Source organism: Curtobacterium sp. 260 (assembly GCF_030803485.1).
In the GTDB taxonomy this organism is placed as follows: domain Bacteria; phylum Actinomycetota; class Actinomycetes; order Actinomycetales; family Microbacteriaceae; genus Curtobacterium.
This window is the reverse complement of record NZ_JAURUY010000016.1, coordinates 1-54,918: the sequence shown is the minus strand read 5'-3', so window position 1 is coordinate 54,918 and position 54,918 is coordinate 1. Positions and strand designations below refer to the sequence as shown.

59 protein-coding genes, 4 tRNA genes and 1 pseudogene (1 of these 64 only partly in view) are annotated in these 54,918 nt (G+C 71.5%); 26 read left to right on the top strand and 38 right to left on the bottom strand.

Annotated elements, in window-relative coordinates; translation table 11 throughout:
• A protein-coding gene (locus J2X59_RS14475) for a diacylglycerol/lipid kinase family protein (RefSeq protein ID WP_326497134.1) crosses the window boundary here: on the top strand, positions 1 to 30 show its end. Its footprint begins 939 nt before the window's first position; only the last 30 of its 969 coding nucleotides appear in the window; its start codon lies off the left edge, out of view; the stop codon is at positions 28 to 30.
• Positions 31 to 428: 398 nt separating this feature from the next.
• Positions 429 to 638 carry an Lsr2 family DNA-binding protein gene (locus tag J2X59_RS14470; RefSeq protein WP_442781438.1) on the top strand — a complete coding sequence of 70 codons (210 nt, stop codon included), beginning with the start codon at positions 429 to 431 and terminating at the stop codon, positions 636 to 638.
• 84 nt (positions 639 to 722) lie between these two features.
• Here J2X59_RS14470 and J2X59_RS14465 read toward each other — a convergent pair whose 3' ends face one another.
• From J2X59_RS14465 to J2X59_RS14455, 3 genes are all read right to left on the bottom strand, one after another.
• Positions 723 to 902 (bottom strand): hypothetical protein, encoded by a 180-nt coding sequence (locus J2X59_RS14465; protein WP_326497133.1) that lies wholly within the window; start codon positions 900 to 902, stop codon positions 723 to 725.
• 51 nt (positions 903 to 953) lie between these two features.
• Positions 954 to 1,697: a M23 family metallopeptidase gene (locus tag J2X59_RS14460; RefSeq protein WP_326497132.1), complete on the bottom strand. Its 744-nt coding sequence runs from the start codon at positions 1,695 to 1,697 to the stop codon at positions 954 to 956.
• A gap of 513 nt (positions 1,698 to 2,210) precedes the next feature.
• A tRNA-Ser gene (locus J2X59_RS14455) sits at positions 2,211 to 2,300 on the bottom strand.
• A 140-nt stretch (positions 2,301 to 2,440) separates the two neighbouring features.
• Here J2X59_RS14455 and J2X59_RS14450 point away from each other — a divergent pair.
• Entirely contained in the window at positions 2,441 to 3,496 is a 1,056-nt protein-coding gene (locus J2X59_RS14450) for an SGNH/GDSL hydrolase family protein (RefSeq protein WP_326497131.1), read from the top strand.
• Between the two features lie 9 nt (positions 3,497 to 3,505).
• Complete coding sequence (gene radA, locus J2X59_RS14445; RefSeq protein ID WP_251154308.1) at positions 3,506 to 4,867, top strand: DNA repair protein RadA; 1,362 nt, start codon at positions 3,506 to 3,508, stop codon at positions 4,865 to 4,867.
• Positions 4,868 to 5,018: 151 nt separating this feature from the next.
• On the opposite strand, the gene J2X59_RS14440 is transcribed toward radA, so the two are convergent.
• Positions 5,019 to 5,402: an SseB family protein gene (locus tag J2X59_RS14440; RefSeq protein ID WP_251154309.1), complete on the bottom strand. Its 384-nt coding sequence runs from the start codon at positions 5,400 to 5,402 to the stop codon at positions 5,019 to 5,021.
• 343 nt (positions 5,403 to 5,745) lie between these two features.
• Between J2X59_RS14440 and cspE the strand changes: the two genes are divergently transcribed.
• Complete coding sequence (gene cspE / locus J2X59_RS14435) at positions 5,746 to 5,952, top strand: transcription antiterminator/RNA stability regulator CspE (RefSeq protein ID WP_022904520.1); 207 nt, start codon at positions 5,746 to 5,748, stop codon at positions 5,950 to 5,952.
• A 349-nt stretch (positions 5,953 to 6,301) separates the two neighbouring features.
• Here the strand turns inward: cspE and J2X59_RS14430 are convergent, their stop codons facing one another.
• From J2X59_RS14430 to J2X59_RS14420, 3 genes are all read right to left on the bottom strand, one after another.
• Entirely contained in the window at positions 6,302 to 6,469 is a 168-nt protein-coding gene (locus J2X59_RS14430; RefSeq protein ID WP_209684597.1) for a hypothetical protein, read from the bottom strand.
• Positions 6,470 to 6,567: 98 nt separating this feature from the next.
• A complete protein-coding gene (locus tag J2X59_RS14425) occupies positions 6,568 to 7,260 on the bottom strand; it encodes a hypothetical protein (protein WP_326497130.1) in 693 nt (230 codons plus the stop codon).
• Between the two features lie 121 nt (positions 7,261 to 7,381).
• Complete coding sequence (locus J2X59_RS14420; RefSeq protein WP_209684599.1) at positions 7,382 to 7,924, bottom strand: amino-acid N-acetyltransferase; 543 nt, start codon at positions 7,922 to 7,924, stop codon at positions 7,382 to 7,384.
• A gap of 110 nt (positions 7,925 to 8,034) precedes the next feature.
• Here J2X59_RS14420 and J2X59_RS14415 point away from each other — a divergent pair, with 110 nt between their 5' ends.
• Both J2X59_RS14415 and J2X59_RS14410 read left to right on the top strand, forming a co-directional pair.
• Positions 8,035 to 8,487, top strand: a complete 453-nt coding sequence (locus tag J2X59_RS14415; protein WP_326497129.1) for an SRPBCC family protein — start codon at positions 8,035 to 8,037, stop codon at positions 8,485 to 8,487.
• A 97-nt stretch (positions 8,488 to 8,584) separates the two neighbouring features.
• Positions 8,585 to 9,403, top strand: coding sequence for a hypothetical protein (locus J2X59_RS14410; RefSeq protein WP_326497128.1), 819 nt, complete (start codon positions 8,585 to 8,587; stop codon positions 9,401 to 9,403).
• 253 nt (positions 9,404 to 9,656) lie between these two features.
• On the opposite strand, the gene J2X59_RS14405 is transcribed toward J2X59_RS14410, so the two are convergent.
• Positions 9,657 to 12,173, bottom strand: a complete 2,517-nt coding sequence (locus J2X59_RS14405) for an ATP-dependent Clp protease ATP-binding subunit (protein ID WP_326497127.1) — start codon at positions 12,171 to 12,173, stop codon at positions 9,657 to 9,659.
• A gap of 167 nt (positions 12,174 to 12,340) precedes the next feature.
• Between J2X59_RS14405 and J2X59_RS14400 the strand changes: the two genes are divergently transcribed.
• Positions 12,341 to 13,273, top strand: coding sequence for an NAD(+)/NADH kinase (locus J2X59_RS14400; protein WP_066651419.1), 933 nt, complete (start codon positions 12,341 to 12,343; stop codon positions 13,271 to 13,273).
• Positions 13,274 to 13,434: 161 nt separating this feature from the next.
• Here the strand turns inward: J2X59_RS14400 and J2X59_RS14395 are convergent, their stop codons facing one another.
• From J2X59_RS14395 to tilS, 15 genes are all read right to left on the bottom strand, one after another.
• The gene (locus tag J2X59_RS14395) at positions 13,435 to 14,508 is read right to left on the bottom strand and encodes a sigma-70 family RNA polymerase sigma factor (protein WP_326497126.1); all 1,074 of its coding nucleotides are present in this window, start codon (positions 14,506 to 14,508) and stop codon (positions 13,435 to 13,437) included.
• 346 nt (positions 14,509 to 14,854) lie between these two features.
• Positions 14,855 to 14,986, bottom strand: a complete 132-nt coding sequence (locus J2X59_RS14390; RefSeq protein ID WP_268746767.1) for a hypothetical protein — start codon at positions 14,984 to 14,986, stop codon at positions 14,855 to 14,857.
• Between the two features lie 74 nt (positions 14,987 to 15,060).
• Positions 15,061 to 15,204, bottom strand: a complete 144-nt coding sequence (locus J2X59_RS14385; RefSeq protein WP_271826630.1) for a hypothetical protein — start codon at positions 15,202 to 15,204, stop codon at positions 15,061 to 15,063.
• Between the two features lie 54 nt (positions 15,205 to 15,258).
• Complete coding sequence (locus tag J2X59_RS14380; RefSeq protein WP_066651415.1) at positions 15,259 to 15,462, bottom strand: hypothetical protein; 204 nt, start codon at positions 15,460 to 15,462, stop codon at positions 15,259 to 15,261.
• Positions 15,463 to 15,575: 113 nt separating this feature from the next.
• Positions 15,576 to 17,111 carry a lysine--tRNA ligase gene (lysS, locus tag J2X59_RS14375; protein ID WP_311205733.1) on the bottom strand — a complete coding sequence of 512 codons (1,536 nt, stop codon included), beginning with the start codon at positions 17,109 to 17,111 and terminating at the stop codon, positions 15,576 to 15,578.
• 120 nt (positions 17,112 to 17,231) lie between these two features.
• On the bottom strand, positions 17,232 to 17,924 hold the full coding sequence (locus J2X59_RS14370; RefSeq protein ID WP_326497125.1) for a Rossmann-like and DUF2520 domain-containing protein: 693 nt from the start codon (positions 17,922 to 17,924) through the stop codon (positions 17,232 to 17,234).
• Positions 17,921 to 19,684 (bottom strand): PH domain-containing protein, encoded by a 1,764-nt coding sequence (locus tag J2X59_RS14365; RefSeq protein WP_326497124.1) that lies wholly within the window; start codon positions 19,682 to 19,684, stop codon positions 17,921 to 17,923. The genes J2X59_RS14370 and J2X59_RS14365 overlap by 4 nt, the downstream gene beginning before the upstream one ends.
• Positions 19,685 to 19,693: 9 nt before the next feature.
• Positions 19,694 to 20,215, bottom strand: coding sequence for a PH domain-containing protein (locus J2X59_RS14360; protein WP_066651411.1), 522 nt, complete (start codon positions 20,213 to 20,215; stop codon positions 19,694 to 19,696).
• Positions 20,216 to 20,237: 22 nt separating this feature from the next.
• Positions 20,238 to 20,726, bottom strand: coding sequence for a DUF3180 domain-containing protein (locus tag J2X59_RS14355; protein WP_066651410.1), 489 nt, complete (start codon positions 20,724 to 20,726; stop codon positions 20,238 to 20,240).
• The gene (folK, locus tag J2X59_RS14350) at positions 20,723 to 21,256 is read right to left on the bottom strand and encodes a 2-amino-4-hydroxy-6-hydroxymethyldihydropteridine diphosphokinase (RefSeq protein WP_235426411.1); all 534 of its coding nucleotides are present in this window, start codon (positions 21,254 to 21,256) and stop codon (positions 20,723 to 20,725) included. The genes J2X59_RS14355 and folK overlap by 4 nt, the downstream gene beginning before the upstream one ends.
• On the bottom strand, positions 21,253 to 21,642 hold the full coding sequence (gene folB / locus J2X59_RS14345) for a dihydroneopterin aldolase (protein ID WP_066651406.1): 390 nt from the start codon (positions 21,640 to 21,642) through the stop codon (positions 21,253 to 21,255). Before folB ends, folK begins: the two co-directional genes overlap by 4 nt.
• Complete coding sequence (folP, locus tag J2X59_RS14340; RefSeq protein ID WP_326497123.1) at positions 21,639 to 22,643, bottom strand: dihydropteroate synthase; 1,005 nt, start codon at positions 22,641 to 22,643, stop codon at positions 21,639 to 21,641. The genes folB and folP overlap by 4 nt, the downstream gene beginning before the upstream one ends.
• A 6-nt stretch (positions 22,644 to 22,649) precedes the next feature.
• On the bottom strand, positions 22,650 to 24,638 hold the full coding sequence (gene ftsH / locus J2X59_RS14335) for an ATP-dependent zinc metalloprotease FtsH (RefSeq protein ID WP_066651404.1): 1,989 nt from the start codon (positions 24,636 to 24,638) through the stop codon (positions 22,650 to 22,652).
• Positions 24,639 to 24,803: 165 nt separating this feature from the next.
• Positions 24,804 to 25,355, bottom strand: coding sequence for a hypoxanthine phosphoribosyltransferase (gene hpt / locus J2X59_RS14330; protein WP_031272831.1), 552 nt, complete (start codon positions 25,353 to 25,355; stop codon positions 24,804 to 24,806).
• 9 nt (positions 25,356 to 25,364) lie between these two features.
• Positions 25,365 to 26,384: a tRNA lysidine(34) synthetase TilS gene (gene tilS, locus J2X59_RS14325; RefSeq protein WP_326497122.1), complete on the bottom strand. Its 1,020-nt coding sequence runs from the start codon at positions 26,382 to 26,384 to the stop codon at positions 25,365 to 25,367.
• A 51-nt stretch (positions 26,385 to 26,435) separates the two neighbouring features.
• Here tilS and J2X59_RS14320 point away from each other — a divergent pair, with 51 nt between their 5' ends.
• Positions 26,436 to 26,927, top strand: a complete 492-nt coding sequence (locus tag J2X59_RS14320) for an inorganic diphosphatase (protein WP_066651400.1) — start codon at positions 26,436 to 26,438, stop codon at positions 26,925 to 26,927.
• A gap of 127 nt (positions 26,928 to 27,054) precedes the next feature.
• Here the strand turns inward: J2X59_RS14320 and J2X59_RS14315 are convergent, their stop codons facing one another.
• Complete coding sequence (locus J2X59_RS14315) at positions 27,055 to 28,512, bottom strand: C40 family peptidase (RefSeq protein WP_326497121.1); 1,458 nt, start codon at positions 28,510 to 28,512, stop codon at positions 27,055 to 27,057.
• A 33-nt stretch (positions 28,513 to 28,545) separates the two neighbouring features.
• Positions 28,546 to 29,835, bottom strand: a complete 1,290-nt coding sequence (locus tag J2X59_RS14310) for a M23 family metallopeptidase (protein WP_326497120.1) — start codon at positions 29,833 to 29,835, stop codon at positions 28,546 to 28,548.
• Positions 29,836 to 30,090: 255 nt separating this feature from the next.
• Here J2X59_RS14310 and J2X59_RS14305 point away from each other — a divergent pair.
• The 3 genes from J2X59_RS14305 (at position 30,091) to J2X59_RS14295 (ending at position 30,364) form a co-directional block, all read left to right on the top strand.
• Positions 30,091 to 30,163: transfer RNA gene (locus J2X59_RS14305), tRNA-Glu, on the top strand.
• Positions 30,164 to 30,213: 50 nt separating this feature from the next.
• A tRNA-Asp gene (locus J2X59_RS14300) sits at positions 30,214 to 30,290 on the top strand.
• Between the two features lies 1 nt (position 30,291).
• Positions 30,292 to 30,364 (top strand) — tRNA-Phe (locus tag J2X59_RS14295).
• Positions 30,365 to 30,584: 220 nt separating this feature from the next.
• Here the strand turns inward: J2X59_RS14295 and J2X59_RS14290 are convergent.
• Positions 30,585 to 31,595: an aldo/keto reductase family protein gene (locus tag J2X59_RS14290; RefSeq protein ID WP_326497119.1), complete on the bottom strand. Its 1,011-nt coding sequence runs from the start codon at positions 31,593 to 31,595 to the stop codon at positions 30,585 to 30,587.
• A gap of 124 nt (positions 31,596 to 31,719) precedes the next feature.
• Here J2X59_RS14290 and J2X59_RS14285 point away from each other — a divergent pair, with 124 nt between their 5' ends.
• Positions 31,720 to 32,715 carry an SDR family oxidoreductase gene (locus J2X59_RS14285; RefSeq protein ID WP_326497118.1) on the top strand — a complete coding sequence of 332 codons (996 nt, stop codon included), beginning with the start codon at positions 31,720 to 31,722 and terminating at the stop codon, positions 32,713 to 32,715.
• Between the two features lie 219 nt (positions 32,716 to 32,934).
• On the opposite strand, the gene rocD is transcribed toward J2X59_RS14285, so the two are convergent.
• Both rocD and ddaH read right to left on the bottom strand, forming a co-directional pair.
• Complete coding sequence (rocD, locus tag J2X59_RS14280; RefSeq protein ID WP_326497117.1) at positions 32,935 to 34,206, bottom strand: ornithine--oxo-acid transaminase; 1,272 nt, start codon at positions 34,204 to 34,206, stop codon at positions 32,935 to 32,937.
• A 2-nt stretch (positions 34,207 to 34,208) separates the two neighbouring features.
• Entirely contained in the window at positions 34,209 to 35,096 is an 888-nt protein-coding gene (gene ddaH, locus J2X59_RS14275) for a dimethylargininase (protein WP_326497116.1), read from the bottom strand.
• A gap of 235 nt (positions 35,097 to 35,331) precedes the next feature.
• On the opposite strand from ddaH, the gene J2X59_RS14270 reads away from it, so the two are divergent.
• From J2X59_RS14270 to J2X59_RS14250, 5 genes are all read left to right on the top strand, one after another.
• Positions 35,332 to 35,769 (top strand): Lrp/AsnC family transcriptional regulator, encoded by a 438-nt coding sequence (locus J2X59_RS14270; RefSeq protein WP_058729711.1) that lies wholly within the window; start codon positions 35,332 to 35,334, stop codon positions 35,767 to 35,769.
• Between the two features lie 111 nt (positions 35,770 to 35,880).
• Positions 35,881 to 36,252, top strand: coding sequence for a hypothetical protein (locus tag J2X59_RS14265; RefSeq protein WP_066651391.1), 372 nt, complete (start codon positions 35,881 to 35,883; stop codon positions 36,250 to 36,252).
• Between the two features lie 27 nt (positions 36,253 to 36,279).
• Complete coding sequence (locus J2X59_RS14260) at positions 36,280 to 37,110, top strand: nitroreductase family protein (RefSeq protein WP_326497115.1); 831 nt, start codon at positions 36,280 to 36,282, stop codon at positions 37,108 to 37,110.
• A complete protein-coding gene (locus J2X59_RS14255) occupies positions 37,107 to 37,889 on the top strand; it encodes a YqjF family protein (RefSeq protein WP_271827066.1) in 783 nt (260 codons plus the stop codon). Before J2X59_RS14260 ends, J2X59_RS14255 begins: the two co-directional genes overlap by 4 nt.
• A gap of 81 nt (positions 37,890 to 37,970) precedes the next feature.
• Entirely contained in the window at positions 37,971 to 39,242 is a 1,272-nt protein-coding gene (locus tag J2X59_RS14250) for a phosphatidylserine decarboxylase family protein (protein ID WP_326497114.1), read from the top strand.
• 16 nt (positions 39,243 to 39,258) lie between these two features.
• On the opposite strand, the gene J2X59_RS14245 is transcribed toward J2X59_RS14250, so the two are convergent.
• Positions 39,259 to 39,873 carry a hypothetical protein gene (locus J2X59_RS14245; protein WP_326497113.1) on the bottom strand — a complete coding sequence of 205 codons (615 nt, stop codon included), beginning with the start codon at positions 39,871 to 39,873 and terminating at the stop codon, positions 39,259 to 39,261.
• Positions 39,874 to 39,957: 84 nt separating this feature from the next.
• Between J2X59_RS14245 and J2X59_RS14240 the strand changes: the two genes are divergently transcribed.
• Positions 39,958 to 40,953 (top strand): SDR family oxidoreductase, encoded by a 996-nt coding sequence (locus J2X59_RS14240; protein ID WP_326497112.1) that lies wholly within the window; start codon positions 39,958 to 39,960, stop codon positions 40,951 to 40,953.
• The gene (locus tag J2X59_RS14235; protein WP_326497111.1) at positions 40,950 to 41,315 is read left to right on the top strand and encodes a hypothetical protein; all 366 of its coding nucleotides are present in this window, start codon (positions 40,950 to 40,952) and stop codon (positions 41,313 to 41,315) included. Before J2X59_RS14240 ends, J2X59_RS14235 begins: the two co-directional genes overlap by 4 nt.
• 10 nt (positions 41,316 to 41,325) lie before the next feature.
• On the opposite strand, the gene J2X59_RS14230 is transcribed toward J2X59_RS14235, so the two are convergent.
• The gene (locus J2X59_RS14230; RefSeq protein ID WP_066651373.1) at positions 41,326 to 41,538 is read right to left on the bottom strand and encodes a hypothetical protein; all 213 of its coding nucleotides are present in this window, start codon (positions 41,536 to 41,538) and stop codon (positions 41,326 to 41,328) included.
• A 97-nt stretch (positions 41,539 to 41,635) separates the two neighbouring features.
• Between J2X59_RS14230 and J2X59_RS14225 the strand changes: the two genes are divergently transcribed.
• The gene (locus J2X59_RS14225; RefSeq protein ID WP_326497110.1) at positions 41,636 to 43,210 is read left to right on the top strand and encodes a glycosyltransferase family 39 protein; all 1,575 of its coding nucleotides are present in this window, start codon (positions 41,636 to 41,638) and stop codon (positions 43,208 to 43,210) included.
• Positions 43,211 to 43,258: 48 nt separating this feature from the next.
• Complete coding sequence (locus J2X59_RS14220) at positions 43,259 to 44,860, top strand: glycosyltransferase family 39 protein (RefSeq protein ID WP_326497109.1); 1,602 nt, start codon at positions 43,259 to 43,261, stop codon at positions 44,858 to 44,860.
• A 74-nt stretch (positions 44,861 to 44,934) separates the two neighbouring features.
• Here the strand turns inward: J2X59_RS14220 and J2X59_RS14215 are convergent, their stop codons facing one another.
• Entirely contained in the window at positions 44,935 to 48,513 is a 3,579-nt protein-coding gene (locus J2X59_RS14215) for a proline dehydrogenase family protein (RefSeq protein WP_326497108.1), read from the bottom strand.
• Between the two features lie 118 nt (positions 48,514 to 48,631).
• Between J2X59_RS14215 and J2X59_RS14210 the strand changes: the two genes are divergently transcribed.
• Positions 48,632 to 49,096: a MarR family winged helix-turn-helix transcriptional regulator gene (locus tag J2X59_RS14210; protein WP_158407717.1), complete on the top strand. Its 465-nt coding sequence runs from the start codon at positions 48,632 to 48,634 to the stop codon at positions 49,094 to 49,096.
• Positions 49,097 to 49,121: 25 nt separating this feature from the next.
• Here J2X59_RS14210 and J2X59_RS14205 read toward each other — a convergent pair whose 3' ends face one another.
• From J2X59_RS14205 to J2X59_RS14185, 5 genes are all read right to left on the bottom strand, one after another.
• Positions 49,122 to 49,997: a serine hydrolase domain-containing protein gene (locus J2X59_RS14205; RefSeq protein WP_326497107.1), complete on the bottom strand. Its 876-nt coding sequence runs from the start codon at positions 49,995 to 49,997 to the stop codon at positions 49,122 to 49,124.
• 7 nt (positions 49,998 to 50,004) lie between these two features.
• Complete coding sequence (locus J2X59_RS14200; protein WP_326497106.1) at positions 50,005 to 50,739, bottom strand: anti-sigma factor; 735 nt, start codon at positions 50,737 to 50,739, stop codon at positions 50,005 to 50,007.
• Positions 50,736 to 51,251: a sigma-70 family RNA polymerase sigma factor gene (locus J2X59_RS14195; RefSeq protein ID WP_326497105.1), complete on the bottom strand. Its 516-nt coding sequence runs from the start codon at positions 51,249 to 51,251 to the stop codon at positions 50,736 to 50,738. Before J2X59_RS14195 ends, J2X59_RS14200 begins: the two co-directional genes overlap by 4 nt.
• Entirely contained in the window at positions 51,248 to 51,946 is a 699-nt protein-coding gene (locus J2X59_RS14190) for a YceI family protein (protein WP_326497104.1), read from the bottom strand. The genes J2X59_RS14195 and J2X59_RS14190 overlap by 4 nt, the downstream gene beginning before the upstream one ends.
• Positions 51,947 to 52,066: 120 nt before the next feature.
• A complete protein-coding gene (locus J2X59_RS14185) occupies positions 52,067 to 52,753 on the bottom strand; it encodes a hypothetical protein (RefSeq protein WP_326497103.1) in 687 nt (228 codons plus the stop codon).
• Between the two features lie 239 nt (positions 52,754 to 52,992).
• Here J2X59_RS14185 and J2X59_RS14180 point away from each other — a divergent pair, with 239 nt between their 5' ends.
• The 3 genes from J2X59_RS14180 (at position 52,993) to J2X59_RS14170 (ending at position 54,490) form a co-directional block, all read left to right on the top strand.
• Positions 52,993 to 53,322, top strand: a complete 330-nt coding sequence (locus tag J2X59_RS14180) for a hypothetical protein (protein WP_326497102.1) — start codon at positions 52,993 to 52,995, stop codon at positions 53,320 to 53,322.
• A gap of 62 nt (positions 53,323 to 53,384) precedes the next feature.
• Positions 53,385 to 53,570: a hypothetical protein gene (locus J2X59_RS14175; protein WP_058729353.1), complete on the top strand. Its 186-nt coding sequence runs from the start codon at positions 53,385 to 53,387 to the stop codon at positions 53,568 to 53,570.
• 62 nt (positions 53,571 to 53,632) lie between these two features.
• Positions 53,633 to 54,490, top strand: coding sequence for an NAD-dependent epimerase/dehydratase family protein (locus tag J2X59_RS14170; protein ID WP_326497101.1), 858 nt, complete (start codon positions 53,633 to 53,635; stop codon positions 54,488 to 54,490).
• Between the two features lie 84 nt (positions 54,491 to 54,574).
• On the opposite strand, the gene J2X59_RS14165 is transcribed toward J2X59_RS14170, so the two are convergent.
• Together J2X59_RS14165 and J2X59_RS14160 are read right to left on the bottom strand one after the other, a co-directional pair.
• Entirely contained in the window at positions 54,575 to 54,763 is a 189-nt protein-coding gene (locus J2X59_RS14165) for a hypothetical protein (protein WP_058750533.1), read from the bottom strand.
• 65 nt (positions 54,764 to 54,828) lie between these two features.
• Positions 54,829 to 54,918, bottom strand: a pseudogene (locus J2X59_RS14160) (3-methyladenine DNA glycosylase); the annotation flags it as partial.

The following is a 54,918-nucleotide window of genomic DNA, read 5'->3' as shown; positions in this document are numbered from 1 at the left end:
CGCACATCACCGCGACTCGGCGCTCGGTAGCCGCGCAGGTAGTCCCGAGACCCAGAGCAGACAGCCCGCGCTCCACTCCGCGCGAAACGTTTGCCGGAACGTCGAGTCCGTACTTGGCTGCCTGCCACTCACAAGTGTTCGCCCTGTCATGGTGCCATCCGGGATATACCGGCTCACCCACCCTCGCTGACAGCGGCGCGTCCTGTTGGAAAGCGGCGCCCACGCCCGGGAAAGCTGGACGCCAGGCGCCGCTCGAGTGCCGTCGTGCGATCAGAGAGCACGACGGAGCTCTTCTCCGGCAACCAGCCGAAGCTTCTTCAGTATGGGCACCCAACGAGCGTGGGTCTGTCCTCATTTGAGCCGTCTTGCACGAACTCTCTCGTGCGGGCAGAGTTGGAGATGCGTGATCGGACGACAACGCCGACGCGCTGCGCGAAGCGTTCTCCGACTACGTCGCCGCCGCTCGCAAGGTCAGCGGTCGCCAGAACCGCACCAGCGGTGGCAGCACCGCGAAGCGCGGCAACTCCTCCGACGAGCTCGCGAAGATCCGCGAGTGGGCCAACGCGAACGGTCACGAGGTCTCCAGCCGTGGCCGGATCAACCAGGCCGTGCGCGACGCGTACGACGCCGCGCACTGACACCACGACGACGGCCGGCACCCCCGCGGGATGCCGGCCGTCGTTGGTCGTACCGACCGACGTCGATACGGAGCAGCTGATCTCTCAGGCCGAAGTACCCTGCAGGGCGATTGCCTTCCAAACGTCAAACTGACGGTCGTTGCCAATCAACGGGTTGCCCCAAAGCTTCACCGCCTGCTCGACTTCTTCACCCGCCTTCAGCACCTTGTAATAACCGGCACCGACAACGGCAATTCCGCGATCAGGGGCTTGAATGAGCTTCATAAGATTATTTCTCCTAAAATGAGTGACGCTTCGCCAAGATTGGGACGACCGTTAGACTTTTGTTCCCTGTAGTGAAATGGCCTTCCAGAGATCGAACTGTCGATCATTTCCGGGCATTGCGTCTCCCCACAACGCCTCTGCGCACTGCTGGAACTCTTTAGTCGGAAGATCCCTGAAATAGCCGGCACCCACTACTGCCATGCCACGGCCGGGAGACTTAATTACCTTAAGGTAGGGGTCCCTCGGCGTGGACGGTGCTGATGAATCGTTCGCAAAGGGCGCCCCGACCACCAGAGGAGCGGGATCGATGAAAGTGCCGTTACGCGTTATCCCCAGGTGCAGGTGGTTCCCAGTAGATGTGCCCGTCGTACCAACGCGCCCAATGAACTGGCCGGCAGAGACCTTCGCGCCGTTCGCGATGTCAATGTGATTTTGATGCCCGTAGTAGCTGACATATCCGTCAGCATGCTGGATCTTCGTTAAATTGCCGTAGCCGCCGCTGACTCCAGCGAAAATCACGGTACCGGCGGCAATTGCGTGGATACGCGTGTCCTTCCCGGCGGTGAAGTCGAGCCCCTGGTGGTCGGTACTGCCAATACCTCCGGGCGATGGCCGGGGGCCGAAGGGCGATCCGATCGGGTATTCCCTAGTGAACGGGTACCGCCAGGCAACGGCAGCGAAGGCCGGCACCGAACCGAAAGATGCAGCCCCCATGGCTGCGGCTCCCGCTGCGGCACCCGCGTACGTAAGCAGCTGGCGCCTGGTCGGGCCGCCGGTGTGTTCGTGTTTGACCACGTTGTCCCCTCTCGCAGGGGACGCCCCTGCGCCCCCGCCTTACCAGGGTACCGAGATGCGGCGCAGGCACAAGAGCTGGCCTGACGGTCGCCCCAAGATCATCTGCCGTCCTCGGTACCGCCAAACCGAGGTGTATCACCAGAACCGGCCGCCGCGCCTCTAATGCGCTAAGGCATGACGCGCAGCTACCTAACCCTCGATCCTGCACCGCTGCCCCTACCAGAAGAGCCAGTGCTCCTTCTACGAGGTATCGATCCGACCGCCACGACGCAACGCTCACCCTCTCGCCCGTCCGGCCTGCAACCCCGAAGTCTGACACGGTCATCGTGCGGCGGCCGAGGTCTCAACGCGCACCGTGAAGCGCACGCTGTCCTGGACCATGGGCGGACTCCGGCTTGAGTTTGAGGAGGCTCGACCGTGCAGCGCGGGAGGTCCCGATCGAGATCTGCACCAGAGACGCACCACGGGCACTACCAGGAACAAGAAAACCCCCGCGGGGGCGGGGGTTTTCTGTGGCGGTACCGGTGGGATTTGAACCCACGGTGGAGTTGCCCCCACACATGTTTTCGAGACATGATCCTTCGGCCGCTCGGACACGGTACCGGGAAAGAGTTTACACGACTCCGGCGGTGCTCACGACCACCACGGGCCGCTCCCCTGCACAGCCGGCGCTGTCCCGCCGTTCATCCACGGGCCGGCCTCAGCAGAGCCCGAGGTGAGCGAGCCCGCGTACGGTCTCCGGCATGAAGACCCGCACCCTCGTCGCCCTGCTCACCTCCGTCATCGGCGGGCTCGCCGTCGTGGGTGGTGGCGCGTTCGGTGCTCGCGCGGGGATCCGGGGGCAGCGAGCCGCGTCCCAGCGCGTGGTCGACATGCTCCCCGTACATGCGGACTGGTGGCGGGAGCGCCTGCAGCACGAGGGGCAGCTGACGTACCTCGCGATCGGCGACTCCGCCGCGCAGGGCGTCGGCGCCACCGCTCCGGGGCGCGGGTACGTCGGCCTCCTGGCCCGCCGCATCCGGCACCGGTCGCGCATGTCGGTGCGGGTGGTGAACCTCAGCGTCTCGGGCGCGACGACGTGGGGTGCGAAGCAGGACCAGCTCCCGAAACTGCGGCAGTACACCCCGGACATCTGCACGGTGTCGATCGGGGCGAACGACATCGCGGACTTCCACCCGGACAAGTTCGAGCGGAACATCCGCGCGATCTACAGCGCCGTGCCCTCGCACGCGGTCGTCGCCGAGCTCCCGTGCATGTTCGTGCCCGACCGGGAGCGCAAGGTCGCCGTGGCGAACGAGATCGTGCACCGTGTCGCCGCCGAACTCGGGTTGACCGTGGCGCCGCTCCACGTCATCACGAAGCGCGTCGGGCTCCGTCGGACGTTCTTCAACAGCTACGGCGACCTGTTCCACCCGAACGACCGCGGGTACGAGATCTGGGCGAGCGCCTTCGAGCCCGCGGTCGATGCCCGCGTGGACACCGTCGCCGCGATCCGGCACTACCTGTCCGCACGCGAGGCCGAGGACCTCGGGCGCGAGGCCGGCGCCGTCGCCAGCGCCCGGGCCGAGCAGGACGTCGAGCACGCGGCGGAGCTCGACCACGGCGGCCGACCCGGCCGCGTGGAGCGGCTGCGGCAGCGGATGACGGGCGGCATCCCCTTGCCGGAGCAGGCATGCGGCCACGACCGGACGCCCGCGCACGACGAGGACGACGAGCGCGGCGCCGACGACGAGCACGGCGAGGACACCGATCACGGCCGGCATGCTCCGCGGCACCGCGGTGTCGGCGGGGCGCTCTAGCCTCGAGCCATGGCGCGCACCCAGTCCCTCTACCGCTGCACCGAGTGCGGGTGGACCAGCATCAAGTGGGTCGGCCGCTGCGGTGAGTGCCAGGCGTGGGGCACGGTCGAGGACACGACGGCGGCCGCGGCGAGCTCGCGCGGTACCGCTGCCGTCTCCGTCGCCGGAGCGCGCGTGGCCCGACCGATCACCGAGGCCCGCGGGACCGGGGTCCAGCGGTGGACGTCCGGCATCGGTGAGTTCGACCGCGTCCTGGGCGGCGGCATCGTGCCCGGGGCCGCCGTGCTGCTCTCCGGCGAGCCGGGCGTGGGCAAGTCGACGCTCCTGCTCGAAGTCGCCTCCCGTGCGGCAGCGACCGGCAAGCGGGTCCTCTACGTCAGCGCCGAGGAGTCGGTGGACCAGGTCCGACTCCGCGCCGAGCGCACGAACGCCATGCACGACCAGCTCTACCTGGCGAGCGAGGTCGACCTCGGCGTCATCCTCGGGCAGATCGACCAGGTGCAGCCGGACCTGGTGATCGCCGACTCCGTGCAGACGATCTCGTCGAGCACCGTGGACGGCATCGCCGGCGGCACCTCCCAGGTGCGCGAGGTCGCTTCCACGCTCATCCGGGTGGCGAAGGAGCGGTCACTGCCGGTCCTCATCGTCGGCCACGTCACGAAGGACGGCACGATCGCGGGTCCGCGACTGCTCGAACACCTGGTCGACGTCGTCTGCCACTTCGAGGGCGACCGGCAGACCGCGCTCCGGTTCGTGCGAGCGCTCAAGAACCGCTTCGGCCCGACGGACGAGGTCGGTTGCTTCGACATGGCCGGAGACGGGATCCACGAGGTCCCGGACCCGAGCGGACTCTTCATGTCGCGGAACGGCACCCCGGTGTCGGGCACGTGCGTGACCGTGGCACTCGAAGGACGCCGTGCGCTCCCGGTCGAGGTGCAGGCGCTCGTCGTGCCGAGCTCGGCACCGCAGCCGCGCCGGGTCGTGAACGGCGTCGACGCGTCACGCGTGGCGATGCTGCTCGCTGTGCTCGAACGACGCGCCGGCCTGAAGCTGTCCGATGCGGACGTCTACGTCTCGACGGTGGGCGGGATGAAGCTCACCGAACCGGGCGCCGACCTGGCGATCGCGCTGGCCCTGGCGAGCGCGGCGCGGGACCGTCCGTACCCGCACACGCTCGCGGCGGTGGGCGAGATCAGCCTGGCGGGCGAGATCCGTCCGGCGACGGGCGCGAAGCAGCGCGCGAACGAGGCCTCGCGGCTCGGGTTCACCACCGTGCTCGGCGCGGACGCCGAGCACCTGCGCGAGGCGCTGCGGGTCGCGTTCTCTCTGACGCAGTCGGTCCGTGAACGCGAGCTCGACCGCGCGTTCTGACCGGAACCGGAACGGACAGCCCGGACCGGACCAGACGAGATCTGACCGAACCGAACCGGACCAGGCCGGACCGGACCGATCGCCCGTGGCGAGCCGCAGGACGGTCGCGCGTCGCGCCTCCAGAGCGAACCGACGCCGCCCAGGCCCGCGACTACGCGCGGAGCGCCGCCAGCAGGTCTGACGGTGCCGCCTGCATCGTGTGGGGCCCGGCGATGTCGAAGAACACGCCCTCGAGCGAGTCGAGGTGCGCCGCCAGGAACTCGTCGAGCCGCGGCCCGTCGTAGACCATGACCTGGCGGACCTTCTCGTCCGGGACCATCGCGGTGTACGCGTCGGCGGACGAGAAGAGCAGCAGGATGCGCTTGTCCGAGCCCTCGCGGCCGAAGACGCGGACCTGCATGTCCTTCTTGCCGGTGACGAGCCGGGGGACGATCACGATGTCGTTCCGCAGGGCGAACGCGACCGCGGCGACGTCCTGCTTCGCGAGGGCCTCCTCGAGCTGCTCGCTCCGGAAGCGCTGTTCCTTGTCTGCCATCACCCCTAGTCCACCAGATCTGCACGCCGACGGCGAACAGGAACGGCTGCGAGGCGGAGATCCTGCACAGAAGTGGGCGCTGCCTCTTCCATTGCGGCCACAGCACGGTAGGTTGGTCTCAACCGCTTCGGCGGGAGTCCATCGTTCTTCCGGTGCTCTGCACCTTCGAGCGCCATCGGTCACTGATCTTCCCAGGTCGCCTGGCCCCGAACCCGTCCCACCGGCCCATGCCCGCGGGACGCACTGATCTGACGACAACCGTCGGTGGATCGGCGGCAGCAAGAGCCGTCTCGCAAGACAGGCAACGAACGTGGCCTGGCAAGAAAGTTAAGGAAACGCCATCATGGCAACTGGCACCGTCAAGTGGTTCAACAACGAAAAGGGCTTCGGCTTCATCGCTCCGGACGACGGCAGCGCCGACGTCTTCGCGCACTTCTCCGCGATCGCTGGCAACGGCTACAAGTCGCTCGAGGAGAACCAGAAGGTCGAATTCGAGATCACCGAGGGCCGCAAGGGCCCGCAGGCCGAGAACATCTCGGTCATCGGCTGACCTCAGCTGCTCGGAACGGGCTCGTCGTCTTCGGACGGCGGGCCCGTTCGCATGTCCAGGCGGCGTCGCTTCCGGGCAGCGCCGCCTCGGGTCAGCGCCGCCTCCGGACAGCCTCGCCTCCAAGAGGCGCTGCTTCCGCGCAGCGCCGCTTCCGGACAAATCGCTAGACGCCCTAGCGAAGTGACGTAGCGTGGTGGCATGACTTCCACGCACCACGGACCGGAAGACAGCGCGCAGCCGTTCGACATGCAGACGTTCCTCGACGACTTCATGACCGGACTCGAACCGGGTTCGGTCGAGGAGCAGCTCTAGGAGGAGGTCCGGGAGCAGCCCCTCGGCAGCAGCGCCGCTACTCGCTCCGGACGCCGTCCGACCAGATCGTGTCGTCCGCGGGCTCGAACAGACCGCGCTTCGCGCGCTTCCGGAGCCCCTTGAGCGTCGCGATCTTCACCGGCTCGACGCCGTGATCGCGCTCGTAGGCCGAGGCTGACTCCCGCACGATTCCCTGATCCGACACTCTGTCAGCATGACGCAGAGTCGACAGCTCCCAGTACTGAGTGCGTCACTCGGATGACGTGCCGGGCGCGCCGCAGGGTGGATCGTCGCAGGGCCGCGTCAGTTCAGCACGAACTGCGCCGACTCCTTCGACTCCAGGTCCCCCACCGACACCTGCAGGTGGTAGCTCGCCCCGCCACCGGGCACCGACGGCCGAGCCCCGTCGCACGTGGTCGTCGACGAGCGCGTGCGGTCCCAGGCGATCGCCGGTGTGGTGAGCTCCTGCCCCGCCTTGATGGTGACGTCCTGGTTCGTCCCGCCCGTCTGGCAGTCCTTCGACGACCAGTACTGCTCCTGCCCGGAGCTGATCGTCAGGACCTGCTGCGCCGAGCCGAGGTCCAGGTGGCACGAGTCGGAGCCGGTGTTCGTGATCGACATCGCGATCTGCGGGTCCTCGGTCGGCCCGTAGGTGCCCTTGTCGACGACCGGCGTGAGCTCGATCTGGTCCTCGGAGCACGTCGTGGCGTCACCGGAGGCCGAAGCGGGTGCCGTGGCGGACGCCGACGGGGCGGGTGATGCCCCGGCGCCGGCCGGAGCGGTCGGCCCCCCGGACGCCGACGGGGCGAGCGAGGCCCCACCACCAGCCGACGGCGAGGCCCCCGGGGCCGACGCGGACGAGGCCCCGCTCCCCCGCCCGACCACGATCAGCACGACCACCACGACGACGAGCAGCAACACGCCGGCGACGAGCGCGCGACGACGCCAGTAGACACCGGACGACTCGGGTCCGACAGGGTGACGGAACGACGACATGCGCACAGGGTAGGGCGAACGGGTCTCTCCGCAGCGACGCGACGCCGATGCGCAGCCGAACGCGTCAGCAATCCACAGGCAGCGGATCGCCGGTCAGAGGCCCCTGGCCGAAGGATCCCGGTCAGAGGATCTTCAACATGCGGGTGTTGCCGAGCGTGTTCGGCTTCACCCGGGCGAGGTCGAGGAACTCCGCGACCCCCTCGTCCGACGAGCGCACGAGCTCGGCGTACACGTCCGGCGACACGACCTGCTCGCCGATCTCCAGGTACCCGTGCTTCGCGAAGAACTCGACCTCGAAGGTCAGGCAGAAGATGCGGGCGACGCCGAGCTCCCGGGCGTCGTGCTCGAGCGCCTCGAGCATCCGGTGGCCGACCCGCTTGTGGATCCAGTCGGCGTCGAGCGCGAGCGTGCGGACCTCGGCGATGTCGTCCCAGAACACCGCGAGGGCACCGCAGCCGATCGGCGTGCCGTCCGGCCCCTCGGCGATCCGGAACTGCTGGATCGAGCCGTAGAGCGCGACGTTCTCCTTACCGAGCAGGATGCGCCGGTCGACGTACGGAGCGATGAGCCGCTGGATGTGCGGCACGTCCGAGGCCAGGGCCGGGCGCACCCGGATGCCGTGCTCGTCCCGTTCGTCGAACGCGTGCTTCCCGTTGCCACTCATCCCGTCGAGCATACGGCGCAGCAGGGGGACACTGCCCTGGGGACCCTCCAGCCGGACCGGCATAGCGTCGGTCACGAACCCGAAGAGCACGACGAAACGAAGGAGCGACCATGCCCCAGATCATCGAGACCGTCGACGTCAACGTCCCCGTCCGCCAGGCCTACGACCAGTGGACCCGGTTCGAGGAGTTCCCCCACTTCCTCGACGAGGTCGAGAAGATCGTCCAGGTCGACGACAAGACCACCGACTGGACCGTCAAGGTCGCCGGTCAGGAGCGCCAGTTCCGCGCCGTCATCACCGAGCAGCACCCGGACGAGCGCGTCGCGTGGACCGTCAAGGACGGCGACACCGACCACGCGGGCGTCGTCACGTTCCACAAGCTGTCCGACAACGAGACCCGCGTCACCGCGCAGATCGACTGGGAGCCGTCGGGCTTCCTCGAGAAGCTCGGCTCCGCGGTCGGCGTCGGTGGTCACGCGGTCAAGAAGGACCTGCAGAACTACAAGGAGCGCGTCGAGAACGCCCCGACCGAGCCGGGCTGGCGCGGCGACGTCCAGGCCTAGGACCCGCAGCACGACGGACGGGAGGCGCGGTGCCAGCTGGCACCGCGCCTCCCGTTCCGCTGTGGACGGGACCGCACGCACACGTCACCCTGGCAGGGTGGACACCATGCAGCTCGTCCGCACCGCCGTCACCGGCACCGTGATCGCCACCGCCGGCAGCGTCGCCCTCGGGGCCGCCGCCGCTCGCCGGCTCCTCCGCCCCGCACCGTTCGTGCCCCCGGAGTCCGAGCTGGTGTACGCCGACGAGCGGTCCGTCCCGGGCACCGAACCGGACGGCGTCGTCGGGCGCACGCACGTCGTCCACGTGCACGGCCAGTCGCTCGGCCCGCAGCAGGTCCTGCGTGGCCTGCGCGTCTGGCGGGAGCTCGGCGCCTCCAACCAGGTGGTCGACACGTCCGACCTGCCGCTGCGCTCCCTCGATCCCGCCGCGGTCGACCGCGTCGCCGCAGCCGCGCACGCCGCGCGTGCCCGCGGAGCCGATCGGGTGGTGCTGCAGGGTTGGTCCGCCGGCGCCCTCGCTGCCTCCGCCGCGGCGGCACGCACGCCGGTCGACGGCATCGTCGGGGTCGCACCGCTCCTCGACGTCCGGTCGGCCCTGCGCGGCGCCGTGACGACCGCGCGCTTCCCGGCGGCCGTCGGTGTGGTCGCGGGACGGATCGCGACCACACCGGGTCTCAGCCGCCTCGCCGGGGTGCCCTACCCCCTCACGGTCACCCGCTGGCAGGACGACCGCACGCCCACCCTCCTGCTGCACTCGACGGCCGATGCCCTGGTGGCAGCGGCCGACGTCGAGACGCACCGCGCCCGCGGCGCCCGGGTCGAGACCTTCGCGCACGCCCGGCACACGCTCGAGTGGAACGAGGACCCGGAGCGCTGGGAGCGCGCCGTCAGGGAGTTCGCCGCGACGCTCGGCTGACGGACACTCACCGGAACGAGAAGTGGCCCCGGTCGGGGGGAGACCGGGGCCACTGACGTCCGACCTGTTGGGGGAACCAGCCGGACGTCGGTCGCGAGGTGTTGGGGGGAACCCTCGCACGAACAACGGTACCCCCCGCCCGGGGGTCGCGTCCGCAGCGCACGCCGGAACCCGCACACGGATCCGCGACCACGAACGGACGGAAGGCGCGGTGCCAGCCGGCACCGCGCCTCCCGTCCGAGTGGAACCGGTCCTAGGACTCGATCTCGCCCTGCGGGGTCTCCGCGGACTCGACCGCGGGAGCCCCGGCGAGGACCTCTTCGCGACCCGGCTGGCGCCCGGTCTCGAAGTCGAACTTCCCGTCCACGAAGTCGACCTTCACGTGGTCGCCCGCGTTGAGCTCACCCTGCAGGATGTGCTCGGACAGCTGGTCCTCGACCTCGTGCTGCATCGCGCGACGCAGCGGACGAGCACCGAGTGCCGGGTCGAAGCCGACCTTGATGAGCTGCTCCTTGGCGGCGAGCGTCAGCTCCACCGTCATGTCGCGGTCCAGCAGGCGGTCCGCCAGGCGCTTCACGAACAGGTCCACGATCTGCAGCAGCTCGGACTGCGAGAGCTGCGGGAACACGATCGTGTCGTCGACACGGTTCAGGAACTCGGGCTTGAAGTGCTTCTTGAGCTCCTCGTTCACCTTCGAGCGCATGCGGTCGTAGCCCACGGCCGAGTCACCCTCGACCTGGAAGCCCACCGGGCCACCCGCGATGCCCTGCGAACCGAGGTTCGTGGTCATGATGATGACGGTGTTCTTGAAGTCGACCACGCGGCCCTGACCATCGGTCAGACGACCCTCTTCGAGGACCTGCAGCAGCGAGTTGAAGATGTCCGGGTGGGCCTTCTCGATCTCGTCGAACAGGACCACGGAGAACGGCTTGCGGCGCACCTTCTCGGTGAGCTGGCCGCCCTCCTCGAAGCCGACGAACCCGGGAGGGGCACCGAACAGTCGCGAGACCGTGTGCTTCTCACCGAACTCCGACATGTCGAGGGAGATCAGCGCGCCCTCGTCGTCGAACAGGAACTCGGCGAGCGCCTTGGCGAGCTCGGTCTTCCCGACGCCCGTGGGGCCGGCGAAGATGAACGAGCCCGAGGGGCGGTTCGGGTCCTTCAGACCGGCACGGGTACGACGGATCGTCTTCGAGAGGGCTGAGATGGCTTCCTCTTGACCGATGACGCGCTCGTGCAGGACCTTCTCCATGAAGACGAGACGCGAGGTCTCCTCCTCCGTGAGCTTGAACACCGGGATGCCCGTGGCCTGCGCCAGGACCTCGGCGATGATGCCCTCGTCGACGGTGCCGGACGCGGCGACGTCACCCGCACGCCACTGCTTCTCGAGGCGGAGACGCTCGCCGAGGAGCTTCTTCTCCTCGTCGCGCAGGCTCGCGGCCTTCTCGAAGTCCTGCTCCTCGATCGCGGCTTCCTTCTGTCCGCGAACCGTCGAGATCTTCTCGTCGAACTCGCGGAGCTCCGGCGGCGCCGACAGGATCGACAGGCGGAGGCGTGCGCCGGCCTCGTCGATCAGGTCGATGGCCTTGTCCGGCAGGAAGCGGTCCTGCACGTAGCGGTCCGCCAGGTTCGCCGCGGCGACGATCGCGCCGTCGGTGATGGACACCTTGTGGAACGCCTCGTACTTGTCGCGGAGGCCCTTGAGGATGTTGATCGCGTGCGGCAGCGACGGCTCGTTGACCTGCACCGGCTGGAAGCGACGCTCGAGTGCGGCGTCCTTCTCGAAGTGCTTGCGGTACTCGTCGAGCGTGGTCGCACCGACCGTCTGCAGCTCACCGCGGGCGAGGAGCGGCTTGAGGATCGACGCGGCGTCGATCGCGCCCTCGGCAGCACCGGCACCGACGAGCGTGTGGATCTCGTCGATGAAGACGATGATGTCGCCGCGGGTGCGGATCTCCTTCGTGACCTTCTTGAGGCGCTCCTCGAAGTCACCGCGGTAGCGGGACCCGGCGATGAGCGACCCGAGGTCGAGCGAGTAGAGCTGCTTGTCCTTCAGCGTCTCCGGGACGTCACCCTTGACGATCGCCTGGGCGAGGCCCTCGACGACCGCGGTCTTGCCGACGCCCGGCTCACCGATCAGGACGGGGTTGTTCTTGGAGCGGCGGGACAGGATCTGCATGACCCGCTCCATCTCCTTCTCGCGCCCGATGACCGGGTCGAGCTTGCCGTCGCGCGCCGCCTGGGTGAGGTTCCGACCGAACTGGTCGAGGACCTGCGAACCCTGCTGGGCGTTCTGCTGCTGCTCGCCGCCGACGGCGACCGCTTCCTTGCCCTGGTACCCGGACAGGAGCTGGATGACCTGCTGACGGACGCGGTTGAGGTCCGCACCGAGCTTGACGAGGACCTGGGCGGCGACGCCCTCGCCCTCGCGGATGAGGCCGAGCAGGATGTGCTCGGTCCCGATGTAGTTGTGGCCGAGCTGCAGCGCCTCGCGCAGGGACAGCTCGAGCACCTTCTTGGCGCGCGGCGTGAACGGGATGTGCCCGGTCGGCTGCTGCTGGCCCTGCCCGATGATGTCCTGGACCTGCTCGCGGACGGCATCGAGCGAGATGCCGAGCGACTCCAGCGCCTTGGCGGCGACGCCCTCGCCCTCGTGGATGAGGCCGAGGAGGATGTGCTCGGTGCCGATGTAGTTGTGGTTGAGCATCTTCGCTTCTTCTTGAGCGAGGACGACAACACGACGGGCTCGGTCGGTGAATCTCTCGAACATGTGCTCTCCCTTGCCGGGCTCGTGGGAGCTCGGTGACGTACATCGAGACTAACCAGCGGACCCCCGCAGGGCTGCCCCTGTTCGCCGTGGGCGTGACCTCTCTTCGCCCGGTGGCCCGCGACCTCCGCACCTGCCGTCGACCAGGCCCGGACGGTTACGATCTGGGCATGGAGCAGCCCGTCGTCGGACTCGTCGTCCACCCCACCAAGAACGTGCAGGAGTCGATCGCGACCCTGCAGGGGTGGAACGCCTCCGGACTGGGTCGGCTCGTCGCCCGGCGGGCGGACGCCCAGCGCATCGGCGGCGACGTCGAGGTGATCGGCGACGACGACTTCACCGACCAGGTCGACCTCGTCGTCGCGCTCGGTGGGGACGGCACGATGCTCGGTGCGATGCGGCTCGTGGCGAAGCGCCCGGTGCCCGTGCTCGGTGTGAACTACGGCAACGTCGGCTTCCTGGTCGAGATCGAACCGCCCGAGCTCGAGGCCGCCCTCGACCGGTTGTCCGCCGGCGAGTACCAGCTCGAACCGCACCACGCACTCGAGGCCCGGCTGTCGTGGGGTGGGGCGCGGACGGACTACCTGGCGTTCAACGACCTGACGATCGTGCGACGGCCGGGAGCCGGGCAGGTGTCCGCCGACCTCAGCGTGAACGGGCTCGGCTACGGGTACTACCGTGCGGACGCCATCGTCGCCGCGACCCCCGCGGGGTCCACCGCGTACAACTACGCGGCCGGCGGCCCCGTGCTCTCCCCGGCGCTCTCCGGCTCCGTGGTGACGCCGGTCGCCCCGATGGCGGGCATCGACCGCGCCGTGGTCCTGGCGGCACGGGAGCGCTACCGCTTCGACATCGCCGAGGGTACCCGGAGCGCGGCCCTCGAGGTCGACGGCCTCGTCGTGGGCGAGGTCGCCACCGGCGCGCAGATCGACATCCGACTGCGGAAGGACGCCGGCAGCGTGGTGCGCCTGGACGCCGAGCGGCACGGACGCACCGGCCGCGTGAAGCTCAGCCTGCTCGACCTGCCGGTCCGCCCGGACCAGCTCATCGAGCTCATCCCGCAGGACCTGCGCCAGAAGCTCGGCCGCGAGATCGAGGACTAGCCCAGGCAACGACAGGGCGGGACCGCAGCGCCCCGGACAGCGAAGTGGCCCGCCCAGGCAGTGCCTGGACGGGCCGTCCCATCACCCCACCGGCCCGCCTTCCCACAGGACGACCCGGTTCCCCGTGCCGACGCTCACGCGTCGGCCGAAGCCTGCTGACCTCAGTCGGTCAGGTACAGCTGCATGTCCTGGCTCACGGCCTTCGCGAACAGGCGCAGCTTGGCACGCGACTCGACGCGGCTGACCGCCTGGCGCGTGGTGTGCACGATCTTCGAGATCTCGTCGAGCGTCATCGGCTTGTCGTCGTCCAGGCCGTAGCGCATGCGGATGACGTTGGCCTCGTCGGTCGGCAGCTCGGAGACGATCGACCGGATGTCGCGGTGCAGGAGCGTCGTCTCGGTCAGCTCGTTCGGGCTCGCGGCGTCCTCGTCCTCGATGAAGTCGCCGAGCTCGCTGTCGTCGGAGTCACCGACGACGGTGTGGATCGACACCGGCTCGTGCGAGCGGCCCTTGAGGTCGAGGAGTTCCTCGGTGCTCATGCTGAGCTCGGCGGCGACCTCGTCGGGCATCGGCGCACGGCCGAGGTCGACGGTCAGGTCACGCTCGGTGCGCGAGATCTTGTTGATGAGCTCGACGGTGTGCACCGGGATGCGGATGGTGCGCGCCTTGTCGGCGAGACCACGCGAGATCGCCTGGCGGATCCACCAGGTGGCGTAGGTCGAGAACTTGTAGCCCTGCGTGAAGTCGAACTTCTCGACCGCGCGGACCAGGCCGAGGTTGCCCTCCTGGATGACGTCCATGAACGGCAGACCGCGCTGCGAGTACCGCTTCGCGATGCTCACGACGAGTCGGAGGTTCGAGGTGATCATGCGCTCCTTGGCGCGCTCACCGTCGCGGACGAGCCAGCGCAGCTCGCGCTGCAGCGTCTTGTCGATGCCGGCCTCGGTGGCGAGCTTCTCCTCGGCGAACAGACCGACCTCGATGCGGCGGGCGATGTCCGCCTCTTCCTCGGCGGTCAGGAGCGAGAGGCGCCCGATGTGGCGCAGGTAGTCGCCGACCTGGTCGACCGAGGCGCCGCGGACACCCGCGAGCTGCTCGTCGGCCTCGACCTCGACGGCGTCGAGCGTGGTGGTCTCCACCGCGGTGACGGCGGTCTTCGCGGCTGCTGCCTTCTTGCTGCGGCGCGCGGTGGTGCCAGTGCTCGTCGTCTTCGGTGCTGCGGTCGCGATCGTCATGGTGACTCTCCCTGCGGTTCGACGGTGATGGCCTCGGTGGGGGGTGTTGACGAGTAAAGCGGTCCCGAGGTGTACCCCACAAACCGATCGGATCGATTCCCAGGGAACGTCGTGCTTCACCCGCAGAACTGTCCCCCGCGGGGTACAGGCCTGGTGTCAGGATGGCCCCGCCGGATGCCCGTGCACAAGGGGATGCCACCGTGTTTCCGGTGTTGCAGGGATGTTTCATCGACGATCGAAAGCGTGTACCCCGGACCGCTGCGCCGAGCGGACACGGAAAAGGGGTACGGCGTTCCGGATCGTCGTGATCCGGGTGCCGTACCCCGAAGAGCGCAGGGGCTCGGTGTCACCAGGAGGGTTCGAGCCACCCGTCCCGTCGCTCGGCGACCTCGAGGTCCGCGTCGAGATCGAACTCGTCGTACTCGCTCTCGATGTCGCCGACGAGGCTGCGGCCGGTGAAGACGTGCGTGATGGACATGCGGACGATGCTCACCCGCGCGGACGACCGCCCGGCGACGACCGGGTGAACGGTCGGTGACCGACGCCGGGCGCTCAGACGTCGACGTCGTCGTCGTCATCGTCCTGCCAGACCGCGTCACGTGCGGCGTCGGGCAGGACGGAGTGCCCGAAGGCGTCCTCGGGGTCGAGGTCAGCCGGGTCCGAGGGGGTCGACGACGGCGAGGGACGTGCGGTCACCACGTCACTGCAGCACCCGTCGGTGAACGGGTGGTGACGGACTGCCGGGGAGGGCTACTCCGCCGAGCTCGGCGCGGGGGCCGGACGGCCGTGCTCGCGCTCGAAGCGCGCTCGCTCCTCGGCCTCGACCTTGGCGTACGCGGACCGCTCGGTGCGGTCGGCCCGCATGATCGCGCGCATCACGAACCAGAAGATCAGGCCGACGACGACGGTCGGCGTCACGGCGAAGATGATCCCGGTCACGACTCCATCTGGCACCGGAGCATCGTACCTCGCCACGGTGACCGCCACCTGCCCGCGACGAGGGCCGCACGGACGGGAGGCGCGGTGCCAGCCGGCACCGCGCCTCCCGTCCGTCTCCGGTCGCGTCCCTACTTCACCAGCGGGAACAGGATCGTCTCGCGGATGCCGAGGCCGGTGATCGCCATGAGCAGGCGGTCGATCCCCATGCCCATGCCACCCGACGGCGGCATGGCGTGCTCGAGTGCGCGCAGGAAGTCCTCGTCGACGCGCATCGCCTCGGGGTCACCACCGGCGGCGAGCTTCGCCTGCTCGACGAAGCGCTCGCGCTGCACGACGGGGTCGACGAGCTCGGAGTACGCCGTTGCGAGCTCGAAGCCGCGGACGTAGAGGTCCCACTTCTCGACCACGCCGGGACGGGTGCGGTGCTCGCGGGTGAGCGGCGAGGTGTCGACCGGGAAGTTCATCACGAAGGTCGGCGCGTGCAGGTCGTCCCCGTGGAAGTGCTCCCACAGCTCCTCGACGTACTTGCCGTGCGTGGCGTGCGCGACCTCGACGCCCTCGGCCTCGGCGAGCGCCACCAGCTCGGACAGCGGGGTCTCCGGGGTGATCTCCCGCCCGGCGGCCTCGGACAGCGAGCCGTACATGTCCATGCGGGCCCACTCGCCGCCGAGGTCGTACTCGGAGCCGTCGGCGAGCGTGACGACGAGGGAGCCGCCGGTGACGGCCTTCGCCGCGTTCTGCACGAGCTCCTGGGTCAGGTCGGCCATCTGCTCGTAGTTGCCGTACGCCTGGTACGCCTCGACCATCGCGAACTCGGGCGAGTGCGACGAGTCGGCGCCCTCGTTCCGGAAGTTCCGGTTGATCTCGAAGACCCGGTCGATCCCGCCGACGACGGCGCGCTTCAGGAAGAGCTCCGGCGCGATGCGCAGGAACAGCTCGGTGTCGAAGGCGTTCGAGTGCGTGACGAAGGGTCGGGCCGAGGCGCCGCCGTGCTGGGTCTGCAGCATCGGGGTCTCGACCTCGAGGTAGTCGTGTCCAGTGAACGTGTGTCGCAGCGAGGACATCACGGCAGCACGGGCGCGGACGGTCTCGCGGGCCTGGTCGCGGACGATCAGGTCGAGGTACCGCTGGCGGACCCGGGTCTCCTCGTTCAGTTCGTTGTGCAGGTTCGGCAGCGGCAGGATCGCCTTCGCCGCGATCGCCCACTCGTCGACCATGATGCTCAGCTCGCCACGACGCGAGGAGATCACACGGCCGTGCACGAAGACGTGGTCGCCGAGGTCGACGAACTCCTTCCAGCGGGCCAGGGCCTCGTCGCCGACCTCGGCCAGCGAGACCATCGCCTGCACGCGGGCGCCGTCACCGGACTGCAGCGTCGCGAAGCAGAGCTTGCCGGTGTTGCGGGAGAACACGATGCGCCCGGCGAGCCCGACGACGTCCTGCGTCTCCTCGCCCGTCTCGAGGTGCTCGTACTGCTCGCGGACGGCGGGGATCGTCGTGGTGATCGGCAGCTCGGCCGGGTACGCCTCGATGCCGGCGTCCAGCAGCTTCGCCCGCTTGTCGAGCCGCACCTGTCGCTGTTCGCTGGTCTCGGCGGCGGCGAGCTCCTCAGCGGAGGGGCCGTCGCCCGAGGGCTCGGTGGCGGATGCGGTCTCGTCGGTCATGCTGTGCGGCTCCGATGGGGTCGTGGGGATGCACCGATGGTACCGGCCGCTCCGCTCCCGCCCGTCCCCGTTCCGCCCAGCGGCGTGCAGGGCCCGCCCGGTGTCGGCGGGGAGCGGGCGCTAGTGGCCCGCCTGACCGTCGGCCGCGGCGAGCGCGTTGTCGACGGCCGAGCGCACGAGGGCGCCGAGCACGCGTCCGGGGCGCTCGACGCCGATGCCGGACAGCGTCCCGGCGGACTGGTCCACGATGGCGGTCGAGAACGACACCGCGGCGCGCACGGCATCCGCGTACGCCGGCCGGTCCTGCTCGGACACGACGAACGGCTCCGCACCCATCTCGACCACGAGCGCCTGGGCGATCGGCAGCACGGGCGCCGGGGCGGTCACCGCGCAGTGGGCGTCCCGGAGCCGGGCGAGGTCGACGCTCGTGCCGGTGAAGGCCATCGCCGGGTGGATCGCGAGCGGGATCGCGCCGGCCGACAGGGCGGGCCGCAGGACGTCGACACCGTGGTCCGGACTGGTGTGCACGACGAGCTGGCCCGGCTGCCAGATCCCGGCGTCCGCCAGGCCCTGCACGAGTCCGGCGAGCTGGTCGTCCGGGACGGCGAGCAGCACGAGCTCGCTGCGCTCGACCAGGTCGGGGGTCGCGAGGACGGGGGCACCGGGGAGCATCGCCTCGGCGCGGTCGCGGCCCGCGTCGGAGACGGCCGTCACACCGACGACGGCGTGCTCGGCGTTCGCCAGGGCCGCCCCGAGCACCGGTCCGACCCGGCCCGCGCCGACGATGCCGACGCCGAGTCGTCCGGCCCTCACCGGAGCGCTCCGGGCGGCGGCACGTCGGACCAGCGGCCGGGAGGCACGGCCTGCGTCCCCCCGTCGGCCCGCCACGTTCCCGTGGGAGCTGCGTCGGCGGCGGTCGCTACCACCTGTCCGTCCGGGGCGTGTGTGGCGGGGGTGCGGCGGGCCTCCCGGGCGCGCCAGCGGTGCGTGGTGTCGACCGCCGCGGCCTCGACGGCGCGGTGCGCGCTCTCCGACCAGAGGCGCTGGGCGTCGAGCGCGTCCAGCGCGCCGATCCGCGCGGAGACGGGACCGGACACGGTGTGGACGTGTGCGGTCGCGAGCCGGAGCACCCGCTCGAGCGGCCCCTGCTCGACCTTGACGCTCTGCACGCGCGGCAGCGGCACGATCACGAGCGAGCGCCAGACGGCTCCGAGACGGAGCAGCACCGCGCCCTGCACGAAGCGGTAGCCGTTGCGGCGGAACGAGAACGGGCGGAGCCAGGCGCCGCGACTCGGGGAGTGCACGAACCCGCCGCGGTCCCCCGTCGTCGTGAGGCTGTCGTCGACGACGTTGACCGCCTCGGACGAGCCCTCGCGGAGCTCCTCGCGCGACGCCGTCGGTCCGGCGACCGCGGTGCCGACGAGCCCCGGCAGGATGATGTCGAGGACCTCGCGGACGTCCTCGGCGCGACCGACCGGCAGCACGATCGAGGACACCTGCTGGTTGTTCGACGCCCCGTTGCCGGCGTTCGTCGCACGGTTGATGCGGACGTCCCACCAGCCGAACGGACGCCAGAGCAGCGGCTGCGCGACGCTCACCGCGTGGATGCGCCCGGGCGGCAGCGTCTCGTTCGACGTCGAGACGAGACCGAAGCCGATCCGGATGCCGTCGCGGGTCTCGGCGATCGTGTACTGCAGCGAGCGCGAGAACTTCCGGACGGTGTAGCCGCCGGCACCGATCACCACCGGGAACAGACCGATCAGGATGCCGTACTCGCCCGTGATCGCGATGCTGACGATCATCGCGACGATCACCACGACGAAGAACACCGTCGTCCCGGAGAGCAGCAACGACGCGATCAGGCGTCCGGGGTGCACCTTGACGATGCGCGTCGCGTGCACGGCGGCGGGGTCGAGCTCCGGCGAGAAGAGCTCGCCGACACGGTCCTGCAGCACGCCGTTCGAGTCGCGACGGGCCGTCTCCTCGTCGTCCTGCGCGCCGGAGGCGAGCACGAGGATGCGCTGCCGGAGGTCGTCGGCTGCCCGCGCACCGAGGTACGCGAGCTGCACGTTGGCGTCGTTGCCGGCCTGGGCGATCTCGAGCTTCGCCGTCCCGAAGATCCGCGGGACCACCGGCCGCGAGATGTTGATGCCCTGGATCCGGTCGAGCCGCGCCTTGCGGTGGCTGCGGAACAGCACGCCCGAGCGGACCTCGACCACGTCGCCGGTCACGCGGAACTCGTGCATCCGCCAGGACACGTAGAACAGTCCGATCAGCACGACCAGGAGCACCACGATCCCGAGCAGCACCCAGCCGACGGCGCCGTGCTCCCAGACGTAGCGGACCGGGTCGCCGTCGTCCTGCGGTGCGCCGCCCGGGACGAAGAACTCGAGGAGCTGGTCCCGCAGGTTGTTGAGCACGTACCCGAGGACCACGATGAGGAAGATGCCGCCCTTGAGCAGCGGCGTCAGCGGGTGCAGGCGGTGCCACTCGCTGTCGGTCAGCGGAGCGGCAGCGGCTGCGTCGCCACGCCGCGGGGGTGCGGGCGGCGGCGGTCCGGGTCGGAACGTCACGACGACTCCCTAGAGCCCGGCGCGGCGGGACTCGGCGAGCTCGACGAGCCGGTCGCGCAGCTCGTCGGCGTCGGCGGCGGGGATGCCCGGGATCCGCACGTTGGTCGCGGCAGCCGCGGTGACGAACTTCAGCTCGCTGAGCCCGAGGATCCGGTCGAGCGGTCCGCGGTTCACGTCGACGAGCTGCATGCGGCCGTACGGCACCGCGGTGAAGCGCTGCCACATGAGCCCGCGGCGCAGCACGAGGTCGTCGTCGCGCAGGGCGTAGCCGATCGCTCGGACCCGACGGGGCGTCAGGACGGCGGTGACCAGCGCGACGAGGGCGACCACGATCGCGACGCAGCTCCACACCGTGCCGGCGGCGCCCCCGAACCCGCCGAAGAGCACCGCGAAGAGCACGCACCCGGCGGTCACGACGACCCCGACCACGATCGTGCTGACGAGCTCCGTCCAGACGAGCTTCGGCGACACCCGCGTCCACGTGGTCCCGGTCAGGCCGAGGCCCGGCTCGTCGAGTCGTTCCAGCGGCATCACGGCCTCCTGCGGTCGTCGGTCAGTTCGCCGTCGTCCCACCCCGCGGCAGGTCGTCGTCGTCGTCGCCCGGTGGCGGCGCCATGCACATCCGCTCGGCGACGAGCGCACACACCACGAGCACGAGACCGCCCCCGACCGCGACGGCGTTCGGCAGGACCGAGCCTAGCGGCGGCAGGGCCGACCTGGTCAGGAGGTACAGCAACAGCCCGGCCGCGAACGCCCCGAAGAGCGCACCGGCCAGGCTCGAGGCCTTCGCCAGGACGACCACGCGCGTGGCGTAGAGCGGGTCGACGGGGTGCTGCCGGGTCGCGCCGTCGCGGGCGTGGCGGCGCACGGGTCGAGCCATCGCGACGACCGCGACGCCGATCAGCGCGAGCGTCACGCCGAGGGGCGTCGAGAGCAGCAGGGTGGGCGCCTGGCGCGAGGCCAGGACGGCGTCGAGCGCGAACCCGGCGACGACGGCGACGACCGCGACGCTGATCAGGGTGGAGGCGCGGGTGGGGTTCACGCTGCGGACCCCGACCCGGGCACGGCGTCGAAGAGCCGGGGCTCGTCGACGCGCTCGGTGTCGTCGCCGAGTCCGTCGAGCAGGTCCGCGACGCGTCCGGCGCCGGGCAGGACCGCGTCCGGGTCGGCGTCGAGCCACGGTGCGAGCACGAACGCGCGCTCCCCCGCCCGCGGGTGCGGGACGGTGAGCGTCCCGGAGTCGATCAGCAGGTCGTCGACGGCGATCACGTCGAGATCGAGGGTGCGGTCGCCCCAGCGGACCTCGCGGGTGCGTCCGTGGTCGTCCTCGATGCGGTGCAGGGCGTCGAGCAGGTCGTGCGGCGCCAGGTCGGTCTCCACCACGACGACGCCGTTGCGGTACCGGGGCTTGCTGTCGTCGAGCCCGTCGAGCGTCAGGGCGACGGACTCGACCTCGTGGCTCGACGCCACCGGCCGGATGCCCGGCACGGCCGCGATCGCCTGCGCCGCGGCCCGCAGGGTGCTCCCGCGGTCCCCGAGGTTCGCACCGAGGGCGATGACCGCCCGGCTCACTCTTCTTCCTCGTGGGACACCGATCCACCGCGGGTGCGGCGGATCGTGATCGAGACGTCGGAGAACGGCACCGTGATCGGCGCCTGGGGCTTGTGCACGGTGACCTCGACCGCGAGCGCAGCCCGGTGGGTGAGGACCGCGGACGCGATGCGCTCGGCGAGGGTCTCGATGAGGTCGACGGGCCCGCCCTCGATCTCGGCCACGACCTGCTCGGCGACGACCCCGTAGTGCACGGTGTCGGCCAGGTCGTCGGACCCCGACGACACCCGGGCGTCGACCTCGACCGCGACGTCGACGACGAAGTCCTGGCCGTCGGCGCGCTCGTGGTCGAACACGCCGTGGTTCCCCCGGGCACGGACCCCGGTCAGTCGGATGGTGTCCCTCACGATCGTGCTGCCCTCCAGGCATCCCAGACGTCGAGCACCGCACGGGTCGGTGCGGGGTCGTGCACGCGCACACCCCACGCGCCGCGTTCGGCGGCGAGCAGGCTGATGGCGGCGGTGGCGAGGTCGCGGTCGCGCGGCGGTGCACCGGCAGCGCTGCCGACACCGTCGAGGAACCGCTTGCGGGAGGCGGCGACGAGCACCGGCAGGCCGATCGAGGCGAAGCGCTCGTACCCGGCCAGGATCTCCCAGTTCTGGGCGCCGTGCTTGGCGAAGCCGAGGCCGGGGTCGATGACCACCTGCTCCTCGCGGACCCCGAGGACGATCAGTTCGGCGACGCGGAGCTCGACCTCGCGCCGGACCTCCTCGACCGCGTGCGCGTACTCGGCGTTCCGGTGCATCCGGTCGCTGTGCCCACGCCAGTGCATCACGACGAAGCCGGCACCGGTGTCGCGCACGACCCTGGCCATGTCGTCGTCGGCGAGGCCGCCCGAGACGTCGTTGACGATCGCAGCGCCGGCCTCGACCGCGCGCTCGGCGGTCGACGCGTTCATGGTGTCGACGCTCACCGCGATGCCCTCGGACACGAGCTGGCGGACGACCGGCAGGACGCGCTGCTGCTCGACCGCCACGGGCACCCGGTCGGCACCGGGTCGGGTGGACTCGCCGCCGACGTCGACCAGGTCCGCTCCGGCGCCGACGAGGTCGCGGGCGTGCGCGATCGCGGCGTCGACCGCCAGGTGCAGGCCGCCGTCGCTGAACGAGTCCGGCGTGACGTTGAGGATGCCCATCACCCGCGTGCTGTCGTCCGGTCTGCCGGCGCTGCCGCTCGACGCGCGGTCACGCCGCCGGCCGGTCACGATCTCGGGCACCGGTGCCGGCGCACGGAGGTCGATCGCGACCGTCGGCGGTTCCGCCGCGGCGGTCCGCGCCTCGTGCTCGGCGGCACGGGCGCGGTCCGCCTCGGCGAGGCGACGGGAGCGTCTCGTCGGCAGGTCGGTCATGCCGGCCTACGCGGGGGCGATACCGGGGTTGCCGAACGGGCGACGACGGGGCTTCGACGACGACTCGGTGTCGCCCTGCTCCGCCGCGGTCGACGCAGCCTTGCCCGGGAACTCGATCGCGGGCAGGTTCGAGACCGGACGACGGTCGCTCGAGAGCCACTGCGGGCGCTCCGGGAGCTTGCGGACGTCCTTGAAGATCTCGACGAGCTCCGGCGCGTCCAGCGTCTCCTTGTCGAGGAGTTCGCCGGCCAGGCGGTCGAGGATGTCGCGGTTGTCGTTGAGCACCTGGTAGGCCTCGTCGTGCGCCGCTTCGAGCAGGGCACGGGTCTCGGCGTCGACCGTCTCGGCGATGTTCTCCGAGTAGTCGCGACCGCTGCTGCCGCCCATCTCGCGGCCGACGAACGGCTCGCTCGAGCCCGACCCGAGCTTGACGGAACCGACGGCACGGCTCATGCCGTACTCGGTGACCATCTTGCGTGCGGTCGACGTGGCCTTCTCGATGTCGTTCGACGCACCCGTGGTCGGGTCGTGGAACACGATCTCCTCGGCGACGCGGCCACCCATGGCGTAGGTGAGCTGGTCGAGGAGCTCGTTGCGGGTCACGGAGTACTTGTCCTCGAGCGGGAGCACCATCGTGTAGCCGAGGGCGCGACCGCGCGGCAGGATCGTGATCTTCGTCACCGGGTCGGTGTGGCGCATCGCGGCGGCGGCCAGGGCGTGACCACCCTCGTGGTACGCGGTGATCAGCTTCTCCTGGTCGGACATGATCCGCGTGCGGCGCTGCGGGCCCGCCATGACGCGGTCGACGGCCTCGTCGAGGGCACGGTTGTCGATGAGCTGCGCGTTCGACCGGGCGGTGAGCAGGGCGGCCTCGTTGAGGACGTTCGCCAGGTCGGCACCGGTGAAGCCCGGCGTCTTGCGGGCGAGGAGCTCGAGGTCGACGCTCGCGGCGAGCGGCTTGCCCTTCGCGTGCACCTCGAGGATCTGCTTGCGGCCCTGCAGGCTCGGGGCGTCGACGCCGATCTGGCGGTCGAAGCGGCCCGGACGCAGGAGCGCGGGGTCGAGGACGTCGGGGCGGTTCGTCGCCGCGATGAGGATGACGTTCGTCTTGCCGTCGAAGCCGTCCATCTCGACGAGGAGCTGGTTCAGCGTCTGCTCGCGCTCGTCGTTGCCACCGCCGATGCCGGCGCCACGGTGGCGACCCACGGCGTCGATCTCGTCGATGAAGACGATCGCGGGGGCGTTCTGCTTGGCCTGCTCGAAGAGGTCACGGACGCGGCTCGCACCGACACCGACGAACATCTCGACGAAGTCCGAACCGGAGATCGAGTAGAACGGCACGCCGGCCTCACCCGCGACGGCGCGTGCGAGCAGGGTCTTGCCGGTGCCGGGAGGGCCGTACAGCAGCACGCCCTTCGGGATCTTCGCGCCGACCGCCTGGAACTTCGCGGGCTCCTGCAGGAACTCCTTGATCTCGTGGAGCTCCTCGATCGCCTCGTCCGAACCGGCGACGTCGGCGAAGGTGACCTGCGGGTTCTCCTTGTTGTTCATCTTCGCGCGCGACTTGCCGAACTGCATGACCTTCGAGCCGCCGCCCTGGGCACTCGAGAGCAGGAACCAGAACAGGGCGCCGATGATGAGGAACGGCAGGATGATGCCGAGGAGCGACAGGAACCAGTTGCCCTGGTTCACCACGTCGTTGTAGCCGTCGGGCAGGTTCGCGTCGTTGACGGCCGAGACGACCTCTTCGCCACGCGGCGTGGAGTAGTAGAACTGCTCCTTCGCGTTGCCGTCCTTGAGGGTCAGGTCGACGCGCTGCTCGGTCGAGTTGACGACCACGGACGAGACCTTGCCGTCGGCGAGCTGCTCGAGACCCTTCTGGGTGTCGATCTGCTGCGTGCCGGACTGTGCGATCACGCTCCAGCCGATGAAGATGCCGACCAGCGCGATGAGCACGTAGAGGTACGGGCCGCGGAAGATGCGCTTGAAGTTCATGTGATCCGGGCGCGATGGCCCGACACCTTTCTCTGCCGGAGTTGCGTGGAGGTCAGCATACGGCGGTGACTCTGTGGCGAGAATGGGTGTCCTCTGCGGGCGAACTCCACCCGTGCCCGGAGGGAGCCGTACGGGCCGCCCGTGGTCCGGACGGCCCGGCGGGCCTCAGGAGTAGACGTGCGGCGCGAGGACGCCGATGCCGCGCAGGTTGCGGTAGCGCTCGTCGAAGTCCAGGCCGTAGCCGACCACGAACGCGTCGGGGATCTCGAAGCCGGCGTACTTCACGTCGACCTCGACCTTGGCGGCCTCGGGCTTGCGGAGCAGCGCGACGATCTCGACGCTCGCGGCACCGCGGGACTCGAGGTTCTGCTTCAGCCAGGACAGCGTCAGGCCGGAGTCGATGATGTCCTCGACGATGATGACGTCGCGGCCGTGCAGGTCGGTGTCGAGGTCCTTGAGGATCCGCACGACGCCGGACGACTTCGTGCCGGAGCCGTACGACGAGACCGCCATCCAGTCCATGCGTGCCTGCATCTTGAGGTGCCGCGAGAAGTCCGCCATGACCATGACGGCGCCCTTCAGCACGCCGACGAGCAGCGGGTCCTTCCCCGCGTAGTCACGGTCGACCACCGCGGCGAGTTCGGCGAGCTTCTCGTCGATCTGCTCGGGGGTGAAGAGCACTTCGGACAGGTCTGCCTGGACGTCGGAGAGTTCCACCAGAGCACTCTAACGGGCGGCGAACGCGATGCGCTCGCCCTCGCGCGACGCCCGGACCCCCGGCAGGTCGACCGGGCCCTGCCCGCGCCAGTCGGTCACGAGCCGGCAGACCTCGAGCGTCTGCGTGCGGGACAGCGTCACACCGAACTCTCCCTCGACGGCCAGGCGGACGAGTCGCTGCCGGAGCGCCGGCGGGTTCGCCAGCAGCTCCGGCACGGAGAGCGAGATGCCTGCCTCGGAGTGCTCGGCGAGGTCCTCCGCCATCTCCTCGGCGAAGTGGTCGAGTGCCGCGGCGTCCTCGCGGAGCTGCTCGGCGGTGCGGGCGAGCGCCTCGGGCACCCCCGCACCGAGCTCCCGCTCGAGCGCCGGCATCAGCGTGTTCCGGACGCGCACCCGTGCGTACGCGGGGTCGTCGTTCTGCGGGTCGTCCCACGGCACCAGGCCCGCGGCGACCGCCGCCTCCCGGGTCGTGTGCCGGCGGACACCGAGGAGCGGCCGGCCGTACGCCGGCCCGGTCGCGCGTCGCGCGAGCGGCGGCATGCCGGACAGCGCGTCCGGCCCGCTGCCCCGCAGCAGGCCGAGCAGCACGGTCTCGGCCTGGTCGTCGAGCGTGTGGCCGAACAGCACCAGGGGTGACCCGGTGTCGGCAGCGACCTCCGCGACGGCGGCGTGCCGTGCCTCCCGGGCGGCGCCCTCCGGACCACCGTCCGTGCCGACCGCGACCCTGCGGACCGTCACCGGGTCGAGACCCACCGACGCGGCCGTCCGGGAGGCACGGCTCGCCACCGCCTCGCTGCCCGCCTGGAGCGCGTGGTCGACCACGACCGCGCCGGCCCGCAGGTCCTGCTTCGGTGCCTCGAACGCGGTGGCCGCGGCGAGCGCGAGCGAGTCCGCTCCCCCGCTCAGCGCGACCGTGACCAGGTCGCCGCGGTGCAGCAGCCCCTCGTCACGAGCCTGGGCGAGGAGCGTCCGGACCGCCAGCCGGGTCGCGGCGACGGCCGGGTCCAACCGGGGACGCGGAGTGTTCACCCGGTAACGTTAGCCGCGCTTTCTTCCCGCACATGAGACCAGGAGCGCACCATGACCGCGTACGACGTCGTCGTCGAGATCCCCAAGGGCAGCCGCAACAAGTACGAGGTCGACCACGAGACCGGTCGTGTGTACCTCGACCGCGTGCTGTTCACGTCCTTCGTCTACCCGACCGACTACGGGTTCTTCGAGAACACGCTGGCCGACGACGGCGACCCCGTGGACGCACTCCTGCTGCTCGAGTACCCGGTGTTCCCGGGCGTCGGCGTGAAGGTCCGCCCCGTCGGTGTCTTCAAGATGAGCGACGAGGCCGGCAACGACGCGAAGGTCCTCGTGGTCCCCGCGAAGGACCCGCGCTGGCAGCACATCCAGGACATCTCGGACGTCGACGAGCAGACCAAGGCCGAGATCGCGCACTTCTTCGAGCGCTACAAGGACCTCGAGCCGAACAAGTGGGTCAAGGCCGACGGCTGGGGCGACGCCGCGGAGGCCGAGGCGATCGTGCAGGCCGGCCAGGCCGCGTACGTGCCCGCCGGTCACTGACGCTCGCACGAACGACGGCGCCCGCGCTCCCCTCGGGGAGCGCGGGCGCTGTCGTTCGTGCTGGTCGCCGGTCGCTCGGACGCCGGTCGTCGGTCGCCGGCCGCCGGTCGCCGGCCGGTCGCTCCGGCTAGAGCGAGCCGCTCGGGCGGGCGACGTACGGCAGGAGCTGGTTCGGCAACCAGATGCCGCGCTCGACCACGCCGACACCGGGGCGGGCGGCCTCGACCATCGTGCCGTAGCTCGTGACGATGCTGTCGTGGTAGGCACCGGAGACGCTGCCGTTCGACGAGTAGAAGAGGATGTCGCCCGGCTGGCGCTGCGACAGCGGGACGAGTCGGCCGATCGACGCGAAGTGGTTGTACTGCCAGACGACGTTGTGCCCGCCGGTCGCGATGCCCTGCGAGTTGTACGCCATCATCACCAGGCCGGAGCAGTCCCAGGTGTTCGGACCCGCGCCGGTCAGCACGTACGGCTTGCCGAGCTGGGCACGGGCGAACGCGATGGCGCCGGCGGCCTTCGACGGGCTCGAGACCGGTGCCGGTGCGGGGGCCGGAGCTGGGGCCGGCGCCGGCGCAGGGGCCGGAGCAGGCGCGGGCGCGGGTGCCGGAGCCGGAGCCGGACGTGACGGGGTCGTGTTCGGCTGCGTCGTGCTCGGGCGCGACGGGCTCGTGCTCGGGCGCGAGGGGCTCGTGTTCGGCTGCGTCGTGCTCGGCTGGTTCGAGTTCGGGCGCGACGGCACGGACGGCGACGCGGGGTCGCTGCTGCCACCGGAGTCGCCGGCGCTGGGTGCCGTGTCACGGGAGGCGGCGGCGGTCCTGGCGGCGAGCTGCTGCTCGGCCCGCTTCGCCTGCTGCTCGTTCCAGTACGCCGTCTCGGTCGCCTTGCTCGTCCCCTTGAGGAACGCCAGCTGGTCGAGCACCTCGGACTGCTCGTCCTGCTGCTGCTGCACCCGGGCACGAGCCGAGGCGGACGCGTCGTTGGCGTCGTCGAGGGCACGCTCGGACTTCGTGGTGGCTGCGGCGAGGGCCTTCGTCGCCGCCGACTGCTGCGCGGCGATCGACTCGACGGTGTTCTGGTCGGTCTGTGCCTGCGCGAGCACACGGGCCGAACGCTCGGACAGGTGCGAGACCGTTCCCACGCGGTAGAGCAGGTCCTTCGCGTCCGAGGCGTCGACGAGCATCGAGGTCGACAGGTCACCGCCGCCCGTGCGGGAGAGCTCGACCACGAGCCCGGCGACCTGGGCCGCCGACTCGTCCGCCCGCCGCTCGGCACGCTTCGCCTGCGCCGTCAGGTCGTCGAGGGACGCCTGCGCCTCCTGCTGCTGCGACACCGCCATCGCGTAGTCCTGCGCCGCCTGGAGCTCGGAGACCTCGGCGCTGTCCGCGGCGTCCTGCAGCGTCTGCAGCCGGGCACTCAGCTCGTCCGCCGTCGTCTGGGCCTGCGCCGTGTCGGCCTTCGCCTGGCGCACGTCGTCCCAGCTCGGGGCCGAGGGAGCTGCCTGGGCGGGACCGGCGAGGACGACCGACAGACCGATGCCGAGGACGGCGACGACCGCGGTGCAGCCGGACAGGGTGGAGGGCTTCATGTCTCGCTCAGGGCCTCTCGACGGCGCTGTTGCTCATACCGAGATCCCCCGCGCTGCCATGAAGGGGACCGGGTCGACGGCGGAGCCGTTCACCCGGGTCTCGAAGTGGAGGTGGCACCCGGTCGACCAGCCGGTGGAGCCGATCTTCGCGATCTGCTGTCCGGCCTCGACGTGCTGCCCGACGGAGACGAGGATGCCGCCGTCGACGATGTGCCCGTAGGCGGTGGAGATGCCGCCGCCGTTGTCGAGGACGACCTCGTTGCCGTAGCCGCCGCCGTTGGCCGCGAACGTCACCGTGCCGGCGTGGGCGGCGTAGATCGGGGCGTAGCAGGCGGGCGCGAGGTCGACGCCGGCGTGCAGGGCCCGGTAGTGCGTGTACGGGTCGACGCGGTAGCCGTAGGGGCTCGTCTGGTACCCGCCGGCAGGACGGACCCATCCAGAGGAGTTCGGGGCCCCGCCGCCGGAGCCGCCCTGGCCCGTCGCGGCCGCCTGCTCGGCAGCCTTCGCGGCCGCCGCAGCCCGGGCCGCCTCACGGGCCTTCTCGGCAGCGACGCCCTTGTCGTACTCGGCCTCGACGTCCTTCGCGTTCGTGGTCAGCAGGGTGAGCTGCGCCTCGAGGCGGGCCTTGTTGTCCGCCTGCGCGTCGACCGCGGTCTGTGCCCGGTCAGCGGCGTCCTGGGCCGCCTGCATCTTCGCCTGGGCCGCGTCGGCGAGGGTGCCGAGGGCCTCCTTCGCCTGCTCGGCGCGGTCGGCGAGGCCCTGGGCGACACCGCGGTCCTGCGAGGCCTGCGAGTAGATGCCGTCGGCCTGCTCCGTGAGCTTCGACATCGCGCCGAGCTCGTAGAGCAGGTCACCCGAGTCGGACGGGTGCGTGAGGATGTCGGTCGTCACGTCGTTCGCACTCGCGCGACCGAGCTGCGCGGCGAGCTGGCCGGCCTGCTCCTCGGAACGCTTCGCGGTGCGGTCGGCGTCGTCCGCCTGGTGCTGCAGCGTCTGCTGCTCGAGCGTCGCCGCGTCGTACTTCGTCTGCGCCGTCTGGTAGGCCGTGCCGGCTGCCTCGGACTCCTGCTGCGCGGCCGATGCCTTCGCGGTCAGGTCCTGCAGGAGTGCCTTGATCTCGGTGACCTTGGCCTGCTGGGCGTCCTTCGATGCCTTGGCCTGCTCGACGTCCGACCAGCTGGGGTACCCGGCAGCCGATGCCGCGGAGACCGGGCCGACCGCGGCGAGTGCCCCGGCGGAGAGCACGACGGCGACCGCGGCGGCGATGACGCGGCGGCGGGAGCGGGGGCGGGGGCGGGGGATGCGGTGGGGTGCAGGCGACATGGTCTCGGTTTCGTAACGGTGCGGCGAGGCTCGGGCACGCCACACTGTCAACAGACGCAACAGTAACAACACGGGTCACGGCAGGGACACCCCCGAGCGAGGGCCTCGGCCGCCCATGATGGTCGCACCGAGCGCCCGACCGATGCGCATCAGGACAGCGCGACACGCCGGGGATGCACGCTCGGGGGCACTCGATTTGTGCATCACGCAGAGCGTCCGTATGCTTAACTCCCGGTAGCGCACGGCGCAGCTTGCGGCCCTATCGTTTAGTGGCCTAGGACACCGCCCTTTCACGGCGGCAGCACGGGTTCGAATCCCGTTGGGGTCACTCCACGTGAGTGAGCAAGCAGCAGTACGACACCGAACACAACACAATATGGCCCTGTAGCGCAGTTGGTTAGCGTGCCGCCCTGTCACGGCGGAGGTCGCGGGTTCAAGTCCCGTCAGGGTCGCCACGGCTGGATAGCTCAGTTGGTAGAGCGTTCGACTGAAAATCGAAAGGTCCACGGATCGATGCCGTGTCCAGCCACGGTGAAGAGCCCCTCACGAGAGTGAGGGGCTCTTTTGCGTTCCCGGGCGCGGGCTGCGGGGGCTCCCGCGCACGGTGCTCGGCCGCGCTCGTCATCCGGCGCTCGTCGCACTTCGGTGGCTCGATCTGCTCGCGCACAACGAGAAGCACGTCGCGCCACGGACTTCTCTGGCGCGACGTGCTTCCGGTTGTGCAGCGGGACCGCTGCGGCTTCGCAGCCTCAGGCCTCGCGGGTCTTCGGGCTGCTGTCGTTCGTCTTCGCCGGGTCGCGCTCGACGACCGACCCGAGGGTGTCGTCGATGCGGGACATCAGCTCGGCAGGGATCTGCACCCCGGCAGCGCCGGCGTTGTCGTGCACCTGCTCCGGACGCGAGGCACCGATGATGGCGGACGCCACGTTCTCGTTCTGCAGCACCCAGGCCACCGCGAGCTGCGCCATCGACAGGCTGAGCTCGTCCGCGATCGGCTTGAGCTCCTGCACCGCCGAGAGCGTCTCGTCGTTCATGAAGCGCTCGATCATCTTCGCGCCGCCCTTGTCGTCGGTGGCACGCGAGCCCTCGGGCAGCGGCTGACCGGGCTGGTACTTGCCCGTCAGGACCCCCTGGGCGATCGGCGACCAGACGATCTGCGAGATCCCGAGCTCCTGCGACGTCGGGACGACTTCGCCCTCGATGACCCGCCAGAGCGCCGAGTACTGCGGCTGGTTCGAGATGAGCTGGAACCCGAGGTCCTTCGCGAGCTCGGCCCCGGCCCGGAGCTGGTCCGCGGTCCACTCCGAGACGCCGACGTACAGGACCTTGCCCTGCCGCACGACGTCGGCGAAGGCCTGCATCGTCTCCTCGAGCGGCGTCTCGTGGTCGAAGCGGTGCGCCTGGTACAGGTCGACGTAGTCGGTCTGCAGCCGCTCGAGCGAGCCGTCGATCGACTCGAGGATGTGCTTCCGGCTCAGCCCGGTGTCGTTGTGCCCCTTCGGGCCGGTCGGACCGAAGACCTTCGTGGCGATCTCGAGGGACTGGCGCCGCTCCCCCTTGAGCGCCTCGCCGAGGACGGTCTCGGCCCCGGTGTTGGCGTAGACGTCGGCGGTGTCGAACGTCGAGATGCCGACGTCGAGCGCGGCCCGGACGCAGGCGATCGCCGCGTCGTTCTCGACCTGGGATGCGTGGGTGAGCCAGTTGCCGTAGGTGATCTCGGAGACCTTGAGGCCCGAGTTGCCGAGGTAGCGGTACTCCATGTGCGTGTCACTCCTGTCGTGGAGCGCGTCGGTGCGCCCCGACCCGTGACGGTACGCGGGCCGCGTGGGGCAGGATCGCAGGGGCGCGGTGCACAGCGGCACCGCCGGGAGCAAGGGAGCATCCATGTCGGGACCGAGCGTGCTGTTCATCGGCGGCAGCGGCATCATCAGCGCCGCGTGCGTCCGCGAAGCCGTCGAACAGGGGTACGACGTCACCGTGCTCAACCGGGGCACGACCGACAAGCGGCCGATCCCGGATGCCGTGACGCGCCTCCAGGCCGACGTGTCCGACCGCACCGCGCTGGAAGCCGCGATCGGTGACCAACACTGGGACGTCGTCATCGACTTCGTGGCGTTCACGCCCGACCAGGTGCAGCGGGACATCGAGGTGTTCACCGGTCGGACGAACCAGTACGTCTTCATCTCGTCGGCCTCGGCGTACCAGACGCCCGCGACGCACCTGCCGATCACCGAGTCGACGCCGCTGAAGAACCCGTTCTGGCAGTACTCCCGCGACAAGATCGCGTGCGAGGACCTGCTCACGAAGGCGTACCGCGAGGACGACTTCCCGATGACGATCATCCGGCCGTCGCACACCTACGACGAGACCCTCGTGCCGTTCTCGGGCGGGTGGACGGTGCTCGGACGGATGCGCGCCGGGAAGCCGATCGTCGTGACCGGCGACGGCAGCTCGCTGTGGACGATCACGCACGCGCGGGACTTCGCGGTCGGGTTCGTCGGGCTGCTCGACCGTGCCGAGGCGATCGGCGAGGCGTTCCACATCACCGGCGACGAGGCACCGACCTGGGACCGCATCGCCCACGAGCTGGCGGCGGCCGCGGGGGTCGAGGACCTGCAGCTCGTGCACGTCCCGGCCGACGCGATCGACGCGCTCGACGCCGACTGGGGCGCGAGCCTGCTCGGGGACAAGGCGAACACCTCGGTCTTCGACAACACGAAGGTGCAGACGCTCGTGCCCGAGTTCGCGCAGACGACGTCGATCCGGCAGGGGGCGCGGGAGATCGTCGCGTGGTTCGACGCCGACCCGTCGCGCCAGGTGACGGACGAGCGGCTCGACGCGCTGATGGACCAGCTCGTCGAGCGGTGGCAGGTGCGCTGACGCGGGGCGACGCGGGCGCGGCGCGCGCGGCGCACGGTGCGACGTGCCAGTGCACAACCGGCGGCACGTCGCGCCACGGAATCGCGTGGCGCGACGTGCCTCCGGTTGTGCGGACGGGTGCTGACGCGCGCGGTAGGCGACGCGGGCGCGGCCGAGCGCAACGGACGGGAGGCGCGGCACCCGCTGGCACCGCGCCTCCCGTCCGTCGGGTGGTCGCGTCTAGCGCGCGGCCAGCACCTCGCCGAGGGTCCCGATCGCCAGGCGCACCTCGTCGTCGGTGACGACGAGCGGCGGCGCGAAACGGATCGTCGACCCGTGCGTGTCCTTCACGAGCACGCCGCGGTCGGCCAGGTCGTACGCGATCTCCTTGCCGGTGCCGAGCGCGGGGTCGATGTCGATCCCCGCCCAGAGTCCGGCGACCCGGTGCGAGACGACCCCGTGCCCGACTAGCTCGTCGAGCAGCCCACGGAGCAGCGGTTCGCCGTCGAGCGCACGCTGCTGGAACGTGCCCTCGCCGAGCATCGCGACGACCTCGGACCCGACGGCGGCCGCGAGCGGGTTGCCGCCGAACGTCGATCCGTGTTCGCCGGGACGCAGGACGCCGAGCACCTCGCGGGAGCCGACGACGGCCGACACCGGGACGATGCCGCCGCCCAGGGCCTTGCCGAGCGTGATCAGGTCGGGTCGGACACCGACACGCGAGACGGCCAGGGTGTGCCCGGTGCGCCCGAGCCCGGACTGGATCTCGTCGGCGACGAACAGCGCACCGAACTCGTCGCAGACCGCGCGGACCTCGGGCAGGTAGGACTCGGGCGGGATGACCACGCCGCCCTCGCCCTGGATCGGCTCGAGCAGCACGGCGACGACGGTCTCGTCCATCGCCGCCCGGAGGGCCTCGGCGTCGCCGTACGGCACCGTGCGGAAGCCCGGCGTGTACGGGCCGAAGTCCTCGCGGGCCGAGGGGTCGTCCGAGAACGACACGATCGTGGTGGTGCGCCCGTGGAAGTTCCCGGACGCGACGATGATCGTGGCCTGCCCGGCCGGCACGCCCTTGACGCGGTAGCCCCAGGCGCGCGACACCTTGATCGCGGACTCGACGGCCTCGGCCCCGGTGTTCATCGGCAGGACCAGGTCGGTGCCCGTCAGCGCGGCGAGCGACTCGGCGAAGGGGCCGAGCCGGTCGTTCACGAACGCGCGGCTCGTCAGGGTCACCCGGTCGAGCTGGGCCCGGGCGGCGTCGAGCAGCCGGGGGTTGCCGTGGCCGAAGTTCACCGCGGAGTACGCGGCGAGTCCGTCCAGGTAGCGCTTGCCGTCGACGTCGGTCACCCACGCACCCTGGCCGGACGCGATGACGACCGGCAGCGGGCTGTAGTTGTGGGCGAGGGAGCGGTCCTCGACGGCGAGCGCGGCGGCGGTGGCACCACCGGCTGCGGTGGCGTCGCCGGACGCGCCGGCACCCGCGTGGGTGCCGGCTCCGGTCGCGGTGCTCACGGTTACCGCGCGACCGAGGTGCCGGTGCCGACGGGGTGCAGGTCGAGCGTGCAGCACTTCACGCCGCCGCCACCGAGCAGCAGCTCGGACAGGTCGACACCGATCGGGTTGTAGCCCTTCTCACGCAGCTGTTCGGCGAAGGTCGTCGCACGCGATGCGATCACGACGTTGTAGCCGTCGGAGTACGAGTTGAGGCCGAGGATCGCGGCGTCCTCCTCGGTCGCGATGACCGCGTCGGGGAAGCGCTCGCGCAGGATCGCCAGCGAGGGCTCGTCGAAGGCGCTCTCCAGGTAGGCGATGTTCGAACGGCCGGACGCGTCGGGCTCCGGGTCGAGCACGGCGATGGCGGTGTCGAGGTGGTAGAAGCTCGGGTTGATGAGCTTGAGGGTGACGACCTCGCGGCCGTAGATGCGGGCGAGCTCCTCGTGCGAGGTGCTGTCGGAGCGGAACCCCGTGCCGGCGAAGATGGTGTCGCCGATGAGCAGGAAGTCACCCTCGCCCTCGTTGGTCTCCTCGGGCTCGGCGACGGTGAGGCCGGCGCTGCGGAACCAGTCCATGTACGCGGGGCCCTCGGGCTGGCGCTCGGGGTACTGGAACTTCGCGCCGTACGCGACGCCGTCGAGCACGAAGCCGCCGTTGGCCGCGTAGACCATGTCGGGCAGGCCCTCGATCGGCTCGATGTAGGAGATGTCGAAGCCGAGCTGCTCGTAGACGTCGACGAGCGACTGCCACTGCTCGACGGCCTTCGACGTGTCGGTCGGCTCCTCGGGGTGCATCCACGGGTTGATCCGGTAGCTCACCGTGTAGTGCGTCGGCTTGCACATCAGGATCGTGCGCTTCGTGGCGACACGGGCCGGTGCGGCCTGCGGTTCGGTTGCGGTGTTCGACATCAGTCCTCCTGGGACCGGGGCCCGAGCCTGCCAGGAACCACCACGGGTGAAGCACTCCGATGAGATGCAGGCTCACTCACCGCAGCGGACCAGGTCGACGCCAGCAGCAGTCTGACACGAACGGTCCGATCGGTGCAGTACCCCGTCCACGAGCGCATGGCACCCGTTCGGGTGACGCACGATTCCTGCGTCGGACGCACCTGGCTCGCAAGAACCCCGCGTACGATCGACGAACATGGACACGCTCGACCACCGCATCCTGGACCAGCTCCGGGAGAACGCCCGAGCCGGCTACGGCGACATCGGGTCGGTGGTCGGCCTCTCCGCGTCGGCGGTCAAGCGTCGGGTCGACCGCCTGGTCGCCGACGGGGTCATCCAGGGCTTCACGATCAAGGTCGACCCCGCGGTCGAGGACCGTGGGACCGAGGCCTGGGTCGAGCTGTACTGCCGCGGCACCGTCTCCCCCGACGAGCTCCGCACGCTGCTCGACACCGTGCCCGAGGTCGTGGACGCCGGGACCGTCACCGGCAGCGCCGACGCCGTCGTGCACATGCGCTCCCGTGACCTGCCGGCGCTCGAGCTCGCACTCGACCGGGTGCGCCTGGCCCCGCAGGTGGACCACACCCGCAGCGCCATCGTCCTGTCGAAGCTCGTCTCCCGCGAGTCCGCGTAGCCCCCGTCTCCTCCGCGGAACGCAACGTCGGCGACGGTGCGCAGCGGCACAGCGTTCCGAGGGAGCGCCCACGTTGCGTCTTGCGAGCGTCCCGCGCGTAGGGTCGCGATCGTGGGAATCGGGAGGACGGCCGGGAGGCGCGGCGCCACGCCCACGCGTCCGCCGGCGGCCCGCCGCCTGGTCGCCGCAGCCGCCGCCGCGTACGTCGCGAACTGCCTCTGGGGCACCGCGGTCGCGGTCCGGGTCATCCGCACGGAGAAGCTCCGCGTCGTGCACCACGGCCTCTTCGTCGTGACCGCGACCCTGACCGGGGTCGCCGCGACCACCCCGGCCTGGACACGGGACCGCTCCGCACTGTTCCTGCTGCCGGCGCTCGTCCCCCTCGCCCTCGCTCCACGCACGAACCCCCGCTCCGGAGCACACTGGAGAGTCGCGGTCGCCGCCGCACCGTCCTACCTGGGGGCGTTGCTCGCACGGCGCTGACCGCGACGACGAGACACGAGGGATGCAGTGGAGCTCTTCGAGGCCATCCGACGCCGGCGCACGACCAACGGGGCGTTCCTGCCCGACCCGGTGTCCGAGGAGCACCAGCGGCTGCTGATGGAGCTCGCAGGACGGGCACCCTCGCAGTTGAACAGCCAACCGTGGCGCTTCGTCATCGTCGAGGAGCGCGACACCATCGACCGCATCGCCGACATCAGCGGCCGGTCGATGACGCAGACGATGGCCGAGGGCTCGTTCTTCACGCGCTACCGCCCGTACTTCCGGTTCTCGCAGGCCGAGATGGACGAACGTCGGGACGGGATGCTGTTCGACAAGCTGCCGGGACCGCTCAAGCCCTTCACGAAGCAGGTGTTCACCAAGCGCGGGCAGCTCCTCATGAACACGCTCCGGGTACCGCAGACCCTCGGCGAGGAGAACCGGAAGCTCGTCGCCGGGTCGCCGCTCCTGCTCGGGGTGATGCTCGACCGCGACGAGTACCGGAAGGAGGCGCGCAACGCCTTCTACTCCGTGTTCAGCATGGGCGCGGCGATGGAGAACGTCTGGCTCGCGACGACCGAGCTCGGCCTCGGGATCCAGTTCGTGTCCTTCCCGATGGAGGTCGAGGAGGCCTGGGCCGAGGTCGAGCGGCTCCTCGCGGTGCCGCCGGAGCTCGAGCTGATGGCCGTCTACCGGATCGGCTACCTGCCGCCGGAGCGTCGACGTCCCGCCATCGACTGGGTGTCGAACGAACGGAAGCGCCCGTCGCAGTACGTGTTCCGCGGGACCTGCGCCACCCCGCAGCAGGGGTGGGACGACGTGCCGGACGCTGCCCGCGCGACCGACGGGACCGTCTCGTGACCGCCGGACAGCGGGGCGGGGGCGAGCCGGGCCTCCCGGCCGTCTCGCCGGAGGCACCGCCCCTGCGCGGGACGCCGTGGATCTCGCAGGACTGGCTCGACGTGGTCTTCGTGCACTGGCGCGTCGACGTGTCGGCGGTGGCACCGCTGCTGCCCGCCGGAGCGCACCCGGACACGATGGCGCCGGACGGGACGGACGACGGCGCGACCACCTGGGTGGGCCTCATCGGGTTCCGCTTCACGGACACGCGCTTCCCGCCGCTCGGCGGGCTCGGACGGGCCGGCAGTGTCGGCGACTTCGTCGAGGTCAACGTGCGCGTCTACACGTGCGACGACCAGGGCCGTCGAGGCGTCGCGTTCCTGTCGCTGGACGCCGGGAAGCTCCTGCCGACGATCGGCGCACGGGTCGCGACGGGCCTGCCGTACTGGTGGGCGCACGCGGCGATCCGGAAGACCGACGGCCGGGTGGGCTACGCGATGCGTCGGCACGGGACGCACCTGCGGTCGACCTTCGACGTCCGGGTGGGCGACGCGGTCGACGAGCCGACGCCCCTCGAGACGTTCCTGACGGCACGGTGGGGCATGCACGTGCGGCGGGTCGGTGCGACGCGCTACTGGCCGAACGAGCACGAGTCGTGGCCGCTGCACCGGGCGTCCCTCGTGTCGCTGCGGGACGACCTGGTGGCGGCTGCGGGGCTGCCCTTCGGACTGTCCGGACTGGAGCCGGACTCGGTGCTGTACTCGCCCGGGGTGACCACGCGGTTCGGGCGGGGACGCTGACTGTCGTGCCGATCGTGCCGGCCGGGAGGGGCGGGGCGGCTCCTGGGACCGTCACGGTGGGCGGTGGGTAGCCTCCTCCGCGTGACCGGTGCATCGCAGCAGCAGGACGTCCGACGCCGCGCGGGATGGCTCCCGCAGGACCAGAGCGGGCTCGAGGCCTGGCTCCGCGGGCGTCGTGAGCGCCACCAGGAGCGCGACCCCGACCGGGCCCTGCACCCGGCGGTCTCGGCCCTCCGCGACCTCGTCGAGGGCGACCCCGTGCTGCGGATGCACGCGCACCAGATGATCGAGCAGGTCCCCGCTGGTCGCGAGTACCAGGACCGGCACCTCGAGTCGTTCGGGGAGCTGCTCGAGCTCGTCGACGAGGTCATCACGACCGCGCCCGAGTTCAGCGACGAGCAGATGGTGATGACGCCGCTCGACGGGGTGCTCGACTGGACGAAGGCCACGCCGGCGGGCTTCGCCTTCTACCGGGACCCGCGCGTGAACGACGCGCTCCGGGCGATCCTGCAGGGGTGGTGCGACTTCCTGTCGAGCGACAAGTCCCTCGAGGTGCTCGTGGACGCACCCTCGGGGTGGTGCAGCGATGCCGCTCGTCGGGCGGTCGGCATGGACCGGTTCGAGCACGATGCCGACGCCGAGCACTGGGGCTTCGGGTCGTGGAACGACTTCTTCACGCGGCGCTTCCGGGACGGCGAGCGCCCGGTCGCCGCGCCCGACGACGACGCGGTCGTGGTGAGCCCCTGCGAAGCCACCCCGTACCGGATCGCCAGCCGCGTCCACCGGCTCGACGCGTTCTGGGCGAAGGCGGAGCCGTACTCGGTCGAGGAGCTGCTCGTCGGCGACGAGACCGCCGACCTGTTCGTCGACGGCACCGTGTGGCAGGCGTTCCTCAGCGCGCTCGAGTACCACCGCTGGCACAGCCCGGTCGCCGGGACGGTCCTGCGCGCCTGGGTCGAACCGGGGACCTACTACTCCGAGGCCTCGTCGCAGGGCACCGACGCCGCCGAGCCGCAGCTGTCACAGGGCTACATGGCACACGTCGCCACCCGCGCGATCGTGCTCATCGACGCCGACGACCCCGCGATCGGGACGATCGCGGTCGTGTTCATCGGGATGTCCGACGTCTCCTCGTGCGTGATCGGCGAGGGGATCTCGGACGGTGCGCACGTCGGCAAGGGCGACGAGCTCGGGTACTTCCAGTTCGGCGGGTCGTCGGTGTGCGTGCTGTTCGGGCCGGACGTCGTCGAGTCGTTCTCGCTGGGAGCGCTGCCGCAGGCGCCGGAGGAGGAATCGGCGGTCCTGCCGGTGCGGTCGCACCTGGCGACGGCGCGGCGGCGGTCGTCCGACTGACGGCAAGACCCAGCGGTCACTCCAGCGCTGCACGGGCAACGGCACGGGACTGCAGGATCGCGACCACCGCCGTGAAGACACCGATGAGCGGAACGACCCGGGTCCAGACGGTCACGCGCCACTCGGGTACGGCGCCGGCTGTCAGACCGACGACCACCAGGACCAGGGACACCGCCGCGACGACGGCGCAGGTCACCGACACCGCCAGTCGGTCGAAGCGGGTCAGTGAGCGCGCAGACCACATCATGATGGGTAGCCCGCCGAGGGCGCCCGCGGCGACCCCGACCGTGCCGCCACCGATCATGCTCGCGACCAGCACCGCCGCGCCGCTCGCGCCACCCGTCACGACCGTGGTGCGGTGCAGGTCCCACGAGGCGCCGCGGGTCTGTTCCCCGTACGCACGCCATCCTGCTGAGGCCAGCGCCACTGCCCCGGTCGTCACGACGACCGCAGCCGTCGTCCAGACCACGCGCGCGAGCAGGTCCCCGGCTGCGATCCCCGCGACCATGACGAACGCGGCGACGGCGACCGCGACCAGCGGCAGGGCCCACACCTCGTACGTCCGTGTCGGGGTCCGCAACACCCAGCCGGGAGGTGCCTCCTCGGCCTGCTCCTGGTCACCCGTCTCCACCGCGCCATCCTGCCCCACGCCGTCCGGCGGCCGGGGGACAGCGGCTGGACCGGTGCGGACACGAGCCCGCGTACAACGGACAGCATGACGCGCGTGGCAGTGGTGACCGGTGGTTCGGCAGGGCTCGGACGGGCGACCGTCCGCGAACTCGCGGCCCGGGGGTGGGACGTCGCCGTCCTGGCCCGTGGACGCGACGGGGTCGACGCCGCGGTCGCCGAGGTCGAGGTCGCGGGACGCCGAGGCCTCGCGCTGATCGCCGACGTGGCCGACCGACAGGCCGTCGAGGCCGCCGCCGAGCGCGCCGAGCAGGAGCTCGGACCGATCGACCTCTGGGTGAACTGCGTGATGGTCGGGGTCTTCGGGCGCTTCACGGACACCGGCCCCGGCGACTTCGAGCGCGCTGTCGACGTCAACTTCCTCGGCTTCGTCAACGGCACCCGCGCGGCGCTGGCCCGGATGGTCCCCCGTGACCGTGGGCACGTCATCCAGGTCGGTTCCGCACTGGGCTTCCGGGGCATCCCCCTGCAGGCCGCCTACTGCAGCGCGAAGCACGCCATCGTCGGGTTCACCGAGTCGGTGGTGTCCGAGCTCACGGAACAGGGCAGCAGGGTGGCCGTGAGCCGCGTCGACATGCCCGCGCTCAACACGGTGCAGTTCAACTGGGTGAAGTCGCTCCTGCCGCACCACCCGCAGCCCGTCGCACCGATCTACCAGCCCGAGGTCGGCGCCCGCGCGATCGCCGTCACCGCGGAGCGGCCGCGCCGCCGCACGTGGGTGGGCGAATCGACGGTCTACACGATCCTGGGCAACCGGATCAGTGGACGCTTCGCCGACTGGTACGCCGCGAAGACCCTGGTCAGCGGACAGCAGGCCGAGCAGAAGGACGGACAGTCGCTGCCGACGAACCTGCACGAGCCCGTCCCGGGCGACCACGGTGCACACGGGGTCTTCGACGACTCCGCGCACGCCTGGTCGCCGCAGACCTGGTGGGTCGAGCACCGCAGGCTCGGCAACGGGATCATCGGAGCCGCCGTCGGCGTCGCGGGCGCGATCGCCCTGGCCGCGGGGAAGCGCCGATGAGCCGCCGCTCCCGCAGGGACCGCCGGCAGCGTGCGCGGTGGGTCGAGGGGCTCCGCGCCGGCATCGGCATCGCACACCTGCTTGCCTCGCGTGGGTCGACGGGCCGGGTGGCCGTGTTCGGTCGGGTGCTCGGCGCCCGGCAGCTCGTGCAGGCCGCACTGCTCACGCGCGCAGCGTCACCGGAAGCCCACGTCCTCGGCGCAGCGGTCGACGCCACGCACGGCGTCTCGATGGTGCCGCTCATCGCCCTCGACCGGCAGACACGGGGGTTCGCGGCACGGCAGCTCGTCGTCGCCGTGGCCCTCACCGTGCTCGAGGTCGGCCTCGTCGGCACGGGACACGGTCGCCCCGGCCGACGTTGACCGCCGCTGCCTACTCGACCTCGTCGTTCGGCTGCTCCTCCTCGACACCCGTCTCGTCCATCCGGTCGCGCAGGTGGTCGGCCATGGCGCCGGCGCCCTCGTGTCCGTGGTCGTGATCGACCTGCTCGACCAGCCCGGCGAGCTTCTCCTCGTTGGTCGCCTCGGTGGCACCGTCCATCACGGGGGCGGTCTGGACCTCGTCGTCGTTCGCTCGTGCGTTCATGCACGGGACGCTACGCCGCTCGGCCCGCGCGTCGGCGGCGGACGGTCAGGCACCGCCGCACAGCGGAGCGCGCAGACCCCGCTGCTAGCCTTGCCGGATGTCCGACCTCGGGATCGAGTCGCGGACCGGATCCGATCCCGCGCCGGTCACGCGCCGTCGCGCCAGGGGGCCCCGTCGCTCCCTGCTGGCCGCTGTCCTGGTGGGTCTGATCGCTGCAGCCGTGTCCTTCGCCGGCGCCTGGAGCACCCCGTCCGCGCTGGACGAGGCGGCCACGATGAGTGCCGCGAACCGGTCCCTGGTACAGCTGTGGCAGATGGCACAGCACGTGGACGGCGTGCACAGCCTGTACTACGCCCTGGTGCACGTGTGGCTCGACGTCGTGCCGTTCGAGTTCTGGACACTGCGACTGCCGGGTGCCGTGGGCATCGGGGTCGCCGCCGGGCTGCTGGTGGAGCTCGCGCGCCGTCTGGTCGACCTGCGGACCGGGATCGTCGCCGGGCTGGTGTTCGCGGTCCTCCCCCGGGTGACGTCGGCCGGCATCCAGGGGCGCTCGTACGCGTTGACGACCACCACGGCGGCCGCCCTCACGCTCGTCCTCGTCATCGCCGTGGACCGCTCTCTCGCCCGGCGGCGCAGCGCTTGGGCCTGGTGGTCCGCGTACGTCGTCGTCGGCGGACTGAGCACCTACCTCTTCCTCTACTCGGCGCTGCTCGTCGTCGCGCACGCCGTCGCGGTGGTCGTGTGGTTGCTCGTGCGGCGTCGGCGCTCCGACTGGATCGAGGTGGCCCTGCCCTTCGCGGCCGCGACGGCCCTGGTCGCTGCATCCACCGTGCCGCTCGCCCTCCTCACCTCCGGGCAGGCATCCGAACAGCTCTACTGGATGAGCTCGCGCCTCGCCCTCGACGGACGGCTCGCGGACTCGGTCTTCGTCCAGCAGTACTTCGCCCGGTCGCTGCCGCTCGCGCTGGTCGGATGGGCCCTCGCGGTCCTCGGGGTCGTCGCCGCGTTCGTCGACCGCCGGTCGCGCTCCCGACGGCCCGCAGTGTGGCTCGCCCTCTGTACCGTCGTCGTCCCGACCGCAGCCGTCATCGTCGTGTCGGTGGTCGTGCAGCCGTACTACAACTCCCGGTACCTGACCTTCGCCGCACCCTTCGTCGCCCTGCTCGTCGCCCTCGGCGCGACGTCCTTCCGCGCGCGGCTCGTGGCACCCTTGGCGGTCCTCGCCGTCGTGGCACTCGCCACGCCCGCGATCGTCGCGCAACGGGCCGGCGAGGGATCGCCGGGGGGCGAGTGGGAACGGGTCGCGGCGTACGTCGCCGCGGACCGGGCCGCCCACGACGACGGGGACGGCCTCGACGCCGTCTACTACGGACCGTTGCCCGGGCACCCGAAGCGGACGACGGAGTACGTGTCGTCCTCCTACCCGGCCGCCTTCGCCGGCATGCGCGACCTGACGGTGGTCCGCAGTGCTGCGAGCATCGGCCAGCTGTGGGCCGACCGACTCGCTCCGGGGGACGACCTGCCGCTCGAGGGTGTCGAGCGTGTCTGGTACGTCGGCGGACGGACGAGCGTTCAGCCCGCTGCTGCACGCGAGGCGCTCGCACGGGCCGGCTGGTCGGAGGACGACCGGGAGCGCATCGGCGACTTCTACGTGATCGCCTACACCCGGTGAGGCCCGGACGAGACGGTGGGTCGTCGACCGGACGGTAGGCTCGGCTCCGTGCGCCGATCCCTGACGACCAGGGACGCGGGATCGGACGACGTGTCCGACGTGCCCGCGTCCGACACCACCCGACCGGCCTGGCGTCACCCCGCGGTGCCGGCCTCGCTCGTCGGCATCGCGGCGTTCCTGGTCTCCTTCGCGGGGACGTGGGCTGCGCCGGCAGGGATCGACGAGGCCGCGACCATGTCGTCCGCGCGCCGCTCCCTGCCGGAGCTGTGGCACATGGCGCACAACGTCGACGGGGTGCACAGCACCTACTACGCGCTGATGCACCTGTGGTTATCGGTCGTGCCCTACGACATGCTCACCCTGCGGCTGCCGAGCGTGATCGCCTCCGCCGTCGCGGCAGCGCTCCTCGTCGAGCTCGGCCGACGGGTCGCCGACGCTCCGACGGGGGTCGTGGCGGGACTCGTGTTCGCCGTCCTGCCGCGCGTCACCTCCGCGAGCGGCCAGGGGCGCTCGTACGCGTTCAGCTTCACGTTCGCGGTCCTGCTCACCCTCGTCCTGGTCGTCGCCGTGCAACGCACCCGCGACCGTGTGCCGCGCGCCTGGGTGTGGTGGCTGGGCTACGCGCTCGTCGCCGCAGTCGGCTCGTACTTCTTCCTGTACTCGGCGCTGCTGGTCGTGGCGCACGGTGTGACGGTCCTGGTCTGGCAGCTGACCCGCCGTCGGCCCGCCGGGATCCTGCGTGCCGGGCTCTGGTGGCTCGGCGCTGCGGCGGTCGCGGGGCTCCTGGTGCTGCCCCTCGTCCGGATGACCTCGGGGCAGGCGGACAAGCAGCTCTACTGGATCGGCACCACGTTCGACTTCAACCGCAAGGTGGTGCAGTCGATCCTGGTCGAGCAGTACTTCGGCGACTCGGAACGTCTCGCACTGGTGGGGATCGTGCTCGCCGTCGTGGGCGTCCTCGTGACGGTCGCGGTCCCGCGTCTCCGCCGACGGGTCCGCGCCGTGGAGCTCGCGGTCCCCGCCGTCGTCGTGCCGCTCGTCGCGGTCCTCGCCGTGTCGATCCTGGTGAAGCCGCTGTACAACGCGCGGTACCTGACCTTCACGACCCCCTTCGTCGCTCTCGCGATCGCGCTCGCCCTCACCGCGTTCGGTGCACTCCTGCGCTGGCGTCTGACCCTCGCCCTCGCGACCGCGGGGGTGGTGGTCATCGCCCTGCTCGCCTACCCCGTCATCGCCGCACAGCGCGCACCGATCGGCAAGACGGGCACGCACTGGAAGATGGCGACGGACCACCTGGCCGCCGAGCGCGCGCAGGAGCCCGCCGGCAGCCGCGACGGCATCTACTACGGTCCGCTGCCGCGGCACGAGATCCGGACGACCGAGTACGTCTCCTCGGCCTACCCCGACGCGTTCGCGGGCATGCGCGACCTGACGCTCGTGCGCCCGGCATCGGAGGTCGGCGAGCTGTGGGCAGAACGCGAGCCACGCGACCGCGAGCCCGACGTGTCGGGGCTCGACCGAGTCTGGTACCTCGGTGCCGAGACGAGCAGCCAGCCCGCGACGCTGACCGCGCAGCTCGAGGCCGACGGATGGCGGGTCGAGTCGCGGAAGTCCGTGCAGACGCTGGAGATCATCAGTTACGTCCGCTGACGGAGGTCGGCAGGCGCGAGGGCAGCAGGCCGAGGACGGCCGGCTGAGGACGCCCGCCGCACGCCGCTGGCCCGTCAGAGCCGGAGGCGGCTGACGACCCGGGAGACGTCACCGTGACGGTGCGCGGTGACGGACACCGTCTGCTCCCGCAGGAAGTGCAGCATCTCGACGATGCCGGACTCCACCACGGGGTCGTCGTGGATGGTCGTCTCGGTGCCGGCGCCCAGGGCCTCCTCGAGGGCACGGGCGTCACCGCCGAGCAGCCGGACGCGTGACCCGGGGCCGCCGAAGGCCGCGTGCCGTCGGGGCTCCGCTCCCTGCGCGAGCACCAGGTCGATCGGGTCGACCTCCGGCTCAGCGCCGTCCGACCACCCGTCCTGCAGCAGGGTGCCCGCCGCAGCCCGTCCCAGGAACGTGGCGTCGTCCTCGACGACCTGGTCGACCACGTCGAGGGGCGAGCGCGCCGTCGAGAACAGCGGCAGGAGCTCGGCGGGCAGCGGACGGGCGGTGCTGAGGAGCACGTGCGCGCGCGCTGCGGTCGCGGCGACGAGCACGCGGACGAGGTCGCCGGCGCCGACCCCCGAGGACTGCCGGACCACGACCGACTGCGGGCGGAACCGGATGACGTTCCGCTCGACGACCAGGTCGGCCGTGTCCCGCGATCGTCCGTACAACGATGCCCGGGCAGCGGCATCGCTCTCGGCCCCGGCACGGACGCGGTCGAACTCCTCGAAGGACAGTCCGGCCCGGGCCGCCTCGATGACGGCGGTGACGCGGTTGCCGAGTCCCTGCAGCTGGATGTTCCGGTGCGGCTGACGTCGGGTCGGGTCCCACCGGTCCGCCCCGATCACGGCCAGCGGCCCGCCGCGGTGCACGGTCGGACCGACCGCGGTCCCGCGCCACCCGCCGACGGGCTGGCGTCCCGGCCGGGCCCCGGTGGTCGGGCGGTCGACCACGAGCACGCCGGCCCGGGTCCGGTCGGACCAGGTCGCGACCTCGTCGGGGTCGAGGGTGTGGAGCGCCGCGACGGAGCCGCCGTCGACGGAGTGCTGCAGGGCGATCGCCTCGTCGAGGGTCTCCACGCGGACGACGTCGAGGACGGGTGCCGGCACGGCCGTCCGCGCGAGGTCGCCCGTGGCGCGGACGCCCTCCCGCACACCCGGCGACCAGAGTCGGCCGGTGTCGTCCAGCGCGACCGGTTCGACGAGCCAGGACTCCCCCGGGCGCAGCTCGGTGAGCGCGGTCCGGACGGCGCCGGTCGGCTCGGCGACGAGCGGCCCGACCTGGGCGGTCGCGTCCGTCGGCCACGCGGTGCGCAGGCCACGGACGGCATCGGCGAGCTGCTCGCGGAAGCGCGGGCTCTCCCCCACGGACCCGACGAGCACGAGCAGCGACACCGCCGACGACGCCTGTCCGGAGCGGGCGAAGGCGGAGGCGACGACGTCGCGCACCGCCTGGTCGAGGTCGGCCGAGGGGGTGACGACCGCGGTGACGACCCCGGTGAGCTCCGCCACGAGGGGCAGGTCCGCGCGCCACCAGCGGTAGGACCGAGCGGTCTCCGGGGTGCCGGTCAGGACGACGCGGTCGACGGCGGGGTGCGCCACGAGGTCGCGTGCGAGGTCGCTGCCGTCGAGGTCGACGAGCTGGAGCAGGGAGTGCGGGACACCGGCGTCCCAGAGCACGTCGGCGAAGACGGCACCGGTGCGTCGGGCGGCGGTGGCGGGCTGGAGCACGACCCCGCTGCCCGCGGCGAGCGCGGTGAGCACACCGTCGGCGGCATCGAGGAGCGGGGCGTTCCACGAGGGCACGACGACCGTCAGGCGTGGCGGGACCGGGACCGCCCCGTTGATGTCCTCGAGGTGTCGCGTGCGGTCCGCGGCGTGCGTGGCGGCGTCGACGGCCCGGCTGACCTCGCCGTCGGCGTCGGTCAGGGTGAGCCCGAGCTCGGCGATCATCGTCTCGACGAGTGCACCGCGGTGGGTCTCGAGCGCGTGGCCGATCAGGTCGAACAGCTCGGCACGGTCCTCCGGGTCCTGGCGGCCCCAGTTCACACCGGCCTGGGCGGTGCGGGCGACGAGACGCTCGAGGCGTCCGCGGTCGGTGATGCGGGCGGCACGGATCGTCCTGGTGCCGCGCTGCGACTCCGGTACCCGGGCGAGCACCTCGGCGGCCCACGCGCGGTTGCCCGGCGTGGAGGGGTCGGTGTCCTGCGTGTTCTCGGCAGCCGAGCGCAGCACAGGGTCACCCGGCGGCCGTCGGCGGTCCTGGGTGCGGCGCGTGGGCGGCGCGGGACGGAGGAGCGCGGCCACGGCGTCGACGTGCTCGGCGGTGGCACGCTCGACGGCAGCGGTGTCGTCGGTCGAGCCGGTCGTGTCCGCCGCCGTCGACCCGGCCGTGGTCGAGCCGCCCACCGGGCGGTGGCCGGCGACCTCGCGCAGTCGACGAGCGAGGTACGGGACGGCAGCGTCGAACTCGTCGGGCCGCACCAGTGGCACACCGAGGACCACGTGGCCGAACGCCGTGCGCAGCACCTCGGCGTACCGCGTCGTGCCGAGGAGCAGCTCGGGTCCGACGACGTCGAGCACGCCGCGGCGCTCGGCGAGCACGTGCGCGGTCGCGAGGGCGAACGGGTCGTCGGTGGCGACACCGACGTGCACTGCGTCGGTCCGCTCGGGGTCGATCGCCGTGTCGAGCAGGCGCAGGAACGCGGTGTCCGTCGTGCGGGTGTCCGCGGTCACGGCGAGCGGCCGGCTCTCGAGCACGGCGTCGACCCCTTCGGTGGCGAGGAGCGTGCCCTTGGTGAAGCGGACGCGCACGGGTGCCCCGCCGGATGCCCGACGCTCCCGTGCTGCGGTCGTCACCCGGTCGAGCAGGTCGAGCGACTCGGGGAGTTCTGCGGGCAGGGTCACCCCGAGGGTGAGCTCCCGCGTGCCGTCCTGCTCGAGCAGCGCGCACAGGACCGCGACGGCGCGTTGGACGCCTCGGGCCCGGCCGGACTGCAGGGTGACCACGGGCGGTGTCGGCCGGCTCGCCGCGGTGTGCAGGAGCGGTGCGAGGTGCCGGACCGCGTCGGCGACGGTGGCGTCGAGGTCCCACGGGGACACCGGCGGCAGCACGGCGTCGACGTCGACGGTGACGGCGGCGACCTCGTGGTGGAGCAGGTCGTCGAGTGCCGCGAGCCGTCGGTCGCGACCGGCCGGTCCGAGCACGGCGGGGCCGAGGAGGTCGACGTCGAGTCGGGTGTCCGGCCCGCCGACCTTCGCGAGTGCCGCGGGGGTCCGTGCGGGCGTGGCGTCGACGACGAGGTGTCCCGCGAGTCGCCGGAGCACCTTCCGCGCGGAGGGGACGACCGCCCACGGCGCCATGGTCGCGAAGCCGCCGCCCACCGTCACCGCGCCGCGGAGGTACCAGGCGAGGTCGTCCGGTACCGCCCGGCTCGCACGCTCGAGGTTCCGGGCGACGACCTTCGGGTCCTCCGGCCGGACCACGACGTCGACGAACGCGCGGGCGAACTCGGCGCCACGGGGGTCGGCGAGCAGCTCGGCCAGACGTGCGGCCGCGGGCTCCGGCTTCACCCCGCGGGCGGCCTCGATCCACCCCTGTGCCCGCATGACCGCGTCGTCGGTGCAGTCTCGGAGGTGCGGGGTCGGCATGGAGTGATCGTATTCCGGGCGTCCGACGTGACCTCTGAGCGCGCCGAGTGCCGCCCTGGAGTCAGCCGAACGGATGATCCTCGGTCCCGCGGCACGCCCGCTGGTTACGCTGGCGGTCATGGCGGAGCAGGGCGGCGAGGGGCACGACTGGGCGACCTGGGACGCGTTCCACGACGTCTGGCGTCGGCTCGACCGGGCGCTCGACCAGGCCGTCCAGCAGGGTGCCGGCATCTCGATCCCCGAGTTCGAGATCCTGATCGGCCTGCACCGTGCTCCCGACCACCGGTTGCGGGTCCGTGACGTCGCCGCGGGCATCGGGTGGGAGAAGTCGCGCGTGAGCCACCAGGTCACGCGGATGGTCGGGCGCGGGCTCGTCGCCCGCGCGGACTGCCCGGCGGACGGGCGTGGCAGCTGGGTGACGATGACGACCGAGGGTCGGCGCGCGGTGCTCGCCGGCATCCGCGCGCACACCGCGGCACTCGAGGAGCTGTTCTGGAGGCCCGTGGCTGCGGATGCGGACACCCTGCGGTCCGTCTCCCACCGCGTCCTCGACGCACTCGGTCCGGTCGAGCCGGAGGCCTGAGGAGCGCCCGCTCGGCGGGACCGGCTCAGCTGGACCCTGCGAGCACCTCCGCGACGGCCGCGGCCGTCACGTCGGCACGCTCGTGGTCGTCCGCGGTGAGGGTGACGACGGCGTCGGCGACCGGGTCCAGGAGCACGAGCTGCCCGTACGCCCCGTGCAGGCGCCAGGTCCGCCCCGGGCCGCCCCAGCCCGCGAGGGCGTAACGGTCGTACGACGGTGACGACCCCGCCGCGACCCAGTCGGTGTGCATCGCGTCGACGACCGCAGCGGGCGCGAGCTGGCGCCCGTCCGACGCTCCGCGGTCCCGCAGCAGCCGGCCGATGCGCGCGACCTCGGCGGTGCGGAGCCACAGGCCGCCGCCGGCGACGACGTGACCGAGCGGGCAGCGGTCCCAGCGGACGTCGTCGATGCCGAGCGGGGTGAAGATGCGGTCCTGCGCGTACGCGCCGACGTCGCCGACCCGTGCCGCCAGGGCCCGCGCGGCCGTGTAGGTGCTGGCGTTCGCGTACCGGAACGACCGTCCGGCGGTCGGGCGTCCGAGGAACTCCCGTGCCAGGTCCGGCCAGTCCGTGGTCTGCGTCGGCGACCACGGCATGTCGATGCCGCTCGTCATGGTCAGCAGGTGTCGGAGCGTGACGTCCCGCACACCCGGTCCGAGCACGACGTCGGGCAGCAGCGTGCCGACGGACTCGTCGAGCGCGAGCAGCCCGTCGTCCACGGCGGTCCCGACGGCCAGGACGACCACGCCCTTCGCGACGGAGTGCACGTCACGGCGGACGTCGGCGGACCAGTGGTGCTCGGCGGTGTCGTCGCCGACCAGCACGTGCAGGCCGTGGGCGCGGAAACCCGTCCGCGCGACCGCGCGGACGACGTCGTCGAGCACTGGTGCGGCGCGGTCCACCCCGCCATCATCCCGTGTGTCGAGCGAGGTCGGTGCTCACCAGGGACCCGCGTTCGCCGCGCAGTCGGACCTGCACCTCGGCGATGTCGTCGCGCGGCACGTCCGTCGACGCCGACAGCCCGCGGGCCTCGGCCCCGGCTGCCGACCACGAGGCCACGGTCTGCACGGAGCCGTCCTTCCGGACCACCACGAGGTCGTACATCACCGAGCCGTCCGCCGACCACTCCCTGCCGCGGTACGAGCACCCCCAGTCGAAGCGCGTGCCCCACTGCTCGCCGCTCACGGCCAGGTCGACGTCGAGACCCTGCGACCCGGACATCGTGTAGCGGTCACCCGCGGTCGTCGGTGCGGACGCCGTGGGCGCGCCACCGGCCTGCACCGTCGCACCTCGTCCACCGGCCGTGCCGACGGCGAGCCCGCCGAGCACGGCGGCGACGACCGCCAGCCCCGCGGTCACGGCGACCCATGTCCGACGGCGGCGGCGGCGGTGTCGGACGCGGTGCGCGACGGCGGCGAGGGTGCTCTCGGGACGCGTGTCGGGCCTCCCGTCCGGTGCCGCGATCTCGACCGCCTGGTCGGCCGGGAGCTTCGCGAGCAGACCGGGCAGGCCGACGAGCTCGGCGACGGCCGCCGTGCAGCGGTCGCACGTCTCGAGGTGCCGCTCGTACTCGAGCCGCTCGTCGGGCGCGAGCGAGCCGAGGACGTACGCCGCGTCCCACTCCGCGTACCGGTCCTCGCTCATCGGGTCACTCCTCGTTCCTGCAGTGCGAGCCGGAGGGCCCGGAGCCCGTAGTGCAACCGCGACTTCGCGGTGCCCTCGGGGATGTCGTGTCGTCGTGCGATCTCCGGCACGGTGTGGCCGAGCCAGTAAGCGTCGACCACCACGCGGCGGTGGTCCGGGCTGAGCGACGCGAGTGCGTCCGCCACGACGATGCGGTCGAGCACGGCGTCGGTGCGGTCGGCCTCGGCACGGTCGACCGGGTGCTCGGACCCGTGCTCACGCCGGTTGCGTGCCGACCGGGCGTCGTCGACGACCAGGTTCCGGGCGACCGTGAAGAGCCAGGCCCGTGCGCTGTCGGGCGCCCGCTCGAGCACCGCCGGACGCTGCCAGGCGCGGACCATGGTCTCCTGCACGACGTCCTCGACGGTCGAGCCGTCCCGCGTCAGGTGCCGGACGTACCGGGTGAGCGCGTCGCCGTGCTCGCGGTACAGCGTCGCCAGCAGCTCGTCGGCGGAACGGCTCGTCACGGTCACTTCGCCAGGTCGAGGGAGAACTCGACCGAGCCCTTCCCGTCCACGGTGACGAAGCCGAGCGACGGGGCCTCGACCCCGTAGTCGGCGAAGGTGATCGGGACCGAGCCGACGACCTGGACGCCGCCGTCCTGCGTCACCGCGACCTGCGCGTCGGCCGTGACCGGCTTCTCGACGCCGTGCAGGTCCATCGTGCCGGTGAGCGTGACGTCCTGGGTGCTGCCGCCGAGGGCCTTCGAGACGTCGACCGGCTCCGTCAGCGCGAACATCGCCGTCGGGTAGCGGTCGGTCTGCAACGCGGTGCTCCGGAAGTACGCGTCGCGGGCCGATTCGGGCGTCGTGATCGTCGCGACCTGCACCGTGACGGTCGCCTTCGTGAGCGAACCGCCGTCGACGGTCGCCGTGCCCTGCACGTCCTTCGTCCGACCGACCACGTCCACATCATTCCCCTGCAGGACCTCGTGCACTCGGTACCCGGCGTACGAACTGCTCGTGCTCGTCCAGGTGCCGTCGGCCTGCCGGGCATCGAGCATCCCACCGGAGCCGGACGGGGCGGCACTCAGCGAGGGGGCGGCGGCGGCCTGGCCGTTGACGGTGTTCGCGTAGATGACCGGGCCGGCGGTGACGGCTGCGGCGCCGATGACGACGACACCGGTGGCGATGCCGATGACGACCTTCGTACGTGTGCGGAGTCCCATGCCCTGACGACGAGACAGGGGACCAGATCGTTCACCCGGACGTGCGGAAGGCGCCGCTCCCGTGGTCGGGAGCGGCGCCTTCTCGTGGTGGTGCGGGTGCGGCGGGTGTGCCGCGGGGTGCTACTTGATCTGCGCGGTGATCGTGGCGGTGCCGACGAGCATGCCGCGCTTGACGGCGTCGGTGCTGAAGGTCTTGTTCAGCAGGCCGGCAGCGTCCTCGGAGATGTGGACGGTGGTGCCGGTCAGCACCGCGTTGTCACCCTCGAGCTGCAGCGGCTTGAGCGAACCACCCCAGAGCTCGAACAGGTAGGCGTTCGACGCGGCGACCTCGCCGTTGACGAGGACGTCACCGTAGAGCTTCGACGAGCCCGGGTTCACGACGAAGTTCTCGAGCGTGACCGTGGTGTCGCCGGCCTTGAGGGTCAGGCCCGAACCGTTGTGGTTCAGCAGGCCCTGCACGTAGGGGCGGTAGTCGCCGTCCGGGCTCCAGTAGGTGACCGAGCCGGCGGTGATCGGGAACGACACGGCGCCGTCCTCGAGCTTCGCGTCGCCCGAGACGCCCGGGGTCAGACCCAGCGAGGTCAGCGCGTCGGTGAAGCTGCTGTCGAGCGCGACCGAGGTGTCGCCACCGAGGACGTCCGGCACGGATGCGACCGGGGCGGGGATCTTCGACGCCTCGGACGAGGAGGACACCGTCTGCACGTTCGGGGTCGCGGCGTTCGCCGTGCTGATGCCGAACGCGGCACCACCGAGGACGAGGGCGCCGGTGGTGGCGAGGGTGATCGAGGTCTTGAGGGACTTGCGCATGAGATGCGTTCCTTTCGTCGTCGCGCTCGGCGCGGACACTGTGTGTGCGCCGAACACACCCCGGAAAGGGGTGGAGAACCAGCTACCTGCGGCTGGTGAGCGCTCCGGGTGTTTCCCGGTTGATGCAGGTGATTCGGGACCCTCCGCCGAAGGGTTTGGACGAGTTCTGAGTCGTTATCTCCCCGTTACAAACCCGGGGGACGCGCAGGAGCTCCGCGCCACAGAGGTACGCTCCGACCGTGCCCGAGATCATGGAGGTCCGCGACGTCCTCGCGGTGATCCGGCCAGCCGTGCTCGCGATGCTCCGCGAGCACGAGGCCGCCACGCTGCAGCTGTTCCTCATCGCCACGGGGGACACCGACCTCACGCCACTGGCGGAACACGACGTCGTCATCGAGAACGGCGCCATGGCGCGTTGGTCGGTCCTGGGCGAGGACGGCGGCTCGAGCTCGTTGTGGATCGAGGGCGGAGCGGAGCAGCTCGTGGCCGACGTGCAGAGCGACCTGCAGGACTTCATCGCCGAGAGCGGCTTCGCGTGGGGTGAACTCCGCCCGCTGCCTCCCCGATGACGACCACCGCGCTCGCGCGCAGCCGGACGGTGGTGGAGGCGCTCCCGCGTAGCGTGCGCCGCATGAGCGACCAGCAGCACGAGAACACCCCGACCGACGGCTCCACCGACGCCCCCGAGAGCGAGTTCCAGCGCACCGAGGACCTGCCCGACGGTTCGTCCACCGGCAACGCGACCGAGGACCCGCAGCAGGACAGCGACGTCGACTCGGGCGGCGAGCCCGAGTCGCCGGACAACGAGCAGGTCTGACAGCCGACGGCCCGGGCCCTCGCGCTCGGGCCGCTCCGACGCGCACCTGACAAGCTCAGGGCATGCAGCACCGCTCCCCCGTCGTCATCGCCGGCTGCGGCGACCTCGGTACCGAGGCCGGCCTGCGCTTCGCAGCGCTCGGCCACCCGGTCACCGGGCTCCGCCGTCGCGCCGAGCGCATCCCCGCCCCGATCACCGGCCGCAGCGTCGACCTCCGTCAGGAGGTCCCGACGATCGATCCGGAGACGGGCGTGGTCGTCGTCGCCTCCGCCGCCGGCTCCCGTGCCGCGGACGAGTACCGCGCGACCTACGTCGACGGCCTGCGGAACGTGCTCGACGGCATCGCGGCGTCCGGCGCCTCGCCCCGGCTGCTCGTCGTGTCCTCGACCGCGGTGTACGACGTCGACGACGGCAGCGACGTGACCGAGGAGACCCCGGCGCGGGCGAGCACCCCGACCGCCGGCGTCCTGCTCGAGGCCGAGGCGCTGCTGCGGGAGCGGGCACCCGAGGCCGTGCTCGTCCGGCTGTCGGGCATCTACGGGCCCGGCCGCGAGCGACTGATCGACCAGGTGCGGTCCAGGCAGGCCCGGCTGTCGTCCGGCACGTCACCCCACACGAACCGCATCCACCGGGACGACGCCGCCGCGGCACTCGTCCACCTGGCGGGGGTGGACGACCCCGCACCGACCTACATCGGTACCGACGACGAACCGGTCCGACTCGACGACGTCCTGACGTTCCTGGCGTGCGAACTCGGCGTCGAGCAGCTGCCGAGCGCCGAGCCCGAGGGGCGGCAGGCAGGCGGCGACAAGCGGCTCGCGAACGCCCTGCTGCGCTCGACCGGCTGGGAGCCGCGGTACCCGACGTTCCGCGAGGGCTACCGGGCCGTGCTCGCCGGCGAGGGCACCCGGCACCCGTGAGCGCCGCTGCGCGGACGCCGGCCGGGAGGCACGTGGCGGCTCCGCCACGCCCCTCCCGGCCGCCGCCGGTCACGTCAGTGCCGCTCAGTGCTCGTCGTAGTGGTCCTCGTGACGGGCGTGCCGGTGGCCGTCGTGCACGAAGTCGACGTGGTCGCCGTGCTCGACGGTCTCGTGCTCGCCGCCGTCCTGCTCGTGGTCGTGGTCGGCGACGTCGTGCTCGGCGACGCGGTGCTCCTCGGCCTCGGCGGCGGGGGTGGTGTTCGGGTCCGACATGGATCCTCCTTCGTGAGATCGGTTCTCACATGGAGCCTACGTCGCAGCTCCGGTCCTGTCCGGGCTCAGTGCCAGCGGTGGTCCTGGATCGTCATCCGCGGGCCGAACGTCGGCTTCCGGAAGCCCGAGCCCCCGATCAGTCGGACGATGCGCTC

What these genes read in the sequence shown, in the direction of transcription:
- J2X59_RS14270 (WP_058729711.1), top strand. Translation starts at nt 35,332, where the DNA reads ATGGACACGCTCGACCACCGCATCCTGGACCAGCTCCGGGAGAACGCC.
- J2X59_RS14185 (WP_326497103.1), bottom strand. Translation starts at nt 52,753, where the DNA reads ATGCGCAAGTCCCTCAAGACCTCGATCACCCTCGCCACCACCGGCGCC.
- folP (WP_326497123.1), bottom strand. Translation starts at nt 22,643, where the DNA reads ATGACCGACCTGCCGACGAGACGCTCCCGTCGCCTCGCCGAGGCGGAC.
- J2X59_RS14425 (WP_326497130.1), bottom strand. Translation starts at nt 7,260, where the DNA reads ATGTCGTCGTTCCGTCACCCTGTCGGACCCGAGTCGTCCGGTGTCTAC.
- J2X59_RS14290 (WP_326497119.1), bottom strand. Translation starts at nt 31,595, where the DNA reads ATGGAGTACCGCTACCTCGGCAACTCGGGCCTCAAGGTCTCCGAGATC.
- J2X59_RS14175 (WP_058729353.1), top strand. Translation starts at nt 53,385, where the DNA reads ATGAGCGACCAGCAGCACGAGAACACCCCGACCGACGGCTCCACCGAC.
- J2X59_RS14465 (WP_326497133.1), bottom strand. Translation starts at nt 902, where the DNA reads ATGAAGCTCATTCAAGCCCCTGATCGCGGAATTGCCGTTGTCGGTGCC.
- J2X59_RS14395 (WP_326497126.1), bottom strand. Translation starts at nt 14,508, where the DNA reads ATGACGATCGCGACCGCAGCACCGAAGACGACGAGCACTGGCACCACC.
- ddaH (WP_326497116.1), bottom strand. Translation starts at nt 35,096, where the DNA reads ATGTCGAACACCGCAACCGAACCGCAGGCCGCACCGGCCCGTGTCGCC.
- J2X59_RS14190 (WP_326497104.1), bottom strand. Translation starts at nt 51,946, where the DNA reads ATGGGACTCCGCACACGTACGAAGGTCGTCATCGGCATCGCCACCGGT.
- J2X59_RS14390 (WP_268746767.1), bottom strand. Translation starts at nt 14,986, where the DNA reads ATGTCCATCACGCACGTCTTCACCGGCCGCAGCCTCGTCGGCGACATC.
- J2X59_RS14405 (WP_326497127.1), bottom strand. Translation starts at nt 12,173, where the DNA reads ATGTTCGAGAGATTCACCGACCGAGCCCGTCGTGTTGTCGTCCTCGCT.
- J2X59_RS14320 (WP_066651400.1), top strand. Translation starts at nt 26,436, where the DNA reads ATGACCGCGTACGACGTCGTCGTCGAGATCCCCAAGGGCAGCCGCAAC.
- ftsH (WP_066651404.1), bottom strand. Translation starts at nt 24,638, where the DNA reads ATGAACTTCAAGCGCATCTTCCGCGGCCCGTACCTCTACGTGCTCATC.
- J2X59_RS14440 (WP_251154309.1), bottom strand. Translation starts at nt 5,402, where the DNA reads ATGGCAGACAAGGAACAGCGCTTCCGGAGCGAGCAGCTCGAGGAGGCC.
- J2X59_RS14450 (WP_326497131.1), top strand. Translation starts at nt 2,441, where the DNA reads ATGAAGACCCGCACCCTCGTCGCCCTGCTCACCTCCGTCATCGGCGGG.
- J2X59_RS14215 (WP_326497108.1), bottom strand. Translation starts at nt 48,513, where the DNA reads ATGCCGACCCCGCACCTCCGAGACTGCACCGACGACGCGGTCATGCGG.
- J2X59_RS14170 (WP_326497101.1), top strand. Translation starts at nt 53,633, where the DNA reads ATGCAGCACCGCTCCCCCGTCGTCATCGCCGGCTGCGGCGACCTCGGT.
- J2X59_RS14235 (WP_326497111.1), top strand. Translation starts at nt 40,950, where the DNA reads ATGAGCCGCCGCTCCCGCAGGGACCGCCGGCAGCGTGCGCGGTGGGTC.
- J2X59_RS14240 (WP_326497112.1), top strand. Translation starts at nt 39,958, where the DNA reads ATGACGCGCGTGGCAGTGGTGACCGGTGGTTCGGCAGGGCTCGGACGG.
- J2X59_RS14400 (WP_066651419.1), top strand. Translation starts at nt 12,341, where the DNA reads ATGGAGCAGCCCGTCGTCGGACTCGTCGTCCACCCCACCAAGAACGTG.
- J2X59_RS14200 (WP_326497106.1), bottom strand. Translation starts at nt 50,739, where the DNA reads ATGAGCGAGGACCGGTACGCGGAGTGGGACGCGGCGTACGTCCTCGGC.
- J2X59_RS14360 (WP_066651411.1), bottom strand. Translation starts at nt 20,215, where the DNA reads ATGCCGCTGGAACGACTCGACGAGCCGGGCCTCGGCCTGACCGGGACC.
- J2X59_RS14225 (WP_326497110.1), top strand. Translation starts at nt 41,636, where the DNA reads ATGTCCGACCTCGGGATCGAGTCGCGGACCGGATCCGATCCCGCGCCG.
- J2X59_RS14165 (WP_058750533.1), bottom strand. Translation starts at nt 54,763, where the DNA reads ATGTCGGACCCGAACACCACCCCCGCCGCCGAGGCCGAGGAGCACCGC.
- J2X59_RS14285 (WP_326497118.1), top strand. Translation starts at nt 31,720, where the DNA reads ATGTCGGGACCGAGCGTGCTGTTCATCGGCGGCAGCGGCATCATCAGC.
- radA (WP_251154308.1), top strand. Translation starts at nt 3,506, where the DNA reads ATGGCGCGCACCCAGTCCCTCTACCGCTGCACCGAGTGCGGGTGGACC.
- J2X59_RS14210 (WP_158407717.1), top strand. Translation starts at nt 48,632, where the DNA reads ATGGCGGAGCAGGGCGGCGAGGGGCACGACTGGGCGACCTGGGACGCG.
- J2X59_RS14415 (WP_326497129.1), top strand. Translation starts at nt 8,035, where the DNA reads ATGCCCCAGATCATCGAGACCGTCGACGTCAACGTCCCCGTCCGCCAG.
- lysS (WP_311205733.1), bottom strand. Translation starts at nt 17,111, where the DNA reads ATGACCGACGAGACCGCATCCGCCACCGAGCCCTCGGGCGACGGCCCC.
- cspE (WP_022904520.1), top strand. Translation starts at nt 5,746, where the DNA reads ATGGCAACTGGCACCGTCAAGTGGTTCAACAACGAAAAGGGCTTCGGC.
- J2X59_RS14420 (WP_209684599.1), bottom strand. Translation starts at nt 7,924, where the DNA reads ATGAGTGGCAACGGGAAGCACGCGTTCGACGAACGGGACGAGCACGGC.
- J2X59_RS14230 (WP_066651373.1), bottom strand. Translation starts at nt 41,538, where the DNA reads ATGAACGCACGAGCGAACGACGACGAGGTCCAGACCGCCCCCGTGATG.
- J2X59_RS14315 (WP_326497121.1), bottom strand. Translation starts at nt 28,512, where the DNA reads ATGAAGCCCTCCACCCTGTCCGGCTGCACCGCGGTCGTCGCCGTCCTC.
- J2X59_RS14310 (WP_326497120.1), bottom strand. Translation starts at nt 29,835, where the DNA reads ATGTCGCCTGCACCCCACCGCATCCCCCGCCCCCGCCCCCGCTCCCGC.